63 protein-coding genes (2 of these 63 only partly in view) are annotated in these 54,119 nt (G+C 62.5%); 34 read left to right on the top strand and 29 right to left on the bottom strand.

Annotated features, from left to right (window positions below; translation table 11 throughout):
* The 13 genes from MESCI2_RS0110585 to MESCI2_RS0110525 all read right to left on the bottom strand — a co-directional run.
* Positions 1–680, bottom strand: partial view of an FAD-binding oxidoreductase gene (locus MESCI2_RS0110585; RefSeq protein WP_027036569.1) — the 5' portion only. 727 nt of this gene lie to the left of the window's left edge; the window shows 680 of its 1,407 coding nt (coding positions 1–680); the start codon lies at positions 678–680; its stop codon lies off the left edge, out of view.
* 60 nt (positions 681–740) lie between these two features.
* Complete coding sequence (locus MESCI2_RS0110580; RefSeq protein WP_027036568.1) at positions 741–1,499, bottom strand: amino acid ABC transporter ATP-binding protein; 759 nt, start codon at positions 1,497–1,499, stop codon at positions 741–743.
* A gap of 12 nt (positions 1,500–1,511) precedes the next feature.
* On the bottom strand, positions 1,512–2,591 hold the full coding sequence (locus MESCI2_RS0110575) for an amino acid ABC transporter permease (protein WP_027036567.1): 1,080 nt from the start codon (positions 2,589–2,591) through the stop codon (positions 1,512–1,514).
* 3 nt (positions 2,592–2,594) lie between these two features.
* A complete protein-coding gene (locus tag MESCI2_RS0110570; RefSeq protein WP_027036566.1) occupies positions 2,595–3,758 on the bottom strand; it encodes an ABC transporter permease subunit in 1,164 nt (387 codons plus the stop codon).
* A gap of 79 nt (positions 3,759–3,837) precedes the next feature.
* Positions 3,838–4,872 carry an amino acid ABC transporter substrate-binding protein gene (locus MESCI2_RS0110565; protein ID WP_027036565.1) on the bottom strand — a complete coding sequence of 345 codons (1,035 nt, stop codon included), beginning with the start codon at positions 4,870–4,872 and terminating at the stop codon, positions 3,838–3,840.
* An 87-nt stretch (positions 4,873–4,959) separates the two neighbouring features.
* Entirely contained in the window at positions 4,960–5,910 is a 951-nt protein-coding gene (locus MESCI2_RS0110560; protein ID WP_013530401.1) for a LysR substrate-binding domain-containing protein, read from the bottom strand.
* Positions 5,911–5,980: 70 nt separating this feature from the next.
* The gene (locus MESCI2_RS0110555) at positions 5,981–6,730 is read right to left on the bottom strand and encodes an SDR family NAD(P)-dependent oxidoreductase (protein ID WP_027036564.1); all 750 of its coding nucleotides are present in this window, start codon (positions 6,728–6,730) and stop codon (positions 5,981–5,983) included.
* Positions 6,731–6,741: 11 nt separating this feature from the next.
* A complete protein-coding gene (locus tag MESCI2_RS0110550; RefSeq protein WP_027036563.1) occupies positions 6,742–7,452 on the bottom strand; it encodes an SDR family oxidoreductase in 711 nt (236 codons plus the stop codon).
* A 276-nt stretch (positions 7,453–7,728) separates the two neighbouring features.
* Positions 7,729–8,517, bottom strand: a complete 789-nt coding sequence (locus MESCI2_RS0110545) for a FadR/GntR family transcriptional regulator (RefSeq protein ID WP_032900721.1) — start codon at positions 8,515–8,517, stop codon at positions 7,729–7,731.
* Between the two features lie 56 nt (positions 8,518–8,573).
* Positions 8,574–8,921 carry a RidA family protein gene (locus MESCI2_RS0110540; protein WP_027036561.1) on the bottom strand — a complete coding sequence of 116 codons (348 nt, stop codon included), beginning with the start codon at positions 8,919–8,921 and terminating at the stop codon, positions 8,574–8,576.
* Between the two features lie 41 nt (positions 8,922–8,962).
* A complete protein-coding gene (locus MESCI2_RS0110535) occupies positions 8,963–9,769 on the bottom strand; it encodes an SDR family NAD(P)-dependent oxidoreductase (RefSeq protein ID WP_027036560.1) in 807 nt (268 codons plus the stop codon).
* Entirely contained in the window at positions 9,762–10,574 is an 813-nt protein-coding gene (locus MESCI2_RS0110530; protein ID WP_032900636.1) for a shikimate dehydrogenase family protein, read from the bottom strand. Before MESCI2_RS0110530 ends, MESCI2_RS0110535 begins: the two co-directional genes overlap by 8 nt.
* 4 nt (positions 10,575–10,578) lie before the next feature.
* Complete coding sequence (locus MESCI2_RS0110525; protein ID WP_027036558.1) at positions 10,579–11,469, bottom strand: 2-hydroxy-3-oxopropionate reductase; 891 nt, start codon at positions 11,467–11,469, stop codon at positions 10,579–10,581.
* Positions 11,470–11,587: 118 nt separating this feature from the next.
* Here MESCI2_RS0110525 and MESCI2_RS0110520 point away from each other — a divergent pair, with 118 nt between their 5' ends.
* Both MESCI2_RS0110520 and MESCI2_RS0110515 read left to right on the top strand, forming a co-directional pair.
* On the top strand, positions 11,588–12,352 hold the full coding sequence (locus tag MESCI2_RS0110520; protein WP_027036557.1) for an HpcH/HpaI aldolase family protein: 765 nt from the start codon (positions 11,588–11,590) through the stop codon (positions 12,350–12,352).
* A 15-nt stretch (positions 12,353–12,367) separates the two neighbouring features.
* Complete coding sequence (locus tag MESCI2_RS0110515; protein ID WP_032900634.1) at positions 12,368–13,585, top strand: NAD(P)/FAD-dependent oxidoreductase; 1,218 nt, start codon at positions 12,368–12,370, stop codon at positions 13,583–13,585.
* 117 nt (positions 13,586–13,702) lie between these two features.
* Here the strand turns inward: MESCI2_RS0110515 and MESCI2_RS0110510 are convergent, their stop codons facing one another.
* From MESCI2_RS0110510 to MESCI2_RS0110480, 7 genes are all read right to left on the bottom strand, one after another.
* Positions 13,703–15,079: an MmgE/PrpD family protein gene (locus MESCI2_RS0110510; protein ID WP_027036555.1), complete on the bottom strand. Its 1,377-nt coding sequence runs from the start codon at positions 15,077–15,079 to the stop codon at positions 13,703–13,705.
* Between the two features lie 25 nt (positions 15,080–15,104).
* The gene (locus MESCI2_RS0110505) at positions 15,105–15,917 is read right to left on the bottom strand and encodes an HpcH/HpaI aldolase/citrate lyase family protein (RefSeq protein ID WP_027036554.1); all 813 of its coding nucleotides are present in this window, start codon (positions 15,915–15,917) and stop codon (positions 15,105–15,107) included.
* Complete coding sequence (locus tag MESCI2_RS0110500) at positions 15,911–16,753, bottom strand: FAS1-like dehydratase domain-containing protein (protein WP_027036553.1); 843 nt, start codon at positions 16,751–16,753, stop codon at positions 15,911–15,913. The genes MESCI2_RS0110505 and MESCI2_RS0110500 overlap by 7 nt, the downstream gene beginning before the upstream one ends.
* A gap of 10 nt (positions 16,754–16,763) precedes the next feature.
* Entirely contained in the window at positions 16,764–17,894 is a 1,131-nt protein-coding gene (locus MESCI2_RS0110495) for a CaiB/BaiF CoA transferase family protein (RefSeq protein WP_027036552.1), read from the bottom strand.
* A complete protein-coding gene (locus tag MESCI2_RS0110490) occupies positions 17,887–18,627 on the bottom strand; it encodes an NAD(P)H-dependent oxidoreductase (protein ID WP_027036551.1) in 741 nt (246 codons plus the stop codon). Before MESCI2_RS0110490 ends, MESCI2_RS0110495 begins: the two co-directional genes overlap by 8 nt.
* A gap of 9 nt (positions 18,628–18,636) precedes the next feature.
* On the bottom strand, positions 18,637–19,785 hold the full coding sequence (locus MESCI2_RS0110485; RefSeq protein ID WP_027036550.1) for an acyl-CoA dehydrogenase family protein: 1,149 nt from the start codon (positions 19,783–19,785) through the stop codon (positions 18,637–18,639).
* Positions 19,786–19,890: 105 nt separating this feature from the next.
* Complete coding sequence (locus tag MESCI2_RS0110480; protein WP_027036549.1) at positions 19,891–20,826, bottom strand: LysR family transcriptional regulator; 936 nt, start codon at positions 20,824–20,826, stop codon at positions 19,891–19,893.
* Positions 20,827–20,927: 101 nt separating this feature from the next.
* Between MESCI2_RS0110480 and MESCI2_RS0110475 the strand changes: the two genes are divergently transcribed.
* From MESCI2_RS0110475 to MESCI2_RS0110455, 5 genes are all read left to right on the top strand, one after another.
* Positions 20,928–21,500 carry a thiamine pyrophosphate-binding protein gene (locus tag MESCI2_RS0110475; protein WP_027036548.1) on the top strand — a complete coding sequence of 191 codons (573 nt, stop codon included), beginning with the start codon at positions 20,928–20,930 and terminating at the stop codon, positions 21,498–21,500.
* A gap of 5 nt (positions 21,501–21,505) precedes the next feature.
* Entirely contained in the window at positions 21,506–22,093 is a 588-nt protein-coding gene (locus MESCI2_RS0110470; protein ID WP_027036547.1) for a thiamine pyrophosphate-dependent enzyme, read from the top strand.
* A gap of 8 nt (positions 22,094–22,101) precedes the next feature.
* On the top strand, positions 22,102–23,580 hold the full coding sequence (locus MESCI2_RS0110465) for an aldehyde dehydrogenase (RefSeq protein ID WP_027036546.1): 1,479 nt from the start codon (positions 22,102–22,104) through the stop codon (positions 23,578–23,580).
* A gap of 94 nt (positions 23,581–23,674) precedes the next feature.
* The gene (locus tag MESCI2_RS0110460; protein WP_027036545.1) at positions 23,675–24,454 is read left to right on the top strand and encodes an SDR family NAD(P)-dependent oxidoreductase; all 780 of its coding nucleotides are present in this window, start codon (positions 23,675–23,677) and stop codon (positions 24,452–24,454) included.
* A gap of 4 nt (positions 24,455–24,458) precedes the next feature.
* Positions 24,459–24,908, top strand: coding sequence for a VOC family protein (locus MESCI2_RS0110455; protein ID WP_027036544.1), 450 nt, complete (start codon positions 24,459–24,461; stop codon positions 24,906–24,908).
* 54 nt (positions 24,909–24,962) lie between these two features.
* On the opposite strand, the gene MESCI2_RS0110450 is transcribed toward MESCI2_RS0110455, so the two are convergent.
* Together MESCI2_RS0110450 and MESCI2_RS0110445 are read right to left on the bottom strand one after the other, a co-directional pair.
* Positions 24,963–25,616 carry a GntR family transcriptional regulator gene (locus MESCI2_RS0110450; protein ID WP_013525162.1) on the bottom strand — a complete coding sequence of 218 codons (654 nt, stop codon included), beginning with the start codon at positions 25,614–25,616 and terminating at the stop codon, positions 24,963–24,965.
* Positions 25,617–25,722: 106 nt separating this feature from the next.
* On the bottom strand, positions 25,723–26,901 hold the full coding sequence (locus MESCI2_RS0110445) for an NAD(P)/FAD-dependent oxidoreductase (protein ID WP_027036543.1): 1,179 nt from the start codon (positions 26,899–26,901) through the stop codon (positions 25,723–25,725).
* A 203-nt stretch (positions 26,902–27,104) separates the two neighbouring features.
* Between MESCI2_RS0110445 and MESCI2_RS0110440 the strand changes: the two genes are divergently transcribed.
* From MESCI2_RS0110440 to MESCI2_RS0110420, 5 genes are read left to right on the top strand one after another with little or no spacing between them, the layout of a single operon-like run.
* The gene (locus MESCI2_RS0110440; protein ID WP_027036542.1) at positions 27,105–28,307 is read left to right on the top strand and encodes a pyridoxal phosphate-dependent aminotransferase; all 1,203 of its coding nucleotides are present in this window, start codon (positions 27,105–27,107) and stop codon (positions 28,305–28,307) included.
* Positions 28,308–28,314: 7 nt separating this feature from the next.
* A complete protein-coding gene (locus tag MESCI2_RS0110435; RefSeq protein WP_027036541.1) occupies positions 28,315–28,770 on the top strand; it encodes an acetyl-CoA carboxylase biotin carboxyl carrier protein in 456 nt (151 codons plus the stop codon).
* A 5-nt stretch (positions 28,771–28,775) separates the two neighbouring features.
* On the top strand, positions 28,776–30,149 hold the full coding sequence (gene accC / locus MESCI2_RS0110430; RefSeq protein ID WP_027036540.1) for an acetyl-CoA carboxylase biotin carboxylase subunit: 1,374 nt from the start codon (positions 28,776–28,778) through the stop codon (positions 30,147–30,149).
* A complete protein-coding gene (locus MESCI2_RS0110425) occupies positions 30,139–30,531 on the top strand; it encodes an acetyl-CoA carboxylase biotin carboxyl carrier protein (RefSeq protein WP_027036539.1) in 393 nt (130 codons plus the stop codon). The genes accC and MESCI2_RS0110425 overlap by 11 nt, the downstream gene beginning before the upstream one ends.
* 38 nt (positions 30,532–30,569) lie before the next feature.
* Positions 30,570–31,343, top strand: coding sequence for a LamB/YcsF family protein (locus MESCI2_RS0110420; RefSeq protein WP_027036538.1), 774 nt, complete (start codon positions 30,570–30,572; stop codon positions 31,341–31,343).
* 17 nt (positions 31,344–31,360) lie between these two features.
* On the opposite strand, the gene MESCI2_RS0110415 is transcribed toward MESCI2_RS0110420, so the two are convergent.
* Genes MESCI2_RS0110415 through MESCI2_RS0110390 form a run of 6 tightly spaced genes read right to left on the bottom strand, consistent with a single transcriptional unit; the run spans position 31,361 to position 37,081 of the window.
* Positions 31,361–32,386 carry a proline racemase family protein gene (locus MESCI2_RS0110415; RefSeq protein ID WP_027036537.1) on the bottom strand — a complete coding sequence of 342 codons (1,026 nt, stop codon included), beginning with the start codon at positions 32,384–32,386 and terminating at the stop codon, positions 31,361–31,363.
* A gap of 42 nt (positions 32,387–32,428) precedes the next feature.
* Positions 32,429–33,460, bottom strand: coding sequence for an Ldh family oxidoreductase (locus MESCI2_RS0110410; RefSeq protein WP_027036536.1), 1,032 nt, complete (start codon positions 33,458–33,460; stop codon positions 32,429–32,431).
* Between the two features lie 38 nt (positions 33,461–33,498).
* Positions 33,499–34,662 carry an epoxide hydrolase family protein gene (locus tag MESCI2_RS0110405; RefSeq protein ID WP_027036535.1) on the bottom strand — a complete coding sequence of 388 codons (1,164 nt, stop codon included), beginning with the start codon at positions 34,660–34,662 and terminating at the stop codon, positions 33,499–33,501.
* Positions 34,659–35,639 (bottom strand): biotin-dependent carboxyltransferase family protein, encoded by a 981-nt coding sequence (locus tag MESCI2_RS0110400; protein WP_027036534.1) that lies wholly within the window; start codon positions 35,637–35,639, stop codon positions 34,659–34,661. The genes MESCI2_RS0110405 and MESCI2_RS0110400 overlap by 4 nt, the downstream gene beginning before the upstream one ends.
* Positions 35,636–36,298, bottom strand: coding sequence for a 5-oxoprolinase subunit PxpB (pxpB, locus tag MESCI2_RS0110395; RefSeq protein ID WP_027036533.1), 663 nt, complete (start codon positions 36,296–36,298; stop codon positions 35,636–35,638). Before pxpB ends, MESCI2_RS0110400 begins: the two co-directional genes overlap by 4 nt.
* Positions 36,299–36,304: 6 nt before the next feature.
* On the bottom strand, positions 36,305–37,081 hold the full coding sequence (locus tag MESCI2_RS0110390) for an SDR family NAD(P)-dependent oxidoreductase (RefSeq protein ID WP_027036532.1): 777 nt from the start codon (positions 37,079–37,081) through the stop codon (positions 36,305–36,307).
* Between the two features lie 237 nt (positions 37,082–37,318).
* Here MESCI2_RS0110390 and MESCI2_RS0110385 point away from each other — a divergent pair, with 237 nt between their 5' ends.
* The 17 genes from MESCI2_RS0110385 (at position 37,319) to MESCI2_RS0110310 (ending at position 50,362) form a co-directional block, all read left to right on the top strand.
* Positions 37,319–37,954, top strand: coding sequence for an RraA family protein (locus tag MESCI2_RS0110385; RefSeq protein ID WP_027036531.1), 636 nt, complete (start codon positions 37,319–37,321; stop codon positions 37,952–37,954).
* Positions 37,955–38,101: 147 nt separating this feature from the next.
* Positions 38,102–39,208 carry a branched-chain amino acid ABC transporter substrate-binding protein gene (locus MESCI2_RS0110380; RefSeq protein WP_245270300.1) on the top strand — a complete coding sequence of 369 codons (1,107 nt, stop codon included), beginning with the start codon at positions 38,102–38,104 and terminating at the stop codon, positions 39,206–39,208.
* Positions 39,209–39,326: 118 nt separating this feature from the next.
* Complete coding sequence (locus tag MESCI2_RS0110375; protein ID WP_027036529.1) at positions 39,327–40,238, top strand: branched-chain amino acid ABC transporter permease; 912 nt, start codon at positions 39,327–39,329, stop codon at positions 40,236–40,238.
* On the top strand, positions 40,238–41,197 hold the full coding sequence (locus MESCI2_RS0110370) for a branched-chain amino acid ABC transporter permease (protein ID WP_245270299.1): 960 nt from the start codon (positions 40,238–40,240) through the stop codon (positions 41,195–41,197). The genes MESCI2_RS0110375 and MESCI2_RS0110370 overlap by 1 nt, the downstream gene beginning before the upstream one ends.
* A 2-nt stretch (positions 41,198–41,199) precedes the next feature.
* Complete coding sequence (locus MESCI2_RS0110365) at positions 41,200–41,964, top strand: ABC transporter ATP-binding protein (protein WP_027036527.1); 765 nt, start codon at positions 41,200–41,202, stop codon at positions 41,962–41,964.
* A complete protein-coding gene (locus tag MESCI2_RS0110360; RefSeq protein WP_027036526.1) occupies positions 41,964–42,692 on the top strand; it encodes an ABC transporter ATP-binding protein in 729 nt (242 codons plus the stop codon). The genes MESCI2_RS0110365 and MESCI2_RS0110360 overlap by 1 nt, the downstream gene beginning before the upstream one ends.
* A gap of 564 nt (positions 42,693–43,256) precedes the next feature.
* Entirely contained in the window at positions 43,257–44,474 is a 1,218-nt protein-coding gene (locus MESCI2_RS0110355; RefSeq protein ID WP_032900628.1) for a tyrosine-type recombinase/integrase, read from the top strand.
* A 436-nt stretch (positions 44,475–44,910) separates the two neighbouring features.
* Positions 44,911–45,102 carry a helix-turn-helix domain-containing protein gene (locus tag MESCI2_RS1000000136710; RefSeq protein WP_027036524.1) on the top strand — a complete coding sequence of 64 codons (192 nt, stop codon included), beginning with the start codon at positions 44,911–44,913 and terminating at the stop codon, positions 45,100–45,102.
* Between the two features lie 79 nt (positions 45,103–45,181).
* Positions 45,182–45,529, top strand: a complete 348-nt coding sequence (locus MESCI2_RS0110345; protein WP_027036523.1) for a winged helix domain-containing protein — start codon at positions 45,182–45,184, stop codon at positions 45,527–45,529.
* A complete protein-coding gene (locus MESCI2_RS1000000138440) occupies positions 45,526–45,708 on the top strand; it encodes a hypothetical protein (RefSeq protein ID WP_197031539.1) in 183 nt (60 codons plus the stop codon). The genes MESCI2_RS0110345 and MESCI2_RS1000000138440 overlap by 4 nt, the downstream gene beginning before the upstream one ends.
* Positions 45,708–46,280: a helix-turn-helix domain-containing protein gene (locus MESCI2_RS0110340; protein WP_027036522.1), complete on the top strand. Its 573-nt coding sequence runs from the start codon at positions 45,708–45,710 to the stop codon at positions 46,278–46,280. Before MESCI2_RS1000000138440 ends, MESCI2_RS0110340 begins: the two co-directional genes overlap by 1 nt.
* 76 nt (positions 46,281–46,356) lie before the next feature.
* The gene (locus MESCI2_RS1000000139265; RefSeq protein WP_430981663.1) at positions 46,357–46,611 is read left to right on the top strand and encodes a DUF6074 family protein; all 255 of its coding nucleotides are present in this window, start codon (positions 46,357–46,359) and stop codon (positions 46,609–46,611) included.
* Positions 46,608–46,934, top strand: coding sequence for a hypothetical protein (locus MESCI2_RS0110330; RefSeq protein WP_027036520.1), 327 nt, complete (start codon positions 46,608–46,610; stop codon positions 46,932–46,934). The genes MESCI2_RS1000000139265 and MESCI2_RS0110330 overlap by 4 nt, the downstream gene beginning before the upstream one ends.
* An 87-nt stretch (positions 46,935–47,021) precedes the next feature.
* Complete coding sequence (locus MESCI2_RS01000000134605; RefSeq protein WP_050596540.1) at positions 47,022–48,089, top strand: hypothetical protein; 1,068 nt, start codon at positions 47,022–47,024, stop codon at positions 48,087–48,089.
* Positions 48,090–48,500: a helix-turn-helix domain-containing protein gene (locus MESCI2_RS0110320; protein WP_027036519.1), complete on the top strand. Its 411-nt coding sequence runs from the start codon at positions 48,090–48,092 to the stop codon at positions 48,498–48,500.
* The gene (locus tag MESCI2_RS0110315; RefSeq protein ID WP_027036518.1) at positions 48,484–48,960 is read left to right on the top strand and encodes a hypothetical protein; all 477 of its coding nucleotides are present in this window, start codon (positions 48,484–48,486) and stop codon (positions 48,958–48,960) included. The genes MESCI2_RS0110320 and MESCI2_RS0110315 overlap by 17 nt, the downstream gene beginning before the upstream one ends.
* Positions 48,938–50,362: a hypothetical protein gene (locus tag MESCI2_RS0110310; RefSeq protein WP_027036517.1), complete on the top strand. Its 1,425-nt coding sequence runs from the start codon at positions 48,938–48,940 to the stop codon at positions 50,360–50,362. Before MESCI2_RS0110315 ends, MESCI2_RS0110310 begins: the two co-directional genes overlap by 23 nt.
* A 563-nt stretch (positions 50,363–50,925) precedes the next feature.
* Here MESCI2_RS0110310 and MESCI2_RS1000000138435 read toward each other — a convergent pair.
* A complete protein-coding gene (locus MESCI2_RS1000000138435) occupies positions 50,926–51,360 on the bottom strand; it encodes a hypothetical protein (RefSeq protein WP_027036516.1) in 435 nt (144 codons plus the stop codon).
* Between the two features lie 63 nt (positions 51,361–51,423).
* Here MESCI2_RS1000000138435 and MESCI2_RS0110300 point away from each other — a divergent pair, with 63 nt between their 5' ends.
* The 5 genes from MESCI2_RS0110300 to MESCI2_RS0110280 all read left to right on the top strand — a co-directional run.
* On the top strand, positions 51,424–52,635 hold the full coding sequence (locus MESCI2_RS0110300; protein WP_027036515.1) for a hypothetical protein: 1,212 nt from the start codon (positions 51,424–51,426) through the stop codon (positions 52,633–52,635).
* 2 nt (positions 52,636–52,637) lie between these two features.
* On the top strand, positions 52,638–53,333 hold the full coding sequence (locus tag MESCI2_RS0110295; RefSeq protein WP_027036514.1) for a glycoside hydrolase family 108 protein: 696 nt from the start codon (positions 52,638–52,640) through the stop codon (positions 53,331–53,333).
* Positions 53,334–53,335: 2 nt separating this feature from the next.
* Positions 53,336–53,536 (top strand): hypothetical protein, encoded by a 201-nt coding sequence (locus tag MESCI2_RS0110290; protein ID WP_027036513.1) that lies wholly within the window; start codon positions 53,336–53,338, stop codon positions 53,534–53,536.
* Positions 53,529–53,801 (top strand): hypothetical protein, encoded by a 273-nt coding sequence (locus tag MESCI2_RS0110285; RefSeq protein ID WP_027036512.1) that lies wholly within the window; start codon positions 53,529–53,531, stop codon positions 53,799–53,801. The genes MESCI2_RS0110290 and MESCI2_RS0110285 overlap by 8 nt, the downstream gene beginning before the upstream one ends.
* A 193-nt stretch (positions 53,802–53,994) precedes the next feature.
* Positions 53,995–54,119, top strand: partial view of a hypothetical protein gene (locus MESCI2_RS0110280; protein ID WP_032900716.1) — the start only. The gene runs 199 nt beyond the window's last position; the window shows 125 of its 324 coding nt (coding positions 1–125); its start codon is at positions 53,995–53,997; its stop codon lies off the right edge, out of view.

Here is a 54,119-nt window from a genome sequence, read left to right as displayed (position 1 = left end):
TCGGGCAGGACCAAAAGGGCGCTCGCTTGCTGCCGAGGCTTGAAGTAGAGCCGCAGGATCGCGCGCGTGACGATGCCGAGCGTGCCCTCAGCGCCGCAGAACAGCTTGCGTAGTTGATAGCCGGCATTGTCCTTCTGCACCGCGCGCAGTCCGTCCCAAACCCGGCCGTCAGGCGTCACGACTTCGAGACCCAGGACGAGATCCTGCATCATGCCGTAGCGGAAAGCCTGGCTGCCGCCGGCATTGGTGCCGATCAGGCCGCCGATCCTGGCGCTGCCTTCCGCGCCGAGATGCATTGGAAACATCAGGTCAGTCGGTTCAAGCGCTTCGTGCAGCGCGGCCAGCACGACACCCGCCTCGACGACGATCGATCCGCTGTCCAGATCCGGCTTCCCGATCGCCGCCATGCGTGAAAGCGAGACGATCACCGCATTTGGCTGCTCGGCGACGGCGGCGCCGCAAAGCCCGGTGTTCCCGCCCTGGGGCACCACCGCCAGCCCTGCCTCGCGACATAGCTTGACGACACTGGCAACCTGCGACGTATTCGCGGGCCTGGCAACGCCCAGAGGTGCGACGCCGTAGCGATTGAGCCAATCGCGCCGGTAGGGCTCGGCATCCCGGCCCGAAAGCCAGCCTTTCGGCCCGAGAATCTCGTGCAGCGCGGTGGCGGGATCGGTCATTGATTTACCCGAGTTAGCTGAGGGCGTGCCGTGCGACACGTTCCGGACCGTTGCTTCCAATCAATGACCCAGCACCTGCGACAGGAATTGTCGGGTGCGCTCGTTGCGGGAAGAGGTGAAGAACTCGTCCGGAGGCGCTTCTTCGAGGATCTCGCCGCCGTCCATGAAAAGCACCCGGTCCGCCACGCGACGCGCAAAGCCCATCTCATGCGTCACGCAGATCATAGTCATGCCCTCGGAGGCAAGCGTGACCATGACATCAAGCACTTCGGAGACCATTTCGGGATCGAGCGCCGAGGTCGGTTCGTCGAACAGCATGATCTGCGGCTGCATGCAAAGAGCACGTGCAATCGCGACTCGCTGCTGCTGACCGCCGGACAATTGGCTGGGATATTTCATGGCCTGCTCGGGAATGCGCACCTTCTCCAGGTAGTGGCGGGCGGTTGCCTCGGCTTGCGCCCGCGGCTGCTTGCGCACGATCATCGGGGAGATCATGCAGTTCTCCAGCACCGTCATGTGCGGGAACAGGTTGAAGTGCTGGAACACCATGCCGACTTCGCGCCTGATCTCGTCGATGTTGCCGACATCGTCGTTGAGTTCGGTGCCGAGCACGACGATGCGGCCGCCATTGTGCTGCTCGAGGCGGTTGATGCAGCGGATCATGGTCGACTTGCCGGAGCCGGAGGGTCCGCAGACGACGATTTTTTCGCCCCGTTGTACGGAAAGGTTTATCCCGCGCAGTGCTTGGAACGTGCCGTAGTATTTGTCGAGGTTTTCTATACGGAGCGCCGGCTCACCGGTCGAATTGGTCGAGGTCACCTGCACGCCTCCTTAGCGTTCGCTGACCGACATGCGGCGCTCGAGAAAGGCGCCGTAGCGGGACAGGCTGAAGACGAAGATGAAGTAGATGAAGGCTATGAAGGCATAGACTTCGACATAGGCGAAGCGCCATTCGCCGGTGCCATAGGCGGCATTGCCGGAAGCCAGGATCTCGAAGAAACCGACGATGACCACCAGCGAGGTCTCCTTGAACGAGATGACGAACTGGTTGATCGTTGCCGGCATGGCGTTGCGCATGGCCTGAGGCAGGAGGATGCGGCTGATGCGTTGCCAATAGCGCATGCCAAGCGCCATGGCAGCCTCTTCCTGTCCTGTCGCAACGCCCTGCATGCCGCCTCGCACGATCTCCGCCTGATAGGCGGAGAAGAACAGAGCGGAGCCGAGGATCACGCGGTAGAGCTTGTCGCCCTGCAGCCATTGCGGCAGCGCGAACGGCAGAACCACGGCAAAGGTGAAGAGGATCGATATCAGCGGAAGCGACCGGACCCCGTCGATGATGAGGCCGGTGGTCCGGGAAATCCAGGGCAGCTCCGACCGGCGCAGCAAGGCCAGGCAGATTGCCAAGGGGAAACCGATCAGGCAGGTGGTCACGAAGATGAACAGGGTCAGCGCCAGCCCGCCCCAGGCTTCCTCGCCGACATGGGCAAGGCCAAGCACGCCGCCTTTCATCAACACGTAGAAAAGGCCTGTTCCGGCTCCCCATACCAGCGCGATCCGGCGGCCCGTCCAGAATGCCGGGATACAGCTCAGCACCGTCATCACCACCACGGCGACGCAGGCCAGCGCCGAGCGCCATTGTCCTTCGTAAGGATAGAGGCCGAAGAAGATGATCCGCCATCTCGCTGCGATGACCGACCAGCAGGCGCCCGCTGCCGCCTGGCAGGCCTCCGGTCCGCCGCTGGTGGTGAAGACAGCCGAGAAAACCGCCCAGTTCAGCAGCTTCCAGACCAGGAAGACCATGATCGTCAGGCAGGCCAGCGACACCACCGCCTGAAGCGGCGTCGCGAAGAAGCGTCGCCTCAGATCCTCGAGCCTGCCGGGAGCGGGTGGAGCGACAACGACCATCTCCATCTCTCAGCCCCTCAGCTGATTGCCCTTGAGGGCAATTGCCTTGTTGATGCGGTTGAAGACGGCGGCAAGGCTGAGATTGATGGCGAGGAAGCCTGCCATCAGGATGCCGATCGCTTCGAGGGTCTGCCCGGAATGGTTGATCGTCAGCGCCACAATCATGAAGAAGTCGGTGAAACCCACCGCGATGCCCATCGTCGTCGCCTTCATCAGCCAGACATACTGGTTGGCAAGGATCGGCAGCATGGCACGCAGCGCCAGGGGCAGCCGCACCAGCGTGAAGACCCGCCAGGGACTGAGGCCCAGGGAGAGGGCGGCCTCGACCTGGCCGGTGCCGACAGATTTGAAGCCTCCGCGTACGATCTCCGCAATGTAGGAGCCGCCATAGATGGCGATGGCGATAGCGAGGGTGGCGAACTCCGGAGGGATACGCAGGCCGCCTCTCAGATTGAGGCCTTGCAGGGCAGGGAAGTCCAGCAGCGGCGTATCCGGCAGACGTCCGAGAGCCAGAATGATGGCCGCGCAGGCCAGCGCCACTGCGGCGGCGGCAAGCTGGATGGCGCGCCGCTGGCCGATCGGCTGGGCAAGGCGCGACGTCCTGCCCAGCCAGGCCGGCAGCACGATGGCCGCGATCACAGCCACTGTGGCTGCGGCAAACGCGGCACTGCCGACGTTCGGGAATGGAATGTAGAGCCCGCGACTGGTCAGCAGGAAGCCCCAGGCTTCATGCGCGCTGCGCGGCGTCGGCAGGTGCGTGATGATCGCGTACCAGAAGAAGACCTGGAGGATCAGCGGGATGTTGCGGAAGATGTCCACATAGGTGCGGCCGAGCAGCCGCGCCAGATCGTTCGAGGATGTCCGCGCAAGACCGACGATCGTTCCCACGATAGTCGCCAGTATCAGGCCGACGCTGCCCAGGAACAGCGTGTTGATGATGCCGATGAGAAAGTACCACCAATAAGGATCATTGGCGGTGGCGGGCAGCAGCGAGAAATTCACATCCCAACCCGTCGACTTGAACAGAAAGTCGAATCCGGAGGTGATCCCCTGGTCAGCCAGATTGCGGCGCGCGATCACGATGCCGGCGAGCACCATCGCCGCGATCGAGCCGACGTAAAGGACCTGCAACAGCGCGTTGCGGACCTTTTGATTTCTCAGCAGGCTGACCATCCAAAGATCCTTGCCGAATTGTCGCCGACCCCGCCCGGCTGTGCCGGGCGGGGCCTGGAGCGGGTGAGTTAAGGACGGATCAGTCGATCACCAGCGGGAACAGGACACCGCCATTGTTCCAAAGGTTGGTCAACTCGCGGTCCATCTTGTAGGGCGAGTCCTTGCCGAGGTCGCGCTCGAAGATTTCGCCGTAATTGCCGACGTTCTTGATCACCTTGTAGGCCCAGTCGTCATCGAGACCGAGACCCTTGCCCATGCCTGGCGTGACGCCGAGGAACTTGGCGACTTGCGGCGACGTCGGCTTGGCCTTGATCTCGTCGACGTTCTTGGAGGTGATGCCTTCCTGCTCGGCGAAGATCAGGGTGCTCAGCGTCCAGTTGGCGATGTCGACCCAATTGTCGTCGCCCTGGCGCATGATCATGACCTCAGGCTCGACGGCAAGCACGTCGGGCAGGATGACATGGTCGTCAACCTTGCTCTTGGCGATACGCGCAATGGCGAGCGTCGGGCCCCACTGCGCATAGAGATCGCAGCGTCCGGAGAAATAGGCCTGCTCGAGCTCCTCGGTCTTTTCGATGAGCACGGGTTCGAGCTTGATGCCGAGCTTGGCCGTATAGGCCGCGACCTGCTGTTCCTGCGACGTGCCGGCGGGAATGCAGATCGTGCCGCCGGCGGCATCCTTGAGCGACTTGAGATTGAGCTCCTTGTGCGCCATCACCTTGGTGGTTCCGAGGTAGTAGGACATGGAAAATTGCAGCCCGAGCTCGGTGTCTCGGCTGAGCGTGCCGCCCGACGCCTTGATGATGATGTCGACATCGCCCGACTGCAGGGACGGCCAGCGCTGCGCCCAGCTGATCGGAACGACCTTCAGCTTTGCCGGGTCGCCGAGCACGGCCGTGGCCACCGCCCGGCAGAGATCGATGTCCATGCCCTTCCAGTTGCCCTTGTCGTCGACTTCGGCGAAACCGAGATAGGATCCGTCATGGCCGGTGCAGTTGAGCACGCCGCGCGCCTTGACGGTTTCCAGCGTCTTGCCACCGGCGGCTTCTGCCGGCGCTGCAAAATGCACAAGTCCAAGGGCCATGGCTGCGGCCCCCCATTTCATCGTCTTCATGTTCCGTCTCCACTGTTGAGGTTGTTTGGTTTCTTGTTGTTGGAGGTCCGAAAAGGTTTCTTTCGGAGCTCGGTCTCAAAGCCGCTCCTAGTCGGAAAGCGGGGTCGGTTTCGGCACGGAGGAGATCTTCAGATCGCTGCCCCAATCCTGCTGGGCGAGCCATCGATGAAGGGCAGCCACCGCCTTCACGCGCAGGTGCCCGCGTGGGACGATCAGGTAGAACCCAGGGACTTCCTCCGGCCGCATATCGGCAAGGGCGTCGCGGCCAACCGGCGCGACCAGCGCGCCCGACCTCAAATCTTCCTCGGCGTCGATGACGGAGACGAGACCGACGCCGATGCCTTGCAGGGTTGCACGGCGCATGGTTGCGGCATCGTCGAAGCTGATGCTTCGGTTGCCGTCCGTCTGCTCGATGGCAAGGTGGCGTAAAATGTCTGGCCAAAGGCGCTTCGACTTGACGGTGTCCAGCAACGTGAACAACGTCAGATCCTGCGCCGACTTGATGCTCTCGCCGATGGCCGGAGTGCAGCAGATGACCTTCGGATCAGGCACCAGCAGTATGGTCTCGTAGTCCGGCCAATTGCCATAGCCCCACTGGACGGTCATATCGATGTCGTCGCGTCCGAAATCGGGCAGGTCGACCATCGTCGTCAGGCGCAGATCCGCACCCGGCAATATCTCCCGGAACAGGGATAGCCGAGGCAGCAGATAGTGGGTCGCGAAGTAGGGGCTCGCATTCAGGTTGATTCGGTCCCGGTAATTCGACTTGGTGACGCGGCGAACACCTTCGGAAAACTCGTCGAACCCGGCTTTGACATAGTGCGAGAGAAGGATGGCCGACTCGGTCAATTCGACCGACCGACCCTTGCGCTCGAACAGCGTCACCTGAAGCGTGTCCTCCAGAAGCTTGATCTGCTGTCCGACGGCCTGTGGCGTAACCAGCAATTCATCCGCCGCCTGCCGAAAGCTCTTGTGCTGCGCGACGGCGTGGAAGACGCGAAGCGCATTCAGCGAGGGAAGGCGGAGCTTGCCGGTCATCGTGTATTCCACCTCCTTTCGCTTGCGTTCCTGTTGGACATTTCAGCGCCGCAGGCACCGCGAAGATAGCTCAGGCGTATATATAACCACCTGAAACAATTACGTTTTCTCCGGTCATATAGGTGTTCTTGGGACCGCCCGTCATGAGCACCCACTCGGCGATCTCCGTGGGCTCTGCACCGCGACCCAGCGGACTAGCCTTGGCCAGTTCCTCGAGGAAGCCGAGAGCCTTGGCCCGCTCCGTGGCCATGCCTGCGGGGGCTACCGAATTGACCAGGATTCCGTGTTTTGCGACGTCATGGGCAAAGGAGCGCGTCAGGCTGACCACGGCGGCCTTGGTTGCCGCATAGTGGGCGTTCTGCGGATGTGCCTTGAAGGCATCGACGGATGTCAGGTTGACGATCCGGCCACGCACATGGCTCTTCGGCTCCTGCGACTGCATGTGGCGAACGGCTGCCACCATCATGTGATAGGTGCCCTTGATGTTGATGCCATTGGAGGCATCCCAATCGGCGTCGCTGATCTCGAGGAGTGGGCGGCGAGGGTAGATCGCGGCGCAATTGATCAATGTGTCGATACGTCCGAGCTTCGAAACAATGGCGTCGAAGGCGGCGTGGCACTGAGGGCCGACCTGGATGTCGCATAGGGCGGTCGCGGTCGGCAGGCCGTTGGCCTTTGCCGGTGCGAGAGCGGCTTCGGCGGCGTCCTGGTTGATGTCGATGATGCCGATCTTTGCAGCCCCGGCCTCTACAGCCATCCTGGCCAAAAGCGCGCCGAGACCGGCGCCGCCGCCTACGATCAGAACGGAAAGATCCTTCATTCCAGTTTTCCTTACTTGGTGCCGCTTGGCGAGGTTGGCCATGTCGGCATGATGTCGAAACGGGTAACGTCGGCCCACGCGGGCAGGCCGAGCACCGCGACCACCATTCTGGCCACGTCATCCGGCTGCACCACTTTGCTGGCGTACATGGCGGCGCGCGCCTTGGCGTCGAGGATGTCCTGGTAGAGCTGCGTCTCGACACGGCCGGCGACGATCTCGGTGACGCGTATGCCTGATGGGGAGAGGTCGGTGCGCAAGGCTGCGGCAAAGCCTGATATCGCCGCCTTGGTGGCTGAATAGACGGCAATGTTGGAATATGCCGCGTGGCCCGCGGTGGAGCCGGTGAACAAGATGTGGCCAGACTGCCGATCGCGCATCTGCGGAACGACGAGGCGGGTGAGCATGATTGCCGCGCTGAGGTTTATCTCCAGCGTGGTGTCGATGTCTGATATCTTCATGTCGGCGAAATTGCCCAGCGGCGGCATGACCCCGGCATTGTTGATCAGCACATCGATGGTCAGATCCACCAGAACAGCCTCCAGCGCCTCGCGGTCGGTGATGTCGACTGCGATGGGCACGATGCCGGACCGCTCGGCCTGCAACTCCTTGAGCGCGGACTGGCTGCGCCCGACCGCATAGACGTCATAGCCGGCGTCGCTCAGTGCGATCGCCATGGCCCGCCCTATGCCGCTCGTCGCACCTGTGATGAAGGCTGTCGTCACGTGGCTTCCCCGTTTGCCTAGCTTTCAGTGTGCGGTGCGAGCCGGCGCCGCGAAACCAAGAAAACCAGCAAAAAGGAAAGATAAACTTTCGAATTCTCTTTTCCCGCCCGAAAACTGGACAGGTGGTCACCTCGGCGCCGAGGCTGAAAATCGAAGGAAACGACGGGAAAATGATATTCTCAGCCTACGGGAACCGGTTCAGGTCAGCTGGCGGAGCAAAAACAAGGCTTTCGCAATGCGTGACTAGTCTGGGCCCGGGTGATTGAAGCCGAGGGCCTATCCGCCCGTCGAAACAGGTCTTTTCATATCGGTAAAGAGCGAGGCCGCAGCCGCCTTCTGCTCGGCCTCTGTCGCCGCGACGCCTGAAGCCCGGGCCAAAGCGCGCACGCGCCCGAGGCTGTTGTGCAGATGCTTGCGCATGGCCTGGCGAGCGGCACGACCGTCCTGCCTTTCGATGGCGTCGACGATGGTTTTGTGCTCGTTGTGAATGCGTGCGTAGTAGCTGTCCTTGAGCGCCGGCGTGACGACATAACCCAGTTGAAAGCGCGGAACGATCATCGGCCTGAGATAGCTCAGGAAGCCGTGGATGAATTCGTTGCGCGCGGCTTTGGCGATCGCCAGATGGAAATCATAGTCGTAGTGGATCTGGACGATTGCGGGATCCGCTTGCTGGGCGTCGACCTGTTCCATCAGGGCTCGGATTCCACTCGCCTCCGCATCGGTGCGCCGTTCCGCGCACAGCCCGGCGGACTCCACTTCGACACTCAATCTCAGTTCGAGCAGGGCAATGGTTTCCGGCAAGGTCCTCAGCGCCTCGTCAGGGATCGAGAAATTGCGCGGCGCCGGCGTTTCGCTGACGAACATGCCGCGCCCCTGCTGCGGCACCACCATGCCGTCGGAGCGCAATCGCGCCACCGCTTCCCGCACCACCGTCCGGCTGACGTCGTACTCGGCACAAAGCTCCGCCTCGGTCGGCAATTGCGCGCCGGGAAGCAGAGATCCGGAACGGATCTTTTCGGACAGGCTCTCGGCCACGACGGTGGAAAGAGGCTTGCGCTTCGTCATCAGTGTTCCCCACGCCGATGCCAGATGCAGGATGATGCCCGAACCGGCACGGCCATTCAAACCGCCGCGGTGACGATCAACTCGACCAGCATTCCGGACTTGGCCATCCGTCCTTCGCCCGATGAGCGCGCCGGTGCGTGCTCCCCGGGCATCCATGCGTCCCAGACCGTGTTGACTTCGTCGAAATCCCTGATGTCGTCCAGCCACATCTGCACGTGAAGGATGCGGGTCTTGTCGGTACCGGCCTTGGCAAGCAGGGCGTCGACCTTGGCCAGCGCCTCGCGCATCTGGTCGGCTGCGGACTGACCCGGCTTTGCGACCTGGCCCGTGAGGTAGAGGGTGCCATTGTGGATGACGCCGTGGTGGATGCGGGTGTCGAAGTCGAAGCGCTTGATGTCGTTCACTGAATTGTCCTCGTTAGATTTCCGGCCTTCGCCGGATGGGGTCAGATTGCCGGCGTCGGGCGGATGGGGTTTCCCTGCAGATATTGTGCGTAGGGCGCCTGAACGAGCCAGCCGGCGTCGACGGGCAGGGTCACGCCGGTTATCGATGCGGCTCGGTCGGAGCAGAGGAACAGCGCCGCCTCGGCAACGTCGCGCGGCTCGACGAAGCGGCGCAGCGCCGTGGTCGCCTGGATGGCTTCGGGGTTGCGCTCACCCTTGGCGATCCTGGCTTTCAGACCGTCCGAAAGCGTGTAGCCGGGTGCCACCGCATTGACGCGTACGCCGTGCGGACCGAGCTCGGCGGCCAGGATCTGGGTCAAGGCCAGGACGGCATGCTTTCCGGGCGTGTAGGCGGGCAGGGACAGCGGCGCGAAGGAGGCAAGCGAGCCGACATTCAGGATCGCGCCTCGCCGGGCGGCCGACATCAGCCGGCCGAACACCTGGCACCCCAGCAACGTGCCGCGATAATTCACCCGCCACATCTTCTCGTCCTCGTCCAGATCCTGGTCGAGGACGTACTTGCCGCTCTGCAGGATGCCGGCGCAGTTGACGACGATTTGAGGCGTGCCGAACCCATCGCTGACGGCCTGCGCCAGCGCCTCCACCGAGCCGGATTCGGCGACATCGGTTTGGACAAACAGCGCGCGCGGCGCGCCCGCCGCCTCACAAGCGCCCACCGCCTCATTGCCCCTCGTCGCATCCCGGCCGGCGACGACCACATGATAGCCGTCTTCTGCGAAGCGCAGCGCTATCGCGCGTCCGATGCCGGACGTGCCGCCGATGACCACGGCCGTCAATGTCTCAGCCATGGCCGCGGTCCTTGCCTTCGATGTCGAAGAATTCGGACATGGCCCGGACCTGGAAATCCATCATCGGGCGCCCCGGTTGAATGCGGCAGCCAATCTCTTTCGCCGCCTTTAGCAGGGGGGTCTCGGCGGGCTCCATGATGATGTCGACGACCGTCATGTCCGGGGTCAGCCGGCTTACATCCAGCGGCGGCGGGTCGCCGGCGTGCATGCCGACCGGCGTGGCGTTGATCGCCATATCCATGCCGGAAGGCTCGGCCTCTCCAACCTGGATGCGGCATTTCGGGAAGACCTGCGCAACCAGCGTCGCCAGCTTTTCGGCGCGACCGGTATCGATGTCGGCGAGGCGGATCTCTTCGGCGCCGGCTTCCGCGAGACAATAGGCCAGGGACGCGCCGGCGCCGCCGGCGCCGACCTGGAGGATGCGGCGGCCGGCAATCTTATGCCCGCCCGCGTTGAGGCCATCGATGAAGCCGACACCGTCGAAATTGTCGGCGTACCAGCTGCCATCGGGTAGCCGGCGCACGGAATTGGCGCTTTGCACCCGCGCGGCGCGGTCGTGAGCGGCAGAGCATTTGTGATAGACCGCGACCTTGTAGGGCACCGAGATGATGACGCCCCTTATATTCTCGGCTGCCGTGATGCCGGCCCAGAAGGCTTCGAAATCCTCCGGGCGGCAACTCAATGGCACCATGAGGCTGTCGAGCTCCTTTTGCTCGAAGATCTCGTTGAATATGCCGGGGCTCTTGGCGTGTGCCACGGGATGGGCCAGCATCACGAAGATGTCGGCCTTGCCGGTTCCGCGCATCGGTTCATTCCTTTTCTTTTGACAGTTCATGGGCGCTGAGGATCTCCAGCGCCTGGACGAGGGCCGAGTGGTCGGCCTCCGCGCCGCCCGGTCGGGCTGAGCAGGCGCTCATCAGTTGTTGCGCCGTCGCGGTGTTCGGCAGCGAGACGCCAAGCGCGCGGGCGCTTTCAAGCGCGAGGTTGAGATCCTTCTGGTGAAGCCGCATGCGAAAGCCCGGGGCGAACGCACGGGCGATCATGCGCTCGCCATGCACCTCCAGCACGCGGGACGAGGCAAAGCCGCCCATCAGCGCGGTGCGCACCTTTGCCGGGTCGCAGCCGGCCTTGCTGGCAAAGACGAGCGCTTCCGCCACGGCCTCTATGTTGAGCGCGACGATGATCTGATTTGCGATCTTGCAAGTCTGGCCGGCGCCATTGTGCTCGCCGATCAAGGTGATGTTCTTGCCCAGCGTCTGAAAGATCGGCAGCGCGCGCTCGAACTCGGCGGCCGGCCCGCCGACCGTGATGGTGAGGCTTGCCGCCTTGGCGCCGACTTCACCGCCCGAGACCGGGGCGTCGAGGTAGCCGGCTCCCGCATGTCGCAGTTGGCTTGCGAATTCCGCGGTGGCGATGGGGCTGATCGAACTCATGTCGATGACCAGCTTGCCGGCCGACAGCCCCTCGAGGACGCCGTTTCCTCCAACCAGGACGCGCTCCACATCCGGCGTGTCGGGCAGCATGGTCACTATGATCTCGGACATCCGCGCCACATCGGCAGGAGAGGCAACGACCACTGCCTTGAGGTCTTCAGGCAGGGGAGAGCGGTTCAGAACCGTGACGATCTCATGTCCCGCGTCGACGAGATGGCGCGCCATCGGCGCTCCCATGACGCCTAGCCCGATGAACCCGATCTTCATTCTCAAACCCCTGTACGAAGGTTGGTGCGCATTGCATCTTGCAGCAAATTATTGCCGTATGATATAGGACATCATACAAATTTCAACGCCCTTCCGCTCATCGGAGACTGACCGCAAAATGCAAGAGCGCCCCAATACGCTGAAGGCTGCCGTGTCGGCCGGCCGCGCCCATATCGGCATCTGGTGCTCGCTGGCTTCCGCCCTGACGACGGAAATTGTCGCAGGCTCCGGCGCCGGCTGGCTGCTGATCGATGGCGAGCATAGCCCCAACCATCTGCGCAGCATCATGGCCCAGTTGCAGGTCATGGGCGGCTTCGACAGCGAGGCCGTCGTCAGGCTGCCTTCCGACGATCCCAATCTGATCAAGCAGGCCCTGGATATCGGTGCGCGCAGCCTGATGATCCCCAATGTGCGGACGGCGGATCAGGCGCGCGCCATCGTCGCGGCCATGACATATGCGCCTGGCGGATTTCGCGGCTTCTCGGTCGGTCACCGTGCCAACGGCTTCGGCCGCATCGCCGGTTACCACGCCAAGGCGCGTGAGCAGCAGCTTCTCGCCGTACAGATCGAGGATGAATTAGGCGTCGCCAATGCCGCCGAGATCGCGGCGGTCGACGGCGTCGACGTTCTCTTCGTCGGACCCGGCGACCTTTCCACCAATATGGGTGCGATGGGCAATCCCGGTGCGGCACACGTTCAAGAAGCGATCGCCTCGGTGCGCAAGGCAGCAACGGCGGCGGGCAAGGCCAGTGGGATCCTGGCCCCTGCAAAGACCGATGCCGATCAGTATCTTGCCGACGGCTTCACCATGGTTGCCGTTGGTTCCGACCTCGGCCTGCTTGCGCGGGGCTCGGATGCCTTGGTCGCTTCGTTCAATCAGTAGACCGGAGATACAGCCATGCCGATCCCCCCGTACAAAGCGCCATCGCGCAACGCCTACGACATCGTCATCGTCGGCGGTGCGGTTGTCGGCTCGTCCACGGCCTACTGGCTGAGCCAGGCGCTGGGCAGCGGCGCCTCGATCCTCGTGGTCGAACGCGACTCGAGCTACGAATTCTCGTCGACGGCGCTCTCCACCAGTGCGATCCGGCAGCAATATTCCAATCCGATCAATGTGAAGATCAGCCAGTTCGGCATCGAGATCATCCATGGATTCCAGGAGCGCATGGCACCTTTCTACAAGGACGAACCGGCACCCGACCTCGGCTTCAAGGAGCATGGATATCTCTACTGCTGTTCACCCGACGGCGTCGAAGCGGCCCGCGAGCGCGTCGACCTGCAGCGCAGTTTTGGGGCCCACACGGTGTTCCTTGAGCCGGGCCTGCTGAAGGATCGCTTCCCCTGGCTCAATGTGGAGGATCTTGGTGGCGGTTCCTGGGGGGCTAGGGAAGAGGGCTGGTTCGATTCCGTGGGGCTGATGAACGGTTTCCGCCGCGCCGCCCGCGCCAGCGGCGTCGAGTATATCGACAATGCCGTGACAGGGCTGGACATCGCCGATGGGCGGGTCGTCTCGGTGCGCCTCGCGACCGGACAGACGGTTGCCTGCGGAACATTGGTCAACGCCGCGGGCCCGCGCGCGCAGCAGGTGGCCGCCATGGCCGGCCTGTCGATTCCGGTCGCGCCCTACAAGCGCTACAGCTTCGTCTTCGCCAGCGCCAACCCGATCCCCGGCCGGATGCCCAATGTCATCGACCTTTCCGGAACATTCGTGCGTCCCGAAGGCGAGCTTTTTCTCACCGGCAACACGCCGCAAGGCGACGGACCGGCCGGCTACGACGACTTTGAAATGCACCATGAAGAGTTCGACGACTACATCTGGCCGGCACTCTGGCACCGCATTCCGTCTTTCGACGCACTCAAGGTCCAGACCAGTTGGACCGGCCACTACGAGTACAACATGCTCGACCACAACGGCATCGTCGGCTTCCACCCGCAGGTGACCAATTTCATGTTTGCCAACGGCTTCTCGGGGCACGGGCTGCAACAGTCGCCAGCCGTGGGCCGGGCCGTTTCAGAACTTATCGTTCACGGGGCTTTCCAGACGCTCGATCTTTCGCCGTTCTGTTACGAGCGCATAGAGCGCAACGAGCCGTTTCTCGAGGAAGCAGTGATCTAAAGCGAGACGATCGACCACCCCATTTTATCTCGGGCATTCAGCGTCCAATGAAATTGCATTTTAGTGAGAGATACTCCATCCACTTCAGGAGGGCGCAGTCCTTCGGCGCGATAGCGGCTAACATTCAGCAAATATTTCCGCCGTGCTCCCGGGCTGATCGAGTTTCCAGACACGGGCAATGCAGCGGCGCATCTCGTCAGCCGTGGCCCCGCCTCGAAATTCGGCAAGACGTAAAGCCTTGGCTTCCAGTTCCTGTTTCGAAAGGGTGTTGCCGGGATCTCCCTTGGGCTCGTCGACGCGGGCATTGAGCTTGCGGCCGTCAACGGTCGTGACGCTTACCTTGCCAGCCCACTGCTTGGGATAAAGGGTGTCGACCTCGGCGTCGAGTTCCATCCGCACCTTCGCGCGGAAACGGGCGACGCGGGTGTCGGCAAGTGCATGGTGTTCGAAAGCGTCGAGGTCGGCGACGCCGTGAACGGCGATCAGCCCCAAAACCGTGCCCATGGAGAACTTCGCCTGGTGGACGGTTTGCGGAACGACCACCGCGCCCAGGACATCGATGGCTCCCTGATGGACATGGGTCACCACATCAGCGATGTCGTCCGGACCGAGCCCTTCGCGGCGCATGAGAGACTGCAGCGCGTCGGCGGCTGGATGAGTGTGCCGGCAGGCTGCGTGCCATTTGAAGGAGGTCTCCTCGGTTGCCCAACGGCTGCCGAGCCCGTCCGTCAGGCGGGCCGGATCGGCGTCGCTGGACATGCCGGCCGCCATGCCTTTTTTCCCTTCTAGAATCTGCGCGGCCCCCTTGAAGCCATCGCGCGCCAGATAGGCAGAAAACAGGCCGTTGGCCGCCGCTCGCGCCGTATGAAGCTGCTTGGAATCGGCGGCATCGCGCAGGAATTCCCAGAGCCCTCCCGCTTGGGTGCCGGCGGAGCCGAGAGCATGGTTGAGGCCGGCTGCGTCCAGCCCGATCAACTTGCCGACCGCCGCGGCCGCGGCGACCGCGCCGGCCGTGCCGGTGGTGTGGAATATCTCGTAGTGCGAGCGTCCGAGGAATTCTCCTACGCGGATGCCCACTTCATAGCCGGCGATGCAGGCAGTCAGGACTTCGCGGCCGGTCTTCCCCTCAGCCTCCGCAACAGCCAGGACGGCCGGAAAGATCACCGCCGCGGGGTGAAAGACCGAGCCGTTGTGAACGTCGTCCTGCTCCACGACATGGGAGGCCGCCGCATTGACCATCGCTGCGAAATAGGGGCTGGTGCGCCGCCGCGTCGGGATGATGGTGCTTGGGCCGTCCGCCGGCCCCATGGCACGCGCAAAGCCGTCGATCATCTCGACCTGGTGCGCGCCCTTGCCAGCCAGCGCCGAGCCGAGCCAGTCGATCATCAGTCCTTGCGCGAAATGAACGACGCGCGGCGGGATCTGTTCGAAATCGAGTTCAGCGATAAAGGCGCAAAGTCTGGCGGTCGGCCAATCGGCGGTGTCCGTGCTCATCTGTTGCTCCTCCCCTGCATGCTCTTTAGACGAAAGCGGCGCGGCGCAGAACCTGCCTTGCTCGCTCGATCACCGGCCGGTCCACCATTTCGCCATTCACCTTGCTGGCTTCGCCTGATGAGGCTGCGCCAATGATGTCGCGTGCCCATGTGATGTCATTTTCGCTCGGGCGAAAGCCATTGCGAATAGGCTCGATCTGTCTCGGATGGATGGCCATCTTGCCGCCGAAACCCATCCTCATGGCGTGGCGGGCGTCATCTTCGGTGATTTCAGGGCTGCTCAGGTCGGTCGTCACGCCGTCGATCGGCGCGGCCCGGCCAGCCGCGCGCGAGCGCCAGACGATTTCATTGCGGGCCGCAAGCAGGGTCAGCCGATCATGCGCGCAACCGAGATCGAGCGAGAAGTCAACCGAACCGAAGGCGACGGCAACGACGCCTGAGGTGGCCAATATGTCCGGCAGGTTGACGAGGCCGACGGCGCTCTCAATGAGCGCGATGACGGAAACGCTGCGTGCCAAGTGCCTGGCCATATCAGCAATGTCTTCCGGACGTTCGGCCTTGGGCAGCATGACGGAGACGCCGTCGAGGCGCCGCACGGCATCGACGTCCGCTTCGTGCCAAGGTGTGCCGGCGGCGTTGATGCGGACCACGACTGCGGATTTCAGTGTGGCCGCACGAGCAACGATTGCTTCGCGAGCGCGGTCCTTGTCGCCAGGGGCGACGGCATCCTCGAGGTCGAGGATGACCGCGTCCGCGCCGCTGCTGTCGGCCTTGTCAAACCGCTCAGGACGCGAGCCCGGCACGAAAAGCGGCACGACAGGCGTGACGAAGCTTACCATCGCGCCGTGGCCTTCACCGTCACATGGCCGTCGACCGACCGGACCTCGAGAGCCATGCCGTCTTGGCCAGGCGATGTTGCGCTTAGAAGCAGGCGCTGCGAGCCGGTCGCCGGATGGACGCCGCGGAATGAGAAGCGGCGCGGCGACGTGCCCACAATGGCGGCGGCGAAGTTCATCAGCAGCGTCGCCTGCAGCGGGCCATGGATGACGAGCCCGGGATAGCGCTCGACCCCCGTGGCGTAGGGCGCGTCATAGTGGATGCGGTGCCCGTTGAAGGTCAGCGCGGAATATCGAAAGAGCAGCACGGGATCGATGTCGATCATGCGCTCGTGCGATGCGGCCAGGGCCGAATTGGCCGGCGGGGCAGGGGGCGCTGCAGCGGCTTCGGCGCCGCGATAGACGATGGTCTGGTCCTCCTCGATCACCGGACCAGCGTCGTTGGCAATGTCGTGCCGGACCGTGACGAAGGTTAGCGGCCCGGTGCGGCCCTGTTTCTCCTCTATGGCGGTCAATGTCGAGCTGCGGCGGATGCGGTCGCCGGAGCGGATCGGAGCCATGAAACGCACATCGCTGGCAGCCCACATGCGGCGCGGAAGCGGCACCGGTGGCAGGAAGCCGCCCTTGGCCGGGTGCCCATCAGGTCCGAGTTCGCGCAGGTCGGCAATGTCGGGTGTCAGGCACCAGTGCAGTCCGGGCGCGGCCGCGCCCTCTGCAGTTTGCGCTGCGTAGTCCCCAAGCGTGGCGCCAAAGCTGGCCAGCAGGCGCGGGGTCACGATGTCCTCGACCTCGTGGGTGCGTCCAACCCATTCCTGCAGCGTGCTTGTGTCCAGGCTCATGAGATCCTCGTCAGGCGGCGAATTCGGACCGGATCCGGTCCGTATCGGCGCCAAGGGCGGGAACGCTGGGTACCGTTGCGAACCCCTCCGACCGTCCTGCCGGAATCGGCACGGGGATGCGCCTGCCGTCCGGCAGCGCCACCTCTGTCCGGCGCAACGCCTTGTGGTGCGGAAGGTCGCGCATTGCGCTCACCCGACCCCAGGCGATCTGCGCCTCGTCGAGACGGTCTATGGCCGCTTCGCAGTCGATTGCCGCGAAGATCGGTTCGATCTCGGCGTCGAGCGCCGTGCGGTTGGCAACCCGCCAGGCATTGGTGGCGAAGCGTTCGTCGGCGAACAGATCCTGCCTTTGCAGCACGAGCGTGCAGAAGCGCTTCCATTCATTGTTCTGCTGGATGGACACGACCACGCTGCCATCCCGACAGGCATAGGGTCGATAGGGGTAGATCGAAGCGTGCGCCAGGCCATATCTCTGGGTCTCGCGGCCCGCATATTCGTAGTGCAGCAGCGGCACGGTCATCCAATCGGCCATGGCGTCGAACATGGCAATCTCGACAATGCGGCCGCGCCCGGTCTTCTGGCGCGCCAACAGGGCTTCGAGGATCGCCGCATGGGCGTTCATACCGGTGGCGATGTCGGCGACGGAAACCCCGACCTTGCTCGGCGTGTCCGGCGTACCGGTAACGGCGCAGATGCCGCTTTCGGCCTGCACCAGCATGTCGTAGGCGCGCATGGCCGCGTAGGGCGTATCCTGCCCGTAGCCGACGATGTTGATGGCGATCAGCCGGGGGAACTTTTCCGCAATCACATCGGCGGAGAGGCCGAGCCTGTCGATGGCGCCCGGCGCGAGATTCTGCACGAGAACATCCGCGCGCGCCACCATCCGGTGCAGCAAAGCCAGGTCGTGCTCGGCTTTCAGGTCGAGTACCGCGCTTTCCTTGCCGCGGTTGAGCCAGACGAAGTAAGCCGACATGCCCTCCACTGCGGAATCGTAGTGGCGCGCGGTTTCGCCTTCCGGGCGCTCGATCTTCACGACGCGTGCGCCGGCATCGGCAAGGCGGACCGTGCAGAGCGGAGCGGCGACGGCCTGCTCGATCGAAACGACAAACAGGCCCTCCAGTAGGCGGGCGCCGTCAGACATTGCGCTGCACCCCCGAGCGCGCCAGCACGCCAGGCTTCAGCCGCTCGTTTTTGCCGTAATCCTCGGCAGCGTGGAAGAAAAGCCTCGGCGTGCCATCGATGTCTTCAAGCCTCTTGCGGTAGGCCTCCAGATAGGCCTTCCGGCCATCGTCGCCGACACGGCCCGGCATATAGGCGACGAAGGGCGGCAGCACGTCGAAGCCTGAGTAGCGCAGCAGGCCATTGTGGATCGGCCACAGCACTGTGAGGATGTCGCCATCGATGCCGTCGGGCGCGTAGGTGTCGGCCGACGTGCCTGTGGTGGCGGCCACCATGGCGAGCTTTCCCCTGAACATGCCGGTGTCGTATTTGCGGCCCGGCAGATAGGCGAAACCGCGCGCGAAGACACGATCGGCCCAGCCCTTGAGCATTGCGGGCATTCCGAACCACCAGACCGGGAACTGGAACAGCACGAAATCCGCCAGCTTCACCTTTTCGACCTCGGCGTTTATGTCGGCCGAGAGTGCGCCGGCCTCGTAGGCGGCGGTCTGTTCGCGCGGCAGGCTGAAGAAGTCCGGATCGTTACGCTCGCCCGATACGTCGCCCGGCCCTGCGACAGGATTGAAGCCCATCGCATAGAGGTCGCTGACGACTACATCGTGGCCTGCGCGGGTCAAGGTTTCCACGGCCAGATCTTTCATGGCGCCGTTGAAGGATTTTGCTTCCGGGTGTGCATAGACGATGAGGACGTTCACGGGCGACTCCTAGTAGGAACGCGGCAGTCCAAGCACGTGCTCGGAAAGGTATGACAAGATGAGGTTGGTCGAGATCGGCGCGACTTGATAGAGACGCGTCTCGCGGAACTTGCGCTCGACATCGTACTCTTCCGCGAAACCGAAGCCGCCATGCGTCTGGATGCAGACATTGGCGGCCTCGTTAGAGGCGTCGGCCGCCAGCATCTTGGCCATGTTGGCTTCGGCGCCGGGGTTCTTGCCGGCCTCGTAGAGGCTCAGCGCCTCGCGCACCATCAATTCGGCCGCGCGCATGTTGGCGTAGGCCCTGGCGATCGGAAACTGGATGCCCTGGTTCTGGCCGATTGCCCGGCCAAACACATGCCGCTCCTTTGCGTAGGTGCTGGCCTTTTCGATGAACCATTTCGCATCGCCGATGCACTCGGCTGATATCAGGATACGCTCGGCGTTCATGCCCGAGAGGATGTAGCGGAATCCCTTTCCTTCTTCGCCGATCAGGTTTTCGGCCGGCACGCGCAGATCGTCGAAGAACACTTCGGTGGTGGCATGGTTCATCATGGTGCGGATCGGCCGGATGGTGAGGCCGTTGCCAACGGCTTCGCGCATGTCGACGATGAGAACGGAAAGGCCGTCGGTCTTCTTCATGCCGTCCGTGAGCGGCGTGGTCCGCGCCAGCAGCAGCATCAGATCCGAATGCTCGGCGCGGCTGGTCCAGATCTTCTGGCCCTTGACCACGAAATGATCGCCGTCGAGGCGAGCAGTGGTCTTGAGCGCCCCCGTGTCGGTGCCGCTGCTCGGTTCCGTGACGCCGAAGGCCTGCAGACGCAATTCTCCCGCGGCGACCTTCGGCAGGTACCGCTGCTTCTGGGCTTCCGAGCCGTGGCGAACAAGCGTGCCCATCGTGTACATCTGCGCATGGCAGGCGCCGCCATTGCAGCCGGAGCGCTGGATTTCCTCCAGCACGGCAGCGGCGGCCGAAAGCGGCAGGCCCGAGCCACCATACGCCTCCGGGATCAGGATCGAGAGCCAGCCGGCCTGCGTCAACGCTGCGACGAATTCACTGGGGTAGGTCATGTCCCTGTCGAGTGCGCGCCAGTATTCTCCGGGAAAGCGCGCGCACAGCCTGGCGACGGCATCGCGAATGTCCTGATAGGATTCCATGAGGTTTGTCCGGCTTTTTGTCTTGCTGCGGGCCTCACTATCGCGCCTCCATGTCCTGTCAGCAATGCAAGGCAGACGTGAGCAGATATAACGGAATTCGAATGCTTATGGTGGAGGGCCGAGAAGCTGGCCAACCCAGACGGCCCGCCCGACAAGATCCTTGGCGATGTCCTCTATCGCTTGTCCGGCAAACCGCGCCAGCCGCGAGGCAGGCCGGTCCGCCGGGTAGGCAAGGATCAGGCGGCGTACGGGCACCGGATCGATAAGCGGCGCTGCGGTGAGCAGCCCGGCGGTCACGTCGGCATGGATGGGAGCGAGCGGCAGGATCGTCCAGCCATGGCCGTTGCGCACCAGGTCCTTCAGCGCCGAGTACGAGTCCGCTTCGATGCCGACATCGAGCGTGATGCCGGCATCCGTGGCGCAGCGTTCGACAATGATGCGCAGCCCGTGCTTGATGCTGGGCAGCAGCAGGCGCTTGCCCGCGAGCGAGGCGAACGACACGGCGCGCACGGTCGAAAATCCCGCATCCGGCGGTCCGATCAGGAAGAGGTTTTCCAGGAGCAGCGGGCGCGAGCGCAGCGAACGTGCCATACGCGGATCGTAGAGCACCGCGACGTCGACCTCGCCGCGGTGCATCCAGTCCAGCAGATAGCCTGTATAGGCGCTGACAAGTCTGAGCTTCGCCTTGGGATGGGCCTTGCCGAAGGCGGCCGCCAGCGGCAGCGAAATAATGTCGGCAACCGTGGGCGGCAGGCCGATGGCCACTTCGCCGGTCAGCGGCGCATCGGCGGGCGTGGCCGTGGCGCGGATCTCGTCGATCTCGGCCATCACGCGCATGGCGCGCGTCAGCACCTCCTTGCCCTGCTCGGACAGCACCATGCCGCGTCCGTGGCGCAGGAAAAGGGCAAAGCCCAATTCCTCCTCCAGCATGCGCACCTGCCGGCTGAGCGCCGGCTGCGCGATGTGCAGCCGGTCGGCGGCCTTGCTGAGGCTGCCGAGTTCGGCGACGTGGATGAGGGTGCGTAGCTGCGATAACTCCATGAGCTATCGAATACCATTATATCTGATCACAAGAAAGAGACGAAGATTAGATCGGACAGCCGAGGTAGTCTGGTTCCAATCCAAATTCCCGGGGGTCCAAGGTGACGGCGAGCGTAGAAGCAAAACATCCGGAAGCAGGAGCACTTGCAGCCGCTCCGGCGGCGCCTGAAAGGCAATGGCCGGATCAGGTCTATGAGGTGCTCAAGGCTGCCGGCATCAGCCACATGTCCTACGTGCCCGATGCCGGCCACACCACATTGATCCACCTTTTCAGTGAGGAACCCGAGGTCATCACCAACGTGCTGACGACGGAGGAGGAGGGCATCGCCATTGCCGCCGGCGCCTGGCTCGGCGGCAAGCGGAGCGTCGTACTAATGCAATCCTCCGGCGTCGGCAATTGCATCAACATGCTGTCGCTTCCCGTGCAGGCGCGCTTTCCCTTGCTCGTCCTGGTGACGATGCGTGGCGAATGGGCCGAATTCAACCCGTGGCAGGTGCCGATGGGGCAGGCGACGGAAGCCTCGCTGAAGGCGATCGGCCTCAGGGTGCTGCGCGCCGAGACCGGCCCCGACCTGGTGGAGACGGTGGCGCAAGCAGCCCTGATGGCTTTCGACGCCGACCAGCAGATTGCCGTGCTGATCGGGCAGCGGCTGCTCGGCAAGAAGAAGTGGTGAGCGACATGAATTTACCGACGATGGACCGCCGGGTTGCGGTGAAGAAGCTGCTTGACGCCCGCGATGGCGCCCTGGTCGTGACCGGTCTCGGCTCGCCGAGCTACGACGTGCATGCCGCCGGCGACCGCAACGACAACTATTATCTGTGGGGCGCCATGGGCGGCGCTGCGCTGATCGGCCTGGGGATTGCCCAGGCCCAGCCCGACAAGCGGGTCATGGTGATCACCGGGGATGGCGAACAGTTGATGGCCTTCGGTTCGCTGGCCACGATCTCGGTGGCGCGGCCGAAAAATCTCGACCTGGTCGTGCTCGACAATCAGCATTTCGGCGAGACCGGCATGCAGTCCAGCCATACCGGCAAGGGCATTGGTTTTGACAAGGTCGCGGCCGCTTGCGGTTTTTCGAAAACCGCCGAGTTGCGTTCGCTGGAGGAGGTCGACACGCTGTGTGAAGAGCTTCGTCGCGCGGCCGACGGTCCACGCCTTTTCGTGCTGAAAATCACCGCCGAGAACCTGCCGCGCTCGCTGCCGCCGCGCGACGCGGTCGAGGTCAAGAACCGCTTTCGCGCCCATCTGGGCTTTGCCACCTGTTGAGGACCGATATGGCGCTGGTCAGTTTCCAGAACACGGTCGGCGGTCGGTTGCAATCGACAGCCGATACATTCGAGAGCCATGATCCGTTCACCGGCAGGCCCTGGGCGCTGATCCCGCGTGGAGGCGTGAGCCAGGTGGACGCCGCCGTGGCGTCCGCGAAGGCAGCATTTCGATCGAAGGAATGGGCCGGCATCACGCCGACCGCGCGGGGCAAGCTGCTCGTGCGGCTGGCCGATCTGATCGCCGAGAACGCAGTTCGTATTGCCGCCGTCGAGACGCGCGACAATGGCAAGCTGCTCACCGAAATGACGGCACAGCTGCGCTATATCCCGGAATGGTTCCGCTATTTCGGCGGTCTTGCCGACAAGGTCGAAGGGTCGGTGCTGCCGATCGACAAGGCTGGCATGTTCGCTTTCACCCGCCACGAGCCACTGGGTGTCATTGCAGCGATCGTGCCCTGGAATTCACCGCTTTTGCTTCTGACATGGAAGCTCGCGCCGCTGCTGGCCGCAGGCAACACCGTCGTCATCAAGCCGTCGGAACACGCCTCGGCCTCGACGCTGGAATTCGTGAAACTGTTTGCGCAGGCGGGCTTCCCGCCCGGCGTGGTCAACACCGTTACCGGCATGCCGCTTGATGTCGGCGCGCCACTCGTCTCTCATCCCGACGTCGCCAAGATCGCCTTCACCGGTGGTGAGCCTGGCGGGATCGCGGTCTATCGAGCGGCTGCCGAACAGCTAAAAGTCGTCACGCTGGAGCTCGGCGGCAAATCGGCCAACATCGTCTTCGACGACGCCGATATCGAGAGCGCGGTCAACGGCGCGATCTCAGGCATCTTCGCGGCCAGCGGCCAGACCTGCATCGCGGGTCCGCGGCTGCTGGTGCATCGCAAAATCCACGACCGGTTCGTGGAAGGCGTTATAACGCTGGCGGCCAGCGCTCGATTGGGCAATCCGGCGCTGCAAGAGACGCAGGTCGGGCCGATCACCACGCAAGCCCAGCGCGAGAAGGTGCTGTCCTATCTCGGCATCGCGCGCCGCGAGGGTGCGCTTTGCGTGCTGGGCGGCGGCAAGCCGGCCTCGGGTGAATTGGCCGAGGGCTGGTTCGTCGAGCCCACCATCTTCACCGGCGTGAACAACACCATGCGGATCGCGCGCGAAGAGGTGTTCGGACCGATCCTGTCGGTCATTCCGTTCGACGACGAGGAAGAGGCTTTCGCCATTGCCAATGACAGCCCCTACGGGCTGGCAGCGGGAATATGGACCAGCGACATGGGCCGGGCGTTGCGCGGCGCGGCCGCAATGGAGGCGGGGATGGTTTGGATCAATTCATACCGTGCCGTCTCCTACATGGCGCCCTTCGGCGGCTACAAGAGGAGCGGTATCGGGCGCGAAAGCGGGCAGGATGCCATCAATTCCTATCTGCAGACCAAGACGGTGTGGATAGACACCGCCGGCAAGACCGCCAATCCCTTCGTTATCCGCTAAGCTAGGCTTCGGTGGGAGAATCCCCATCCGTAGCCAAGCTCGGCCCATGCTCCCTGAGACGGTGGCCGACTTACAAATGATCGAAGGATTGGACATGAGACAGGCAGGCAAGGTGGCGGTTGTCACAGGCGCGGCGCGCGGCATCGGACGCGCTTGCGCGGAACGCTTTTTGGCCGAAGGCGCGAAGCTCGTGCTCGGCGACATCGATGCCGTGGAGCTAAAAAAATGTGCCGCTGCAATCGGCACCACCGACAGCGTCCTGGCGGTGGTTACGGATGTCAGCAAGAAGGACCAGGTCGATGGGCTGATTGCAGCGGCGGTGGCGAAGTTCGGCCGTGTCGACATCATGGTCAACAATGCCGGCATCGCTCCGGTCCAGGACTTTCTCGACATCACAGAGGCGGACTACGACAGGGTTCTCGCCGTCAATCTGAAGGGCGCGTTCATGGGCACCCAGGCCGCAGCCCGCCAGATGATCGCGCAAGGTGGAGGCGGCGCCATCATCAACATGTCGTCGATCAATTCGGGCCTCGCCAACCCGCGTGTCGCCACCTACGCGATCTCCAAGGGCGGCATGAACCAGGTCACCAGCACCGCAGCCGTCGCCTTCGCTCCCCATGGCATCCGTGTGGTCGGTGTCGGCCCGGGCACCATCGCCACGGAGATGGTCATGGACGGGACATTCATCGATTCGGAAGAAATGCGGCGGGCGGTCCTTTCGCGCACACCGCTCGGGCGCCTCGGCACGGCAGCCGAGATCGCTTCGGTCGTGGCGTTCCTGGCCAGCGACGACGCTTCCTACATCACCGGCGAGACGATCTACCCCGACGGAGGGCGCCGGGTGCTGAACTATACGGTTCCGATCAAGGAGTAGGAAAATGGGTAATTTCGACAAGCTGCATCACATCTGCATCGTCGTGCACGATATCGACAAGGCGCAGGCCTACTATGACTCCATAGGCATCGGGCCATGGGAGTCCTATCCGCCGCTGACCGAATACGAAGAATTGCAGGTCCCAAGCCCCGAGGGTTTCAAGGCGATGCAATACCGGATTTGCAACTTGCCGAACGTTCAGCTGCAGCTGTGCCAGCCGAACGGCGATCCTTCACCGCAGCGAATTCATCTCGACAGCAAGGGTGAAGGCGTCTTCCATATCGGCTTCGAGGTTCGTGATGCGGACGCAGCCGAAACCAAGGCGAAAACCGACGGGCTTGCCGTGCTGATGCGCGGGCGCCGGGAAAACCGCACCGGCTTCACCTACTACGACACAGCCGACAAGGCAGGCGTGATCCTGCTGACCCGGGCAACCAATCTGCCCGGCAAATGATCCACCAACGCAAAGGATTGGGGAGGCCGATTAAGCCCAAGAACGACTGGTCCGTCAGCTTCCCCGCAATTCCTGAAGCCGGTCGACCAGGAATTTACCGCTGGTGATGATATGCATTTCCAACAGGCCGACGGCGCGCAGCGTATCCTTGGCTTCGCACAGGTCGATGAGTTGCCAGTGGTCGCGGTCGGACTGGGCCTGGATTTCGGTGAGCGTCACCATCATGCGCGTGTAGCGTTCCAGCTGCTGGTAGATGCGCCCGACCAGTTCGATCGTCGCCTTGCGGCCGGACGGCTGGTAGAGCGCGGCGTGGAAGTTCCAGTTGAGCTGGTTCGAGTACTCGCCGGTCTTGCCCTGCTCCTGGTGCTGCTTTGCGCGCTCGCGGGCCAGCGCGAGGTCTGCCTCCGTCATCCTTGGAATGGCCAGGGCCAGTAGCCATGTTTCGATCCGGGCTCGCAATTCGTAGAGCTCGAGGATCTCGTCCAGGGAAATGGAGGTGACGACGGCGCCCTTGTGGGAAACCAGCGTGACGAAGCCTTCCGAATGAAGCTGATGCAGCGCCTCTCGCACCGGAATTCGGCTGACACCGAACTCGGTGGCCAGATGTTCCTGCCGCAGTTGGAAATTGGCCTCGTATTCACCGATCAGTATCTTCTGCCTGATGGCATCGGCGACCTGGGTCGAGATGGTTTTCTTCTGTACGAGCATGAATCAGCCTGGGGCGGCCGCCTTGTTTGTTGACTGGCGCCGTGTTGATGGAAGAAGTGGACGCATAGCACCGTTGTCACCGCGATGCCATGTCGCCCGTTTCGCTTCAGTAGACATGTTCCTCGATAGGCTGATTGCCAGCGATCCTTTCATAGCGGAAGGCCGACAGGTCGACAGAGCGGTACTCGCCATAGGCAATGAGATCACTGACGCCCGACCCGGTCGCCGCTGCATGCATCATGCCGTGGCCGCTGAAGCCGGTGGCCAGGACAAAATTCGAGATCTCGGGATGCCGGCCGATGATGCCGCTGTGGTCGAAGGTGTTGTACTCGTAGAGCCCCGCCCAGGCGCGCAGCATCCGCAATTGCTCAAACCCGGGCACACGATGGGCGAGCGCCGGCCAGATCAAGTCGTCGAACAGGTCGTAGTCCACATCCAGGCCAAAATCGTCTGGATCGTTGTCGCGCACCGGCGGAATACCGCACAGGAAGAGCTGACCTTCCGGCCGCAGCCAGAAGCCGCTCGTGTCGAAGACGAAGGGGCAGTTTTCGATCCTTGCCGGCGTTTCGAAGACGAAGACGCAGCGCTTGCTCGGGACAACCGGCAGCTCGGCGCCGGCCATCCTGGCAATGCCCGCGCTCCATGGTCCGGCCGCGTTGATCACCGTGCCGGCGGCAAGCCGGTCGCCATTGTCGAGCACCACTTCGCCGACCTTTTGGGGAGACGCCATGGTCAGTCCGGTCACCGTCGCGGCAAGATAGTTCACGCCCTGCGTGCGCGCCTTTCGACGGAAGGCCTGCATCAGGCCGGGGCCGTCGAACCAGCCTTCGCTGCCAAGGCCGAGCGAGCCAAGGGCGAGATCGTCCGTGTTGAGCCACGGGAAGCGTCGTGCCAGATCGACCTGCTCGATCAGTTCGGCGTCGACGCCCATGCCGCGCTGAACGCGGTTCTTGGCACGCTGCGCGTCTGCCCGCTCGGGTGTCGCCAGCACGAGGTAGCCGGGCTCATGCAGGCCGATGTCGGCCAACTCGTCGCCGATGGCAAGCCGCGTCTTTACCTGGCGCAGGAAGTGGATGCTAAACTTCGACATGGCAATGTTGGGCGCCGTGCCGAACTGCTGGCGGATGGCGCTGGTCGACAAGGAAGACGAGGACGCCGTGTAGTAGGGGTCCCGCTCGATCACCGCGATCCTGCCATCGAAATCCGGATTGGCTGACAGAAAGTAGGCGATCGAGCTGCCGACAACGCCACCGCCGACGATCACCACATCATAGTTTGTGCCCATACCAATCGTGTTCCCTATCTCGAATATCATCCGTGGCGACAAGGATTGGATATCTTCCTCTATCGGTCCACCTCCAAAACGAGACATAACCCGGTCTTCGATGCAGAAAAAGAGGTTTGACGTGAAAAACAGAATACATTATCCAATTTGTAACAGATATCACCTGCCCGGCAACGTCGCGGCAGCCATGCCGAGGATTTCCCGTGGGCCTCATCGCTCCCCGTCTCGACGTCATCAAGCCGAGCCCCAGCATGGCGGTCACCGCGCGGGCGATCGAAATGCGTTCGGCCGGCATCGACGTCATCAGCCTGAGCGCCGGCGAGCCGGATTTTCCAACGCCACCGCACATCGTCGAGGCGGCCTACGAGGCGATGCGCAGGGGTGAGACGCGCTATACGGCGGTCGACGGCACCGCCGCGCTGAAGAAGGCGGTGGCCGGAAAATTCAGGCGCGAGAACGGCCTCGACTATGAGCCTTCGCAAATCAGTGTTGCGGGCGGCGCCAAGCAGATCATCTACAACGCCCTGCTGGCAACGCTGGCTCCCGGCGACGAGGTGGTTGTCCCAGCGCCCTATTGGGTTTCCTACACCGACATCGTCCTGCTCGGCGAAGGCAAGCCGGTGGTCGTTCCCTGCACGGAGGCAGAGGGCTTCAAATTGACGCCGCAAGCCCTGCGAGCAGCCATTACCTGGCGCACCAAATGGCTGCTGCTCAACACGCCCTCCAATCCGACTGGCGCCGTCTACAGCCGCGACGAACTTGCGGGGCTGGCCGAGGTGTTGCTCGATCACCCGCATGTCCACGTGCTGACCGATGACATCTACGAGCATATCCTGTTCGACGGGCGCGCGTTCCATACCATTGCAGGCGTCGAGCCGCGGCTGAAGGGCCGCACGCTGACGGTCAATGGTGTGTCGAAGGCCTATGCCATGACCGGCTGGCGGATCGGCTATGCCGGCGGGCCGGAAGAGTTGATCCGCGCCATGGCGACCGTGCAGAGCCAAAGCACGTCGAACCCGTCATCCATCTCGCAAGCCGCGACCATAGCAGCACTTGAAGGCCCTCAGGACTTTCTTCGTCCGCGGGCACTCGAATTCCAGGCGCGGCGCGACCGCGCACTGGAGCTGCTGCGCAAGATTCCTAGCCTCACCTGCCAGACGCCCGAGGGCGCCTTCTATCTCTATCCCAATTGCTCGGCCCTGATCGGCCGTCGTCGCCCGGACGGCACTCCTATCGGCAGCGACGACGATTTCTCGCTTTACCTGCTCGATCAGGCACGGGTCGCGGTGGTGCAGGGCTCAGCCTACGGCCTGTCGCCGCACTTCCGCATTTCCATAGCCACGTCGATGGACCTGATCGAAAAAGCGATCGGGCGTATCGCCGAGGCTGTCGAAGCGCTGCGATAGGCCGGCGATGGATCTCGACTTCGTCCAGAAGCTGATCGAATTTGTCTCGCGTTCGCCCATTGCCGAACTGGAGATCGAGCGCGACGGCGTTCGCATCCGCATGTCCAGGCAGGCGGCTCCGGCCCAATCCGCGTCGCAGACGCAGCCTTCGCCGCAGCCGGGGCCAGCCGCCGGCATCGCCGTCTCCTCAAATCCGGCTTTGACAGCTCCGCCCATCGCGCGGCATTCGATCCGCGCGCCGCTCACCGGCGTGTTCTACCGTTCCGGCACCGAAGGCGAACCGCCGCTCGCTTCGGTTGGCGATGCGGTCATGGAAGGGCAGAAGGTCGGCGTCCTCGAAGCCATGAAGACGTTCAACGTCGTGGAATCCGATCGCCCCGGGCGGATCGTCCAGATCGCTTTCGACGACCATGCCGCCGTGCAGTCCGGCGACGTGCTGTTCGTTCTCGAAGATTTGGGCTGAGGGCGATGTTCGATACCGTCCTTATCGCCAACCGCGGTGAAATCGCGCTGCGCATCCTGCGCGCCTGCCGCGATCTCGGATTGAAAACGGTGGCAGCGTACTCGGATGCTGATGCGAGCCTTCGCCATGTCGCGCTGGCGGACAGGGCGATCTGCATCGGGCCGGCTGCCGCGACGGAGAGCTATCTCAACATCGCCGAGATCATCACCGCCGCGCAACTTACCGGCGCGGGCGCGATCCATCCGGGCTATGGGTTCCTCTCGGAAAATGCGGCCTTCGCCGAGGCCGTCGAAAACGCCGGCCTTGCCTTCATCGGGCCGTCCGCGGCGGCGATCCGCACCATGGGCGACAAGGTCTCCGCCAAGCGCATGATGATCGCCGCCGGCGTTCCCTGCGTTGCAGGCTCGGAGGGGGCGCTGCCGCAGGACGAGCAGGCAGTGCGCGCCATTGCCGAGGCCATCGGCTATCCGGTCATCGTCAAGGCGGCGGGCGGCGGCGGCGGGCGCGGCATGCGCATCGTGCGCGAGGAGCGCGCCCTAATGGAAGCCGTTTCCATGGCGACGAAAGAGGCGGACCGGGCCTTCGGCAACCCGCAAGTCTATCTGGAGAAATTCCTTGAGCACCCGCGCCATATCGAGATTCAGATTCTGGCGGACAAGCATGGCAAGGCGGTGTGGTTAGGCGAGCGGGATTGCTCCATGCAGCGCCGCCACCAGAAGATCATCGAGGAGGCGCCGGCGCCCGGCATCGCCCGCGAGGCGATTGCCGAGATCGGCGAACTGTGTGCCCGCGCATGCCTGACCATCGGCTATACCGGTGCCGGCACATTCGAATTCCTCTACGAGGATGGGCGCTTCTCTTTCATCGAGATGAACACCCGCGTGCAGGTGGAGCATCCCGTCACTGAACTCGTCACCGGCATCGATATCGTGCGCGAGCAGATCCGCATCGCCCGGGGCGAAGCCCTGTCGTTCAGCCAGCAAGACATCCGCATCCAGGGCCACGCCATCGAATGCCGCATCAACGCTGAAGATCCATATAGCTTTCGCCCGCATCCGGGCCGGGTCGAGCGCTGGACGCCGCCCGGCGGCCCGGGAATCCGCGTCGAATCGCATCTCTACTCCGGCTACATCGTGCCGCCGCACTACGATTCCCTGGTGGCCAAGCTGCTGGCGCATGGCGCGACGCGGGCCGAGGCGATCCGGCGCATGAGCGGCGCGCTGGGCGAGATGGAGGCTGTCGGCATCGCCACCAACGCGCCGCTCCATGGCCTCCTGATGGAGGAGCCCGGCTTCGCTGCCGGCGGCTTCGATATCCATCATCTTGAACGTCTCATTGAAGGCGGTCTGCTCCAGGGACGAGGCGGCGATGACGATTGAAGAGATCGAAAGGCTGGCCGCCTGGTGCGCTAGCGCCGGCATCGGCGAGATCGAAGTGTCGGAGGCCGGCTTTTCGTTGCGCCTGCATATGCGGGCGGTTGTTGCCGAAACACCCATGGCTGCAGTCGCGCCGAAGGCCGAAACGGTCTTCAAGGGCGTGCGTGCGCCCGGCGTCGGTGTGTTCTGTCTAGATCATCCAACGACCGGTCGGCCGATTGCCGGACCTGGCCAGGTGGTTCGCAAGGGCGAGACGGTCGGCGTCCTGCAGGTCGGCCCATGCCTGAGGGCCGTACTCGCGCCGGTAGACGGCGTGCTGGGTGCTGCGCTGATCGAGGACGGAGCGGTCGTCGGCTACGGCACGCCGCTCTACGAGCTGGCGTGAAGGCAAAGGCGATGGTTCGAACCACTGAGGAAAGCGCCATGGCGGCCCAAGGATTGCAGGTCGATATCAATTCCGACATGGGCGAGGGTTTTGGAGCCTACAGGCTCGGCGACGATGCGGCGATCCTCGACATCGTCAGTTCCGCCAATGTGGCCTGCGGCTTTCATGCCGGCGACCCCGAGATCATGGCGGCCACGTTCTCGATGGCGCGCGACAAGGGCGTTGCCGTTGGCGCGCATCCGAGCTTCGCCGATCTGTGGGGATTCGGACGCCGCATCATCCCGCATTCCATGGATGAGATCGAGAGGCTGGTCGCCTACCAGATCGGCGCGGCGCAAGCGCTTTCCGCCTATGCCGGCCACCCGATCCGCTATGTGAAGGCGCATGGCGCGCTAGGCAATCTTACCCAGACCGACCGTGGCGTCGCCGAAGCCGTGACGCGCGCGGTCAAGGCCGTCGATCCCGGCCTGATCTGCCTGGCCATAGCGTTTGGCTTCCAGGACAGGATCGCGCGCGACGCGGGCCTGACGGTCAGATCCGAAATCTTTGCCGACCGCGCCTATACGGAGGAAGGCTTTCTTGTCTCGCGCAAGCTGGAAGGCGCTGTCATCCACGACGCCGAGAAGGCGGCCGAACGGGTCGTGCGAATGGTCAAGCAAGGTGCCATCGAGACGCTTTCCGGACAGATGCTGCAGACGCCGATCGATTCGATCTGCGTCCACAGCGACACCCCGGCAGCCGTCGCCATCGCCGCGCGCGTCCGGCGACGGCTGGAGGCGAGCGGCGTCAGGGTCAGAGCGTTCGCGGCCTGAGCACGGTCGGGTCCGTTTCAGAACCAGACATCGCTGAGGCGATGTCCGCGCGGATAGGGATCTGTCGGGTCGAGACCATATTGGCCGATGCTGGTAATCCAGGCCTGTCCGGCGATGGTGACCACGACAGCGTCGCGATCGCCAACACGCGCATTGGCGATCACGCGGGAATCGAAATGGGTCCCGATGATCGACCTGTTGCGGAACAGCTCGCCCTTGGCGATCTGCCCCTTTGCCGACATCACCGCAAGCCGCCCGGTGGTGCCGGTGCCGGTCGGCGAGCGATCGAGCCTGCCATGCAGGCACACCGTACCGTTGATGCTATCCACGCGCCCGTCGATGCGCTCGATAGGACCTTCGAAAATCACGTTGGACACGTCGCGGATCTTCGGGTTCTCCGGATGCACGACATTGAGCTGCTCGTTGACCGCCTTCTTGATGCGTTGACCCATCAGCGACATCTGGTGGGCCTCGTCGGGTGTTATGGAAAAGCCCAGTGCCCGGGCGTTCACATGGGCGAAAGTCATGCCGCCATAGGAGGTGTCGACGGTGATCGTGCCGAGCCCCTCGACTTCGACAGGTATGTCGAGGTGGAACGCGAAAGCCGGCACATTGGTGAACTCCACCTGCTTCACCTTGCCGTTCTCGCAGAGGCAGCGCACCTCGATCATGCCGGCCGGCGCTTCCATGCGCAGCAATGTCTCAGGCTCCTTCATCGGCACCATGCCCGTTTCCAGCGCCACGGTGGCGACGCAGATGGTGTTGGAGCCCGACATGGGCGGGTATTCCGTGCTTTCAATTATGACGTAGCCGAGATCCGCCGAGGGATCGCAAGGCGGCAGGATGATGTTGCCGTTGACGTAGGGCGCACCGCGCGGCTCGAATAAGAGCAGCCCACGAATGTCGTCCATATGCTCTTCGAGATACTCCTTCTTTTCGAACATGGTCTTGCCCGGAACATCCTTGACGCCTCCCGTGATCACATTGCCGACTTCGCCTTCGGCATGGCAGCCGACGACCGTGAATGTTTTCGTCCAGCGCATTTTTTTCCTCCTGTATTTGGTCTTGGCCTTGGCGATACCGATTCAGACCGCGTCGAGCCCCCGTTCGAGAAAACGATCGAGTTGTTCCATTTCCTGGTGTGAGAGAACGATACCGTCGCGCTCCGACGTCTCGCGGGCTAGGAACCGCCTTTGCGAGGGTAGGCGCGCGCCCTGGCCAAGGATCCCCTCGAACAGCGCTTCAGCACGGCCCAGCGGATTGCCGGGCCGGCCGGCGGCGAAGGCTTTCGGGGAGAAAGCGATGACCAACTCTCCATGCGATGGATAGAGCGTCGTGGTGCCGAGCACATTGAGCGCCTCGGGGCTGGTCAGGTCGCCGATCATGATCCCGGCGAGCAGCTCGATCATCGTCGCGATGGCGGAGCCCTTGTGCCCGCCGAAGGGAAGCATGGCGCCCGCCAGGGCAGCTTCGGGGTCGGTCGTTGGCCTGCCGTCCGAATCCATGGCCCAGCCTTCCGGCAGCTTCTTGTCGGCCCGGCGGTAGAGCTCGATCTCGCCGCGCGCGGCAACCGAGGTCGCGAAGTCGAAAACGTAGGGAGGCTGCTCTTCTCGCGGCCAGCCAAAGGCAAAAGGATTGGTGCCCAGCAACGGTCCGTTGCCACCGGTCGGAGCGACGGTGGCATAGCTCGGGCACATGGCCAAGCCGGCAAGGCCTGCCTGGGTCAAGGCTTCGACCTCCACCCAAAGGGCGGAAAAATGCACCGCATCGTTGATCGCGAGCGCGGCAATGCCGCACGAGCGTGCCCGCTCGACCAGGACAGGCAGACCAAGTTCGAAGGCCGGGTTGGCGAAGCCGTGCTTCGCATCCACTTTGACGATGGCCGGTGCGTCTTGCGGCAATAACTCGGGCACCGCGTATGGGCTCACCTTTCCGGCCTTGATCGTCCGCAGGGCGCCTTCGATCCGGTAGATGCCATGTGACTTGCAGGCATCGCGTTCCGCCGCGACGATGACCCTTGTGATGGCGCTGGCCTGAATGGGGTTCAGTCCGGCCTTGCGGAAAATTGCATCGACGCGCTCATGCAGGGCATCGGTGGTGATCGTGGTGTTGGTCATTTCTGGCCTTCGGGCTTGGCTGCGCGCAAACGCTGCCTTTAAAAATCCAGACCACCGGCAAAGGCTCTTAGATCCTGTGCAAGCAAAGCGGGCTGCTCGAGGGCTGCGAAATGACCACCGCGCGGCATCGCTGTCCACTGGCGGATGTCCTTGAAGACGCGCTCGACCCAACTCCTTGGCGGCATCGGCAATTCCTTGGGAAACAAAGCCACTGCAAGCGGGACGTTGATCGCCGTGCCGGGCGCGAATGCAAGCGGACGGGCGCGCGTTTCCCAATAGAGCCGCATCGACGAAGCGACGGTCCGGGTGAACCAGTAGAGCGAGATGTTGGCGAGCATGTCGTCGCGCGAAAAAGCGGCGTTGGCCAGATCGCCATCGCAATCGCTCCAGTCGCGGAATTTTTCGATCATCCACGCCGCCAGTCCGACCGGCGAATCCGTCAGCCCGTAGGCAAGCGTTTGCGGACGCGTCGCTTGAATATGGGCATAGGCGCCATGAAGATCCGCCCATCCGGCTTTCCGTTCCAGGAAGATGCGCTCTTCCAAAGTCAAATCGCCATCCGGGCTTGCATCGTGAGGCGGTGAGAATGAGCCGGGGATGAAATTCAGATGCACGCCGGCGAGACTGTCTGGATGCGCGTGCGCCAGGCAGGTCGACACGCTGGCGCCGAGATCGCCTCCCTGAGCGAGATATCGCTTGTAGCCGAGACGGCTCATCAACTCGGCCCAAAGATCGGCGACGGTGAACAGGTTGAGACCAGGCCTGGTCGGCCGGCTCGAAAAGCCATAGCCGGGAATCGACGGGGCCACGACGTTGAAGGCATCTTCCTGCCTTCCGCCATGCGAAAGCGGGTCTGTCAGAAGCGGGATCAGTTCATGAAATTCGAAGACGCTGCCTGGCCAGCCATGGGTGAGTATGACCGTTCTGTTGGTCGCCACAGCGGCGCGCGCATGGATGAAATGGATGGTTTGGCCGCCGATATCCGTCTGGTAGTGCGGATGGATGTTCCAGGCGGCTTCATGCTTGCGCCAGTCGAAGCCGGTACGCCAGTGCTGCATAAGCCGGCTCAGTTCCTCGTATTCCGTTCCCTGCGCCCAGCCTATTGCCTGCAACTGGTCCGGCTCGCGCCAGGTCGAGATGCGCTTCTTCAAATCGTCGATTTCAGACTGGGCAATCTCGATGGTGAAGGGACGAATTTTCATGGAGCCCTCTGCTCGCCGGCCATGAGGTTTCGGGCGGCGATAAAGTCGCGACGTTGCTGCCGGTTCGCGCGAAGCGCTGCCGTCGACGCTTCTATCGAGACCGGCGAGAACCGCAGGCGCGCGCCGACCGGCGCTTGCGCCAGCCGCCAGAGGTCGGCTTCGATCACCGTAGCGATCTTCGGATAGCCGCCGCAGGTGTTGGCATCGGCCAGCTGGATGATCGGCTGGCCGGACGGCGGCACCTGGACGGTGCCCGGTACGATCCCGTGGGACAGCAATTCCAGCGGCGAGAGGAGGGAAAGCGTCTCCCCGGAAAGGCGGTATCCCATGCGGTTGGCGTCGTTGGTGATGCTCCATTCGCTGCCGGTGAAAGCCGCCTGGGCCTCCGGCGTGAAGGCGTCGAACTCGGCGGCCGGCAGAACCCGCAATTCGATTGCCGAGGCCGCGCCGTCCGCCGCGCCCCGTCGCTCCTCCAGCGCTGCGCCGATGCCGCCCGCGGGAAGCCGGCATTGCGCAGGGTTGAGCGCAAGCCGGTCGCCGCGCGACAGGCCGCGTCCAGCAAACCCGCCGAAACCACCTTTCACATCCGTCGCGCGCGACCCCATGACGGAAGGCAGATCGAGCCCGCCGGCAAAGGCGATATAGGAACGCGCACCGACCCGCGGTGCTTCGAGGACTAGGGTCTCGCCGGCGCGGATCGTCATGGCCCACCAGGGCGGGCAGGGCCGATCGCCGACGCTGACGGCGCATTCCGCGCCGGTGACGGCGACGGCGGTGTCGATGTGCGCGCGCAGCCGGAACGGATGAAGCGCGACCTCGATCCCGGCAGCCGAGGGGTCATTGCCCAGCATGAGATTGGCGATCGCCAGCGCCTGCCTGTCCATGGCGCCGCCATGGCTGACCCCCAGCGCCAGATGACCAGGCCGGCCGAGATCCTGGACCGTGTTCGGCAGGCCGGTGGTGAGGATCTCGATCATGCCTCGATCCCTGCGATTGCGAATCGGATTTTGTCTCCGGGCCTGAGCAGCACGGGCAATTCCGCTTCGGCCTTGAACAGCTTCACGTCGGTATGGCCGATGATGTGCCAGCCGGACGGCGCAGTCATCGGCATGATACCCGCCTGCGCGCCAGCAATGATGACGGCGCCCTCAGTGACTTTGAGGCGAGGCGTGCTGCGCCTTGCCCAGGCAAGCCGCGGGTCGAGACCGGACAGATAGGGAAAGCCCGGCATGGCGCCGATGGCGGCGACGGTATAGGTGGCCGCCGCGTGGTGCCTGACGGTCTCGTCGACAGACAGGCCGCAATGCGTGGCCCAGCCGGCGAGATCCTCGCCACGCGCGCCGCCATAGTGAACGGGAATGGTATGATGCGTGCCGGCAACCGCGTGGGCGTCTGTGCTGGCCCATAGTGACTTCAGCTGCTCGCTGAGGCTTGGTGCATCCGTGGCGAGCGGGTCGAATACTATGAGCAGGTTGTTCATGCCGGGAACGGCCTCGCACACCCCTTCGAGGGTCAACGCGGCGTTCGCTACCGCCCAGACCAGTTCCTGGGTGGTATCATTAAAGGCGCCCTGCGCGCCATCGAGCAGCAGCGCGCCCGATCCCGCAAGGCTGATGTGGGGGGTGCCGACAACCATGGGCGGTCAGTCCTTCACCGGCACCGTATAGTTCAGGATCAGGCGACCGCCATCGGGATAGATGGTCTGGCCGACGATGTAGGAAGCGTCGTCGCTGGCCAGGAAGGATGCGACGCTGGCGATCTCCGAAGGTTCGCCACAGCGGCCGCTCGGCGTGCGCGACAGGATGGTCTGGCGCTGCGCTTCGTTGGCCATGACCGAACTCTTGACCATGTCGGTCAGGATGGTGCCGGGGCCGATGGCGTTGACGCGGATATTATGCGGGATCAATCCGACGGCCATCACCGCCGTCAATTGCTTGATTCCACCCTTGGAAACGGCATAGGCGACCGAATTGGGAATGGCCAGAATGGCATTGATCGACGACATGTTGATAATCGAGCCGCCGCGTCCCTGCGCGATCATGGCCCTTGCCGCGGCCTGTCCGAGTAGGAAGGGCGCCTTGAGATTGACGCGCTGAACCAGGTCGAAGGCTTCCTCGGGGAAGTCGACGAAATCGTCCAGATGGATGATGCCGGCATTGTTGATGAGGACGTCGACACCGCCGAAGCTTTGCATGGCCTTGGCAATGATGCCGTCGGCCATGTCCCTGTTGATTTCGGAAAGGTCGGCGGATAGCCAGACGGCGCGCTCGCCAAGGCGTTCGGCATGCTCGCGCCCGCGATCGGCCTGCACGTCGACAAGCACCACCTTGGCGCCATCGGCATGAAAGCGCTCGGCGCAGGCAAGGCCCAGCCCTTGTGCCGCCCCGGTGACGATCACGACTTTTCCTGCGTGCTTCACAGCCAATTCCCTTTTTGCAATCATGGCATTTATGGATATGTTATCCAATCTATCTTGAACTTTGCCGACATTGCAAGCCCGGACGGGTGGGCTTTGCGGTCATGTTTGCCCAAGAGGCGGCGTTTATGGACTGCTTTGGCTTTTTTCTGCCAACCCGCGCAAGCCGGTTGACTCCGCTGAATTAATTGTGATTGGATACTATATTCATAAAGGTGCCGACGACGGGGAGTGCAGACGATGGCGGATGGATCACAGGAAAGCGAACTGATCGACGCGTTCCGCGCTCTGGCGACGCCGTTGATCAGCGACAATCTCGCCCGTGTCCCGGGGGCTGTCGGGTTGCGGCCATTTCACCGGGTGGGCGGCGTCATGGCGGGGAGGGCGCTGACGGTCAGGACCCGCCCCGGCGACAACCAGTTCATCCATCGTGCGCTCGATCTGTTGCAGCCCGGCGACGTCATCGTCGTCGATGGCGGCGGGTATGAAGGACGCGCGCTGGTCGGCGAGATCATGACAAGTGTCGCGGCGTCGCGCGGCGCCGCTGGCATTGTCATCGACGGCGCCATTCGCGATGCCGGTGCCATCGGCCGCAGTCCGTTTCCATGCTTCGCGCGGTCGGCCATCCATCTCGGACCCTACAAGGATGGTCCGGGAGCCATCAATGTTCCCGTCTGCATAGGCGGCATGGTCGTCGGTCCAGGCGACATCGTCGTCGGCGACGAGGATGGCGTCGTGGCATTTCCAATCGACGGTGCTGCGGCCTTGCTGGCCGCCGTCCGGGCGCAGGAAGCCCGTGAGGCCGAGATCATGCAGAGCATCCAGGAGAACCGTTATCAGGGAGCCTATGCCCGGGCTTCAAGCGGCAGTCACTGATCTGCCGGGTCAGTCCTTGCCGGTGACAACCGCTTGGCCGGCTGGCGATCTTGCTCAACATAACCGCTCCGCAGCTAACCGAGGGGCGAAACAATGCATTTCGGGCGCACCGCCTGGATGCACCAACAGGGGAAATGGAGAGAATTGATGGTTGTTTCCTTCAAGAGGCTAGCTTGCGCCACCGCCCTTGCCGGGCTGGCTCTGACCACGATGGCCGCGGCTGCCGACATCAAGATCGGCATCGTGGCCCCCATGACTGGCCAACTGGCCAGTGAAGGGCAGGATATGGAGAACGCCGTGAAGATGGCGATCGATGCCGTCAACGCCAAGGGCGGCGTCAACGGCGACAAGATCACCACCACCACCGCCGACGACGCCTGCGATCCGCAACAGGCGGTGACCGCAGGCAGCAAGCTTGTCTCGGAAGGCGTGACCGCCATCGTCGGCGGCTACTGCTCGGGCGCCGTCTTGCCGACATTGAAGATCTATGGTGACGCCGGCATTCCGTTCGTCATCATCGGAGCGAACTCGACCAAGCTGGTCGCCGCCAATCAGGGCAATGCCTTCCTCGCCAATTCGACCGGCGACATGCAGGCGACGACAGCCGTCGAACTCTTCAAGAAGAACGGCTACAAGAAGATCGCGGTCGTGGACGAAGGCGATGCCTATTCGTCCGACCTGGCCAAGCTGACCGCCGAAGCTTTCAAGAGCGCTGGCGGCGAAATTGCCGCCAAGGAGACCACCACCGCCGGCGAGCAGGACTATTCGGCGGTCGTCACCAAGATCAAGTCGAGCGGCGCCGATGCTGTCTTCTGGACCGCCTACCATGCCGGTGGCGCTCTGCTCACCAAGCAGCTTCGGCAGGCCGGGTTCCAGGGCGGCATTGTGCTGGGCGACGGCAACAATTCGCCGGAATATCTGGAGATCGCCGGTTCGGCCGGTGAGGGCGTGTATCTGTTGTCTCCGCCCACCGTCGACCTCTTGTCCGGCGCCGCCGACTTCAAGGCCAAGTACAAGGAAACCTATGGCCGCGACGCCGGCGCCTATGCGGCGCTCTCCCATGATGTGGGCGGCCTGATCGCCGATGCGATCACGCGGGCCAAGTCGGCGGATCAGAAGGCAATCATCGAGGCGCTCAAGGCGAGCGACTTCAAGGGCCTTGCCGGTGAAATCAAGTTCACCGACAAGAACACGCTCCAGACCTCGAACTTCCGCCCGGTGATCGCCAAGGGCGGCAAGTGGGTAGCCGAATAAAGGCTAACAGGATTGACGCCGAGGCAGGCCTTGTGGCGGCCTCGGCGTCACCGCCGATTGTCTGGCGCGCTGACGCTGCGCCCAGCCAAGACTTTTTCAATTCTGCCCTGGAGCATCAATGACGCTCGACCTGCTTATTCAGCAACTGGTGAACGGTCTTATCGTCGGCTCGTTCTATGCCCTGATCGCGCTTGGCTACAGCATGGTCTTCGGCGTCATCAAGCTCCTGAATTTCGCCCATGGCGACATCTACATGAACGGCGCCTTCGTCGGCCTCATCGTGTTTTCCTTCGTCGGCCTATGGGTCGGCAATGGCTGGCTGGGCGTGGTCTGCGCCCTGCTTGTGTCGATGCTGGCTGTCGGCCTGCTCGGCGTCATCATCGAACGCTTCGCCTATCGGCCGATGCGCAATGCGCCGCGCCTCTCGATCCTCATCACGGCGCTCGGTGCCTCGATGGTGTTGAACGGCACGGCACTCGCCCTGACAGGCGGGCGGCATTATGCCTTCAACACGGACCTCGGTTTTGCCGGCGTGGATATTTCCACCGTTCATATCACCTACACGCAGATGGTTCTGGTGGCCGCCTCCATTGCTCTTATGGCAGGCATGCAGGCCTTTGTCTCTCGCACCATGTACGGCAAGGCGATGCGCGCCGTGTCCATCGATATGGGGGCAAGCCGGCTGATGGGCATCGATGTCGACCGGGTGATCGCACTGACCTTCTTCATGGGTTCGGCGCTCGCCGCCGGCGGCGGGGTCATGGCCGGCGCCTATTATGGCAGTGTCCATTTCTTCATGGGCTTCATCATGGGGCTCAAGGCCTTCACCGCCGCTGTCATAGGCGGGATCGGCAGCGTGCCGGGCGCCATGCTCGGCGGATTGCTACTCGGCCTGCTCGAGGCTTTCGGCTCGTCCTTGCCCTTCGTCGGATCGGAGTGGCGTGATGTCTTCGTGTTCGGGACCCTGATCCTGTTCCTTGTGTTCAAGCCGACCGGCCTTCTTGGCCGCTCTGTCGTGGAGCGGGTGTGATGATCGACGAAGTCAGAACCATGCCGACCGCCGTGCAACCGCAATTGATGCGCTGGTCCGTCGTGCTGCCCGGCCTGGCGGCGCTCGCCGTCGCGCTGGTGTTGCCGCAATTCGCCAACGCCTATGTGACGGAGGTGGCAACCACGGCGCTGCTCTATGTCGTTCTGTGCCTCGGCCTCAACATTGTTGTCGGCTATGCGGGCCTGCTCGACCTCGGCTACGCCGCCTTCTTCGCGGTGGGCGCTTACACATCAGGCATCCTGACCGCGGAATTCGGTTTCAATTTCTGGCTCACCATCCCGGTCGCCATGGTGGCTGCCTGCGTGGCCGGCATCATCATAGGGGCTCCGACGCTGAGGCTGCGCAGCGACTATCTGGCGATCGTGACGCTGGGCTTCGGCGAGATCGTGCGCATCATCGCCCGCAACCTCGACATTACCGGTGGCGCCAGCGGCCTTATCGGCATCGAGCGGCCGGAGATCTTCGGCTTCAAGCTGATGCAGGTGCAGCACTTCTACTATGCGTTCCTAGTGCTGGCGCTGCTCACCGCCTTCGTCTGCCTGAGCGTCGAGCGATCGCGAATGGGACGAGCCTGGTTTTATGTTCGCTATGACGAGGACGCCGCCGCCGGTATCGGCATCAACCGTGTCACTGCCAAGCTGCAAGCCTATATGATGGGCGCTGTGATCGCTTCCGTGGCCGGATGCCTCTACGCCGCCAAGATGACGGCCATTTCGCCGGAGAGTTTCACCTTCAACCAATCGCTGCTCATCCTTCTCGGTGTCGTCCTGGGCGGCATGGGCCGCATTCCCGGCGTCGTCCTTGGTGCTGTTCTCGTGGCCCTGCTTCCGGAGGTGCTGCGCGGCGCGGGCACCTATCGTCCATTGGTGACCGCGGTTGCGCTGCTGGCAATCATGCTCTTCAGGCCGAACGGGCTGTGGCCGGACAAGCGAGTTTGAACATGGCCTTGCTGGAAGTCCGCGATCTGCGCCTCAGTTTCGGAGGACTGAAAGTCCTTCACGATATTTCGTTCTCGGTTGAGAAAGGCGCCATCAACAGCCTTATCGGGCCGAACGGGGCTGGCAAGACATCGCTCTTCAATTGCCTGACCGGCTTCTACAAGCCGAAGGGCGGCTCGATCAGCCTGGGCGGCCGGCCAATCACCGGTTTGCCGCCGCATCGCATCACCGCGCTCGGGCTCGCCCGCACGTTTCAGAACATAAGGCTGTTCAAGGAAATGACCGTTCTGGAAAACGCCATGTCCGGCCAGCATTGCCGCAGCCGCCACGGCATCATGTCGGCGATCCTGCACTTGCCGGCACAGCGACGCGAGGAGGAGACGATCCGCACGGCTGGCATGCGCTGGCTCGATTTTGTCGGCATCGAGCAGCATGCGCATCGCCGTGCCGGCGGTCTTTCCTATGGCGATCAACGGCGGCTCGAACTCGCAAGAGCCCTGGCGTCGGCGCCCGAGCTCATCCTGCTGGACGAGCCTGCCGCCGGCCTGAACGAGCGCGAGAAGCTGGACCTTGTTGACCTGATCCGCCGCATCCGTGATGAAACCGGTGTCACGGTCCTGCTGATCGAGCACGACATGGGCCTGGTCATGCAAGTGTCGGAGAAGATCGTGGTGTTCGACTACGGTCAGAAGATCGCCGACGGGCCGCCGGAGGCCGTGCGAGCAGACCCCCGGGTCATCGAAGCCTATCTCGGTACGGAGGAATGATGGACGCCGAAATCGTTCTTTCCGCGGACCGCATCGTCGCGCGCTATGACGGCATCGAAGCCCTTCATGGCGTCAGCCTTTCGGTCAAACGTGGCCAGATCGTCGCCCTGCTTGGCGCGAATGGTGCGGGCAAGAGCACCACGCTACGCACGCTGTCCGGCCTTGTTGCCGCATCCTCCGGAAGTGTCCGCTTCCTGGGCGAGGACATAACCAAGGTCCCTGCCCACCGCCTGCCGCATCGCGGGCTCGTCCACGTTCCGGAGGGAAGGCGTATTTTCGGCGACATGACGATCAGGGAGAACCTTGACCTGGGCTCGTTTACGCTTGCCGACGACGTCGAGCGCCGGCGACGGCTGGATCACGTTTTCGAGCTCTTTCCCATCCTGGCGCGCCGGCAGAATGGCGATGCAAGGAACCTCTCGGGCGGTGAGCAGCAGATGCTGGCGATCGGCAGGGCCCTCATGGCCGCGCCCAAGGTGCTGTTGCTCGATGAGCCTTCCATGGGTCTGGCGCCCCAACTGATCAAGGAAGTCATGAACATCGTGCAGCGCCTCAATCGTGAAGGCGTGACCATTCTGCTCGTGGAGCAGAACAGCAAAGTCGCCTTGAAATTCGCCGACTACGGCTACGTTCTCAAGGCCGGACGCGTTGTTCTTGAGGGACCAGGCAGCGATCTCGCGAGCAATGAAGCGGTTATCAGCGCCTATTTAGGTGGCGTCGCTGCTTAGCTCGCAAATCTGCCAACGCCCGGATTTTTACAAATGATGCCGCCGCTCCAGTCCATGATTTGTCCGCCTTGCAGGAGTGGGATCAGCCACAACGAGGCGAAGCATATCGAACTCGGATACGCCGTCCCAAAGGGGTAATTGCGTGACCTGCCGAGGGAACACCGGCACTGCGACAGGCTGCCTGGACGATCGGGAAGCGGTCTAATCAGGCAACAGAACCGGTTGTTTCAAGCGCCGCAGGATGTGTCTGCCAACGAAATGGGCAGGGAAGAGCACCATAGTTGTGGTTCACAGAGCGTGGTCTGCGCCAGCCTGGACGTGGCAAAAGTGCGCGACCTTGAACATGAACTGGTAACGCCCACGTCGATCTTGGGGGCAGGCGCATCTGACTGGCTGCAGGGGCGTCAGTGGCGGAGGAAGTGTCTTCTAAACCTGCGTTCGCCATCGTCCGCTAATATACAAGAAACCCGTTGATTCTCTGGGCTTCCCGGCGTTCTGCGTTTGCAGTCGTCCGGTCAAATCCGCTAACATCGTGCATCGAAGTTAGGAACGGAGTTGCAGGGAATGGTTCGCTCACTCAACTTGCTGGCCGAAACCACCATCCGGGCTAAAGGCCTGAAGGCAGGGCGCCATAGCGACGGCGGCGGGCTCTATCTGTTGGCAAAGAAGGAAGGCACCAAGTCCTGGACCTTCGTCCACTTCAAGGGCTCTGGAAAGGGCCGTCAATGGAAGGAAGTCGGCCTCGGCTCTTACCCTTCCGTCTCTCTGAAGGATGCGCGCATTGCCGCCACCGACTGCCGGGACCGCCTGCGTCGCGGCCTCGATCCGATCGACACGGAATCCAAGACCGAAAAACCGACATTCGCAAAGTGTGCCGAAGACCTGATCGCTGCTGTCGGGAAGGGTTGGCGCAACGCCAAGCACAAGGCACAATGGGAAATGACCCTGGGCGATGCCTACTGCAAATCGATCCGCAAGAAGCCGGTGGACGAGGTGGACACGGCCGACATTTTGGAGATCCTGAAGCCGATCTGGTTCGAGAAGCCGGAAACGGCGCAGCGTCTGCGCGGCCGGATTGAACGCGTACTGGACGCCGCAAAGGCCGGTGGGCATCGATCGGGAGAAAATCCAGCCCTGTGGCGCGGGCATCTGCAACACCTCCTGGCGAAGGGCAAGAAACTGTCGCGCGGACATCATGCAGCGATGCCATACGCGGACGTACCGGCGTTTGTGAAGCGTCTGCGGGCCTCTGAGGCTATGTCAGCGAAGGCGATGGACTTCCTCATCCTGACGGCTGCGCGCTCGGGCGAAGTCCTAGGCGCCAAGTGGCCCGAATTCGATCTGGACGAAAAGGTCTGGACTGTGCCGGCTGATCGCATGAAGGCCGGCGTCCTTCATAGGGTGCCGCTGGCCGATGCCGCCCTGGCTATCCTGACGCCGCTCTACGATACGCGCGTGTCGGACTATGTCTTCCCAGGGGAGAGCAAGCGGCCGGTTGATACGCCGCTGTCGGTCATGGCGATGACGATGCAAATGCGGCGAATGGAAGTCGGGCAATACACGCCGCACGGCTTCCGCTCGGCTTTCCGAGATTGGGCAGGGGACGAGACCAGTTTTCCACGCGAAGTTGCTGAAGCCGCGCTCGCCCACAAGGTCGGCGACGCTGTCGAGAATGCCTATCGTCGGTCGGATGCGCTGGAGAAGCGCCGCAAGCTAATGTCTGCTTGGGCAAACTTCGTGAACGCAACCGCCTCGAAAGGAAATCTACGGGTTGTTGCGTAAAGCGGTGGTAATTCCACTGGCTTGCGTTGGCAGTTGTTGACTTGCGCCTGCAAATCAACGAGATTCATAACGTGTTCTGTTGACACTCGGAAAAATCAGTTTTGAGGGACCTGGCCCTGCTTAGTTAGCTTGGCCACACTTGCAAAAGCCTCTCCCAAGAGGCTCGCGCCCTGCTGTTTTTCTGTCCTTCTGAAATCCAGAGAAACCAGCGGCTCCTTTAATGGCTCTCGATCGGCCTTTGGCTGATCGGGAACGAATGCCGAACGTCTGTGTGGACAACCTGTGGATAAACATCGCCTAACCCTCTGGAATACAAACACAATAAAATGTCGAGGGATAACCGATTTTAGGGGTCGCACGGCGAGTCCGCATTCCGCTATAATCCGTACGAAATCGCGGGCGTGTTTTGACGCGTAACCAAAGAAAGGAAATGCAAATGGAAGTAAGTCCAAACGCTTTTACCGTGGCGGGATTTTGTGCCGCCTTCGGTGTAGGTCGCTCACTGCTTTACGAGGAAATGCGGGCCGGCCGCATACCTTACAAGAAGGCCGGCAGGAAGACCCTGATCCGCAGGGTAGATGCGGAAGCTTGGCTCGATAGCCTTCCCGAAGGAAAGAAGGAAGCGTGAGCGGTTTGCAGACCACTCACGCCGATCTGATCCCGATAGTTTTTCACAACCCCTTCAAGATTACGAATGGAAGCAGACCATGAATGACATAGCAGGGCATGCCTCCCAGGCAAAATCAAATCCGGTGCTGCCGCCGAAGAAGTCCACTGTCACGGTGCGCGTCGAGCCGGATGGCTATACCAAGCGCCTTGAAGGCAGGGCCGCATGGATGATGACGAAACTCGTTGAAGCCGGGAAACGTGGTGTCTCGCCGTTGGATCTGCCAACCGGCGTCCGTGTCGCGCACTACATTTTTCTGCTGCGGCGGGAGGGCTTCATCGTCTCGACGGAGCATGCAAGCCACGGCGGCCAGTATCCCGGCACACATGCGTTGTACCGGCTCGAAACCGAAGTCACGATCCTCGAAGACATGGCGTCGGCTGCATGAGCGCCGACATCGGCAATACTCAAAGCCAAGTCGACCTTGCAGCCACTTGGCTTGCTCCCGGGTCACCGGATCGAACCAAAGCGGTCATTCCTCAATTGCAGGAACGATTCTCCCTACCTCTCAAAGACGCGGTCGAGGCCTGCCGGCAAGCAGCGCTGATCCGGGCGAGGGCGCACTGATGGTGAGCAAATACGATTGGGGCAAGGCCTGCCGCTACTTCCAGGGTTTTCGCGATTCTCCCGGCGCGCAGCGCGTAGCTGGCGCTTTGGTGGATCTCTATAACGACAAGGTCCATTGCGCCTACCCGACCAGGGAAACGCTCTCACAGCAGCTAGGGGCGGCGCCTGAGACTGTCTCCAAGTGGATTGCCATACTCAAGGAAGGCGGGGCGCTCTCGTGCGTCCCGCTGCGCGTTCTCCCCCCTGAGCATCAAGCAATCATCGGCCGATCGGCAAGGCGAGCCCAGGTCTATCTGCTGAAATTCTCGTGGGCGGTTGACGTTCTGAGCATGATGGATGAATACCAGTTCGAGAGAAAACAGCAGCTCTTGTACAAAGTGACTATCCCGTCACCTTTGCTGCCCATAGGTGATCAAGTGGTTACCTCCGATGGTAATCAAATGGCCACCTTGGCGGATAACCATCTAGCCACCCTAATACCTTATGATCACACCTTAGATCATACGTTAGAAGACAAAAGGGGCTCCGAGAGTTCAGCCCTTAGTGCTTACACGCGCGAGAGGGCTGCTTGATGATGCCCTTTCACCAGAAAAACGCTCCGTCCAGAAAATTTTTCTGCACGAACTCCTATTCTTGGAGGGCTTCACCATGCCGTGCGTTGTAATCTGCTTCCCTATGCGTCGCCGGGTCGGAAAAATTCGGCGGACGGCTGAGTTACTCCTAGATCGCCGGGGCCGTGCGGCTGACCACTATTGGCGCCAGACTGTCGCGGGCGTCGTCGGGCAACTGACCAGGGCCGGATTGACTGAAGCCGCGATTAGGACAGAGGTGCAGACATTTTCGGACGCCGTGCAGGAAGAGCTACGGCGCGCCGCGCGTCGCAATGAGGGCGACGCAGCATGACGGTAATCGAGACAGCAGACGGCTTCGTCGTGGTCGACGGCGCGGCAACACTGGCGGGGCCATTCCCGACGAATGCCGAAGCGTGGCGGGCCGCTGATCGGCTGGAGGGCTCGCCCATATCCCCGGCAGAAAAGCGGGCTGACTGGATATCCACCAAGATCCTTTCTGCGGGACCGGCGCCTCGACGGCCGGCGAAAGCAATCCGGAAATTTGCGGATACCGGTGCAATTCCAGGGAACCTCAGCCGCAAGGAAAAGCGGGAGGCGAAAAAGCAGCGCAAGGCTGAGAACCGCCTGAAGATCAACGGACAAGCGGGCCTTTAACACGTCTCAACTCGGAACGTTCGGCCCGGCGTCGCCTGTCCGGCATGTGAACATCGAAGACTACCTAGCCTCGAAAGGTGTGCCTCAATGACGAAAGCACTTGTTTCCTTTCCAGCATTCCCGATCCAGCCGGACGACGTCTTCGTCTCCACATGGCTGGGTCACATCAACGAAACTGGTTACCCTGAAACGTTTCCGAACGTTTCAACCACGCACCCGCCAAAGGATGGCAAGGTCGTGCTGCTCTCGGGGGAAATCAAGGTTCCGATCCTGCGGCGCGAAGGACAGGAATGGGTGCCTTGCCCAATCTGCTCGCCGACAAGCCCGCAATTTAAGGTAGGGCGCATGGCCTATTTCCCTGAAGAGCTAGCGGTGCGTTTCATAGGGCACAACTGCGCGTCCAAGCATTTCGGCGAGTTGTATGCCGAGGCTGAAGAGCGGTTCAAGGTAGAGGCACGCTGCCGTCAGCTCGTCGCCGTATGGGCTGGACTGGTCGACCGGAGGGAATTGCTGCTACATTTCATCGAAAGCGCGATGCCGGTTGCGGCAGCCCTGCATTTCGTCCGGGAGCAAATCGACACCCAGGCCCCCGGCTTCTCGGGCTTCCTCTATGTCGACCTGGCCAAGCGACAAGGCGATTTGATCGTCCGGCGCGACACCGGGCTACGCGACCAAAAAGGCCAGTTGATCATTGACGACATAGTGCTGGGCCGTGTCGATGGCTACCTGTTCCTGAAGAAGACTTTCGCACCTCAAAACGTCCTGCGGGAAGCGAAGAGCTTCATAAGCAGCATGGAGGTTCCCCTCCCGAATTGGGAACCAGGCAGCGACGACGAAGACGCTGCAATCGAGATTCTGGCGCGCGGAGGCCAAGCGCTGAAGATGATGTCGTCGCTTCGGGATGTGGCGTCGACCATTGCCACCGCGCAAAGCTTTCTCCGAACTTACAATCTGAACCTGCTCGACCGCTGGTTTCAGGAAGGCGCCTCACCGTTCCAGTCGCTTGTGATCAAGCGGGAAGGCAATCAGTTGCTGCTCCGGGCGGAATCCTTCGAAGGCTCGCATTTCGCCAACGCGCTTTTCCCCGAAGCGACGCTCGCAAGCATCGAGACACCGATCGGTGTGTTCGACCCGCTGACTTCGGAGATGATCTAATTGAGCAACGCGCAGAAACATCGATCGGAACGCCGCGCGTCTCTGCCATTCTACGCCTTCAGCAGCTTCAATAAAAAAGGGGGCAAGGCCGTCGACATCGTGACCCGGCGCCGCAACAAGGCGTTGGACATGTACCAGGAGCTAGCGACCTACGAGACTATTGCCGAGTGTCTGGACATTTCGCCCAGTGCCGTCGTCCAGTACGTGAAGCGAGCCCGAGACAAGGGTGACGTCAGGGCAAAGCGGCCCTTCAAACACCGGGGCCGGCTACTCGCCCTCCAAAGGCGGAAAGCGATCAACGACATGAAGGCGCTGGGCATGTCAGCCCGACAGATTTCAAAACAGCTCGGCATCAATGTCCGGCTTGTGCAGATCAGGTTGAAGGAGTCGGGCAATGGCGCGGCCAAGTGAATTCACCCAGGAGATAGCCGACACCATTTGCCAGAGCTTGGCAGAGGGGAACAGTCTGCGCTCGATCTGTGAAGCCGACGACATGCCGTCGAAAGCGACTGTCTTCAATTGGCTGCTCAATCCGGCCCGCGCGGCGTTTTTTGACCAGTACGCGCGCGCGCGGGAACTCCAGGCAGACACCCACGTCGACGAAATGCCGGATATCGCCGACGACAGCAGCAACGACTACATGACCAAGGTCAACGGCGACGGAACGACCACCGAACAGCTCAACAGCGAGAACATCCAGCGCTCGCGGCTGCGCATCGACACGCGCAAATGGATTGCGGAGCGCATGCGTCCGAAGAAGTACGGCGCCAAGGTGGCGCTGACAGACGGCGAGGGCGGCCCGCTGGTGGTTCAGGTGCTGAAGCTGGCGGATCAGGAAGCACAGGCGAATGCCGACAATCCAGCTACCTAACGCCGGCTGGCGGCCTCGCTGGTATCAGAAGAAGGCTTGGGACACATGGGAGCAGGGGTGTAAGCGCCAGCTCCTGTTCTGGCATCGCCGCGCGGGCAAGGACGAGATCAACCTCAACATGCATGCGGTGTCGGCGCACGAGCGCCCCGGCACGTATTGGCACATGCTGCCGGAGGCCGCCCAGGCGCGCAAGGCGATCTGGAACGCGATCAACCCGCACTCGGGCAAGCGCCGGCTGTTCGAGGCCTTCCCAGAGCCTCTAATCGAGAACATGAACGACAACGAAATGTTCGTCCGCTTCAAGGTCGGGTCGACTTTCCAGGTTGTTGGCAGCGACAACTTCAACAGCCTGGTTGGTTCGCCACCGGTCGGAATCACCTTTTCGGAATGGGCCTTGGCGAAGCCGGCGGCGTGGGCGTACCTGTCGCCGATCCTGGCTGAGAATGGCGGCTGGGCTTCGTTTATAACCACGCCACGCGGCAACAACCACGCCAAGGGCATGCTGGACGCGACAAAGGGCAACGCCTTTGATCCGCTGTCGAACCCGCGCGGCTGGTTCACCGAAGTCCTGGGCGTTGACGCGACACAGGCGATTTCGGAAGAGGACATTGAAGAGCAGCGGGTGATCTATACCGGCCTGTTCGGCAAGGAGATTGCGGACCTCCTGATAGACCAGGAATTCTATTGCTCGTTCGCGGGCGCGCTGGTCGGATCGTATTGGGGCGCCGAAGTCGCCAAGGCTGAGCGGGACGGTCGCATTGGTCGGCCGATCACGGTCCATCCGGCCTATCCGGTTCATACGGTCTGGGATCTGGGCAAGGCGGCCAACAATCCGATTTGGTGTTTTCAGGTCATCGACGGTACGCCCATCATCGTCGATTTCTACCTACCCGACAGCGAAGACCTCGCCGACTGGTGCAAATGGCTCGACGACCAGGGCTACAAGGGCAACGACTACGTTCCGCACGATATCCTGCACCCGCAGTGGGGAACGGCCCGCACGCGGCTGCAAACCCTGAAGGACCATGGGCGCAAGCCGAAGATGGTCGGCATTGCGAGCTTTGCAGATGGCGTGAACGCCGGCCGGCAGACGATCAAGCTCGCCCGGTTCGCTGACAATGAGCGCGTGGCGGACGGCATCGAGGGCCTGAAGGCTTTCCGGCGCGAGTGGGATGACGACAAGAAATGCTTCCGAGACGTGCCGGTAAAGAACTGGGCAGAACACTACGCGTCCGCGTTCCGATATCTGGGCCTCGCATGGCGTGAGGCAATCGTTGCGGTGGTAAAGCCAGAAGGCGACAAGGGCGCCTATCAGGCGATGCCAGACGGCTCAATCCGCAGCGGCCAGACGGTCAAAGAGGCGGTTGATGCGATGGTGAGGCGGCGGCGGAACAGTCGCTAAAAATCGGTGTTCACGATTGGAACCGAAATGTCAGACCGATAGAACCAGCGTCTTGTCCATTCAAATGGACCCTCGCAGATCGCTTTGAGGGGTCTATAATTTGGGGTCTCGATCCAGATATTACAGCGATACCACTGCTTTTCCTTCTCAAGGGTCTTGTCATATTGGAAGACAACGGTTCTGGCCCCATCAAGCGTGGCTTCGTAAAGGCGACGACAATTGTCAGGTTCCAGCGATCCGGCGTCCATCTTTGTCAGAGGTCGCTTTTGAGCGCGCCAAGGCCGGAAGGGATGATCTCGCGTATACACCGTATCCGAAGTGTAGACTAACTCCTCAATGGCCAACTGCGGCTCTTCGCCAAATCTTTGAAACTGAGATGTCATTTGAAGCGATGGAGCATTACTTACCCACTCGTTTGCTTGCCTCAGAGGGGCACATTCCTCGGGAAAAACCTTAGAACCGGAACTCGCCTCAGCCGTTGATGGGAGCCAGGCACAAAGAGCACCAATCACAAGCGTTCTGGAAATCCTGCCCAATACCAATATGCGGTTCATACGCATTCTCTACCGGTAAAGACCTGGGTATTTGGCCTTCTCCGTCTGGCAATTTCCCGCTCTTTGGACCGCCATGGCGTAAGCTCTTTCATATGTGCGAATGGCCTTCTTGAACTTAGGAGGATTAGGCGTCAGGTGTTTTTCTATCCCGTCGTACAAAAGCACAGGGACAGCAATGATAGCTTTCCCATCTTCTGTAGGTCTCAGCCGGCACCGTTGCATAACGCCGTTGAGGTTGCCTGCCATTTTAGCGGCCAAGTTTAACTTGGCATCGGGCATCCCGGCCAGGAAGTGGATGTTGTCCTGCCCGGCCGAAGCCGAAGATGCGAAGCAAACTCCTGCGGCGAGTGTGACCAAAATGCGGATCAAAGTGGCGTCCCCCAATATTCCCAAGTTCGAGCCGGGTTGAATATTTGGCAACCTAGCATCAAGCTCACTATCCACAAGCGGCTTATCATTTCGCGCCCCCGGCGGCGATCATGCCTCGATCGTTAGATTGGAGCAGCTATGCCGCGCGCTGGTGGAGTATATTCGGCCCCTCCGGGGACCGCTGGAACACCAAACACCACCATCGAAAGCGCGAAATACAACGCGCTTGTCGCCGATCTTGTTGCTGATGCCAACGCGGCAAGGCCACTGACGGCTGGCGGTTCGGGCGCCACGACGGCCGTAGGCGGCAGCGACAATTTCAACGCCGCCGGCACCAGCATGGCATCGGCGGCAACCGTCAATCTCGCCAATGCGACGGGTGTCGCAGTCACGGTCACCGGAACCGTCGCGATCACCGCCTTCGGCACCGTGGCGGCTGGCGCCGAGCGCGTTCTGACCTTCGCGGGCATTCTCACGCTGACCCACAACGCAACCAGCCTGATCCTGCCTGGCGCGGCGAACATCACCACGGCGGCCGGCGATGTCATGACGATCCGGTCCCTGGGAAGCGGCAACTGGGCTTGCGTCGGCTATCAGCGGGCGAACGGCGGGCCGGTAACTATCCCCGCAGGAACCTCCATATCCGGGCCGGCTCTGGTGCTTGAACAGAGTGCATCGCCCACGCCGACGACAGAAGGGCGGATCCAGTGGGACACTGACGACAACGCAATTGTCGTTGGCGACGGGGCCACAACCAAGATTTTTGTGCCCCTGCCTGCATCGACCGCAGCCGGCGATATCCTTTACCTGTCTGGCGCCAAGCTGCCGGCCAGGCTCGCCAAGGGAGCGGCTGGCCAGACATTGCGTATGAATGCCGGCGCGACCGCTCCAGAATGGGGCGGCGGCAATGGCGTTCCTGATGTCGTCATTGAAGATCAGAAGCCATCCGGCACGAACGGCGGGGCATGCGCATCCGGTTCGTGGCTTATCCGAACGCTCAATACGAAGGTTCGTGACCCGCTGTCCCTCGTCACCCTATCCGACCCGAATTTTACGCCCAGCGTGGACGGGTGGTGCGAGTGGTCCGCCCCGGCTACGCAAGACGACAACAACAACCATCAAACGCGCCTCTTCGACATCACCGCCGGCACTGTCAGTGGATACGCCGCAAGCAGCAATTCGGATGATGGTGCGGTGTCTTTCAGCTCAGGTGGAGCCCCGGTTGTCGCCGGCCATGTCTATCGGCTGGAGCATCGGGTAGGGGTCAGCCGAGGCAGCGACGGCTTTGGTGACGCCGCTGGGTTCGGCGGCACTGAAGTCTACACCCGTGTCAAGTTCTGGAGGGCATAGCCGTGGACCGCAATTTCGCCCGCGCGCTCGCGCTCGTTTTGAAATCGGAGGGTGGTTGGTCGGACAATCCGGCTGATCCCGGCGGCGCCACCATGAAGGGCGTGACGCTCACCAATTTCCGCCGCTACGTGAGGGCCAACGCGACAAAGGCGGATCTACGCAAGATCACCGACGCCCAGGTGGCGACGGTCTATCGCCGGTTCTATTGGGACGCGGTGCTTGGCGCTGAACTGCCTGATGGGGTGGATTATGCCGTCTTTGACTTCGCGGTAAATTCCGGCCCGTCACGGGCAGCGAAGTACCTTCAGGCTGTTGTCGGTGTGGTGCAGGACGGGCGCATAGGCCCAGCGACCATCGCCGCCACAAACGGCAAGCCGGCGGGCGTCGTCATCGATGTGCTCTGTGATGCCCGCCTGAGCTTCCTGAAGCGGCTCCCGACATGGGCCACTTTTGGGCGCGGTTGGAGTGATCGGGTGAAGTCGGTCCGCACTCAGTCGCTCATTTTGGCAGGGCAGGGGAAAGCCGCGGTTCAACCCGTCATCGCTCCATCGGCGCCTCTACCCGCTCCCGTTCCGCCAGCTTCGCCGCAGATCGTCTACCCCGAGCCAACCCAGACTGCGGAAACGAAGACCGTCGAACGCAACTGGCTGTGGCGCCTGCTGTTCGCGGTTGTCGGCGCCATTTTCAAGAGGAACTGACCATGCGAACGGTTCGCCAGCCCAGCGCGTTGCCAACGAATAAGCTGACAGCGGCCATGGTGTCGGCGTCTGCCGCCGGCATCGTGAAAGCACTTGTCGTGCACAACTTCCCAGACTTTGCCGACCCCGCGATTTGGGAGCCGCTACCTTATGTCGTTGGCGGACTCGTCGGCTACTACGTCAAGGACAAGCCCAATGTCTGAGCAGCTGGTGTGGCTGTTCAGTGCCGTGATCGGCAACAAGGTCATCATGGCCATTCTCTCGGCTGTCGTCGGTGGCGTCAGCCTGTTCGTTGCCGGTGGGATTCGCCGCGCCAAACAAGACAAGGCCAAGCAGGCGGCCAGAGACCTCGCCGCCGCCCAGGACAGTCTCGAGATGAACCGGGAGGCAACAGCGGCCGAACGGCAAGCCGCTGGCATGACAGACGACCAAGCCCGAGCGGAGGCCACCAAATGGGCAAAGCGCTGATGGTTCCGGCTCTCATGCTTCTGTCCGCATGCGTAACGGCGGCCCCAGTCGAAGACCCTCGCAAGGTCTGGTGCGAGCACAACACGCCCCGCCGGCCGTCGCTGGCCGTCGTTCAGGTAATGACCCGAGCCGAACTCGACGACTTGAACTCGTTCAACGCCAAGGGCGCTGATTGGTGTGGATGGAAGCCATGATGCACGATTTCTTGGACCTCCTGGGGATCAAGGCACCCGTGCTTGTTGCCGGGCTCTCCGGTGGCATTCTGCGGGCGCTGTCACGACATCGGTACAAGCTGCGCGAGATGGTGGCCTCGCCTGT

The organism is Mesorhizobium ciceri WSM4083 (assembly GCF_000519305.1).
Taxonomy (GTDB): Bacteria; Pseudomonadota; Alphaproteobacteria; order Rhizobiales; family Rhizobiaceae; genus Mesorhizobium; species Mesorhizobium ciceri_B.
The sequence above is the reverse complement of the archived record's forward strand: the minus strand, read 5'-3'. Positions and strand labels throughout refer to the sequence as shown.

Excerpts from the sequence above, each read along its gene's own strand:
- MESCI2_RS0110575 (WP_027036567.1), bottom strand. The coding sequence starts at position 2,591 with ATGGAGATGGTCGTTGTCGCTCCACCCGCTCCCGGCAGGCTCGAGGAT.
- MESCI2_RS0110570 (WP_027036566.1), bottom strand. The coding sequence starts at position 3,758 with ATGGTCAGCCTGCTGAGAAATCAAAAGGTCCGCAACGCGCTGTTGCAG.
- MESCI2_RS0110565 (WP_027036565.1), bottom strand. The coding sequence starts at position 4,872 with ATGAAGACGATGAAATGGGGGGCCGCAGCCATGGCCCTTGGACTTGTG.
- MESCI2_RS0110560 (WP_013530401.1), bottom strand. The coding sequence starts at position 5,910 with ATGACCGGCAAGCTCCGCCTTCCCTCGCTGAATGCGCTTCGCGTCTTC.
- MESCI2_RS0110555 (WP_027036564.1), bottom strand. The coding sequence starts at position 6,730 with ATGAAGGATCTTTCCGTTCTGATCGTAGGCGGCGGCGCCGGTCTCGGC.
- MESCI2_RS0110545 (WP_032900721.1), bottom strand. The coding sequence starts at position 8,517 with ATGACGAAGCGCAAGCCTCTTTCCACCGTCGTGGCCGAGAGCCTGTCC.
- MESCI2_RS0110535 (WP_027036560.1), bottom strand. The coding sequence starts at position 9,769 with ATGGCTGAGACATTGACGGCCGTGGTCATCGGCGGCACGTCCGGCATC.
- MESCI2_RS0110530 (WP_032900636.1), bottom strand. The coding sequence starts at position 10,574 with ATGCGCGGAACCGGCAAGGCCGACATCTTCGTGATGCTGGCCCATCCC.
- MESCI2_RS0110525 (WP_027036558.1), bottom strand. The coding sequence starts at position 11,469 with ATGAAGATCGGGTTCATCGGGCTAGGCGTCATGGGAGCGCCGATGGCG.
- MESCI2_RS0110520 (WP_027036557.1), top strand. The coding sequence starts at position 11,588 with ATGCAAGAGCGCCCCAATACGCTGAAGGCTGCCGTGTCGGCCGGCCGC.
- MESCI2_RS0110515 (WP_032900634.1), top strand. The coding sequence starts at position 12,368 with ATGCCGATCCCCCCGTACAAAGCGCCATCGCGCAACGCCTACGACATC.
- MESCI2_RS0110510 (WP_027036555.1), bottom strand. The coding sequence starts at position 15,079 with ATGAGCACGGACACCGCCGATTGGCCGACCGCCAGACTTTGCGCCTTT.
- MESCI2_RS0110505 (WP_027036554.1), bottom strand. The coding sequence starts at position 15,917 with ATGGTAAGCTTCGTCACGCCTGTCGTGCCGCTTTTCGTGCCGGGCTCG.
- MESCI2_RS0110500 (WP_027036553.1), bottom strand. The coding sequence starts at position 16,753 with ATGAGCCTGGACACAAGCACGCTGCAGGAATGGGTTGGACGCACCCAC.
- MESCI2_RS0110495 (WP_027036552.1), bottom strand. The coding sequence starts at position 17,894 with ATGTCTGACGGCGCCCGCCTACTGGAGGGCCTGTTTGTCGTTTCGATC.
- MESCI2_RS0110485 (WP_027036550.1), bottom strand. The coding sequence starts at position 19,785 with ATGGAATCCTATCAGGACATTCGCGATGCCGTCGCCAGGCTGTGCGCG.
- MESCI2_RS0110480 (WP_027036549.1), bottom strand. The coding sequence starts at position 20,826 with ATGGAGTTATCGCAGCTACGCACCCTCATCCACGTCGCCGAACTCGGC.
- MESCI2_RS0110470 (WP_027036547.1), top strand. The coding sequence starts at position 21,506 with ATGAATTTACCGACGATGGACCGCCGGGTTGCGGTGAAGAAGCTGCTT.
- MESCI2_RS0110465 (WP_027036546.1), top strand. The coding sequence starts at position 22,102 with ATGGCGCTGGTCAGTTTCCAGAACACGGTCGGCGGTCGGTTGCAATCG.
- MESCI2_RS0110460 (WP_027036545.1), top strand. The coding sequence starts at position 23,675 with ATGAGACAGGCAGGCAAGGTGGCGGTTGTCACAGGCGCGGCGCGCGGC.
- MESCI2_RS0110455 (WP_027036544.1), top strand. The coding sequence starts at position 24,459 with ATGGGTAATTTCGACAAGCTGCATCACATCTGCATCGTCGTGCACGAT.
- MESCI2_RS0110450 (WP_013525162.1), bottom strand. The coding sequence starts at position 25,616 with ATGCTCGTACAGAAGAAAACCATCTCGACCCAGGTCGCCGATGCCATC.
- MESCI2_RS0110445 (WP_027036543.1), bottom strand. The coding sequence starts at position 26,901 with ATGGGCACAAACTATGATGTGGTGATCGTCGGCGGTGGCGTTGTCGGC.
- MESCI2_RS0110435 (WP_027036541.1), top strand. The coding sequence starts at position 28,315 with ATGGATCTCGACTTCGTCCAGAAGCTGATCGAATTTGTCTCGCGTTCG.
- accC (WP_027036540.1), top strand. The coding sequence starts at position 28,776 with ATGTTCGATACCGTCCTTATCGCCAACCGCGGTGAAATCGCGCTGCGC.
- MESCI2_RS0110425 (WP_027036539.1), top strand. The coding sequence starts at position 30,139 with ATGACGATTGAAGAGATCGAAAGGCTGGCCGCCTGGTGCGCTAGCGCC.
- MESCI2_RS0110420 (WP_027036538.1), top strand. The coding sequence starts at position 30,570 with ATGGCGGCCCAAGGATTGCAGGTCGATATCAATTCCGACATGGGCGAG.
- MESCI2_RS0110415 (WP_027036537.1), bottom strand. The coding sequence starts at position 32,386 with ATGCGCTGGACGAAAACATTCACGGTCGTCGGCTGCCATGCCGAAGGC.
- MESCI2_RS0110410 (WP_027036536.1), bottom strand. The coding sequence starts at position 33,460 with ATGACCAACACCACGATCACCACCGATGCCCTGCATGAGCGCGTCGAT.
- MESCI2_RS0110405 (WP_027036535.1), bottom strand. The coding sequence starts at position 34,662 with ATGAAAATTCGTCCCTTCACCATCGAGATTGCCCAGTCTGAAATCGAC.
- MESCI2_RS0110400 (WP_027036534.1), bottom strand. The coding sequence starts at position 35,639 with ATGATCGAGATCCTCACCACCGGCCTGCCGAACACGGTCCAGGATCTC.
- pxpB (WP_027036533.1), bottom strand. The coding sequence starts at position 36,298 with ATGGTTGTCGGCACCCCCCACATCAGCCTTGCGGGATCGGGCGCGCTG.
- MESCI2_RS0110385 (WP_027036531.1), top strand. The coding sequence starts at position 37,319 with ATGGCGGATGGATCACAGGAAAGCGAACTGATCGACGCGTTCCGCGCT.
- MESCI2_RS0110380 (WP_245270300.1), top strand. The coding sequence starts at position 38,102 with ATGGTTGTTTCCTTCAAGAGGCTAGCTTGCGCCACCGCCCTTGCCGGG.
- MESCI2_RS0110375 (WP_027036529.1), top strand. The coding sequence starts at position 39,327 with ATGACGCTCGACCTGCTTATTCAGCAACTGGTGAACGGTCTTATCGTC.
- MESCI2_RS0110370 (WP_245270299.1), top strand. The coding sequence starts at position 40,238 with ATGATCGACGAAGTCAGAACCATGCCGACCGCCGTGCAACCGCAATTG.
- MESCI2_RS0110365 (WP_027036527.1), top strand. The coding sequence starts at position 41,200 with ATGGCCTTGCTGGAAGTCCGCGATCTGCGCCTCAGTTTCGGAGGACTG.
- MESCI2_RS0110360 (WP_027036526.1), top strand. The coding sequence starts at position 41,964 with ATGGACGCCGAAATCGTTCTTTCCGCGGACCGCATCGTCGCGCGCTAT.
- MESCI2_RS0110355 (WP_032900628.1), top strand. The coding sequence starts at position 43,257 with ATGGTTCGCTCACTCAACTTGCTGGCCGAAACCACCATCCGGGCTAAA.
- MESCI2_RS1000000136710 (WP_027036524.1), top strand. The coding sequence starts at position 44,911 with ATGGAAGTAAGTCCAAACGCTTTTACCGTGGCGGGATTTTGTGCCGCC.
- MESCI2_RS0110345 (WP_027036523.1), top strand. The coding sequence starts at position 45,182 with ATGAATGACATAGCAGGGCATGCCTCCCAGGCAAAATCAAATCCGGTG.
- MESCI2_RS1000000138440 (WP_197031539.1), top strand. The coding sequence starts at position 45,526 with ATGAGCGCCGACATCGGCAATACTCAAAGCCAAGTCGACCTTGCAGCC.
- MESCI2_RS0110340 (WP_027036522.1), top strand. The coding sequence starts at position 45,708 with ATGGTGAGCAAATACGATTGGGGCAAGGCCTGCCGCTACTTCCAGGGT.
- MESCI2_RS1000000139265 (WP_430981663.1), top strand. The coding sequence starts at position 46,357 with ATGCCGTGCGTTGTAATCTGCTTCCCTATGCGTCGCCGGGTCGGAAAA.
- MESCI2_RS0110330 (WP_027036520.1), top strand. The coding sequence starts at position 46,608 with ATGACGGTAATCGAGACAGCAGACGGCTTCGTCGTGGTCGACGGCGCG.
- MESCI2_RS01000000134605 (WP_050596540.1), top strand. The coding sequence starts at position 47,022 with ATGACGAAAGCACTTGTTTCCTTTCCAGCATTCCCGATCCAGCCGGAC.
- MESCI2_RS0110315 (WP_027036518.1), top strand. The coding sequence starts at position 48,484 with ATGGCGCGGCCAAGTGAATTCACCCAGGAGATAGCCGACACCATTTGC.
- MESCI2_RS0110310 (WP_027036517.1), top strand. The coding sequence starts at position 48,938 with ATGCCGACAATCCAGCTACCTAACGCCGGCTGGCGGCCTCGCTGGTAT.
- MESCI2_RS0110300 (WP_027036515.1), top strand. The coding sequence starts at position 51,424 with ATGCCGCGCGCTGGTGGAGTATATTCGGCCCCTCCGGGGACCGCTGGA.
- MESCI2_RS0110290 (WP_027036513.1), top strand. The coding sequence starts at position 53,336 with ATGCGAACGGTTCGCCAGCCCAGCGCGTTGCCAACGAATAAGCTGACA.
- MESCI2_RS0110285 (WP_027036512.1), top strand. The coding sequence starts at position 53,529 with ATGTCTGAGCAGCTGGTGTGGCTGTTCAGTGCCGTGATCGGCAACAAG.